Annotated in this window: 56 protein-coding genes, 1 tRNA gene, 1 pseudogene and 1 riboswitch (1 of these 59 only partly in view); of the genes and pseudogenes, 23 read left to right on the top strand and 35 right to left on the bottom strand. The window is 72.4% G+C overall.

Features of this window, described 5'->3' with window-relative positions; genetic code table 11:
• The 4 genes in view from AC3A3L_RS21475 to argC are tightly spaced (each overlapping or abutting the next) and all read right to left on the bottom strand, a layout consistent with a single transcriptional unit that may run on beyond the window.
• Window positions 1-1063, bottom strand: partial view of an acetylornithine transaminase gene (locus tag AC3A3L_RS21475; protein ID WP_487642079.1) — the 5' portion only. 131 nt of this gene lie to the left of the window's left edge; the window shows 1063 of its 1194 coding nt (coding positions 1-1063); the start codon lies at window positions 1061-1063; the stop codon falls past the left edge of the window.
• Window positions 1060-2010: an acetylglutamate kinase gene (gene argB / locus AC3A3L_RS21470; protein ID WP_487642078.1), complete on the bottom strand. Its 951-nt coding sequence runs from the start codon at window positions 2008-2010 to the stop codon at window positions 1060-1062. The genes AC3A3L_RS21475 and argB overlap by 4 nt, the downstream gene beginning before the upstream one ends.
• Window positions 2007-3158, bottom strand: a complete 1152-nt coding sequence (gene argJ, locus AC3A3L_RS21465; RefSeq protein ID WP_487642077.1) for a bifunctional glutamate N-acetyltransferase/amino-acid acetyltransferase ArgJ — start codon at window positions 3156-3158, stop codon at window positions 2007-2009. The genes argB and argJ overlap by 4 nt, the downstream gene beginning before the upstream one ends.
• Window positions 3158-4186 (bottom strand): N-acetyl-gamma-glutamyl-phosphate reductase, encoded by a 1029-nt coding sequence (argC, locus tag AC3A3L_RS21460; RefSeq protein WP_487642076.1) that lies wholly within the window; start codon window positions 4184-4186, stop codon window positions 3158-3160. The genes argJ and argC overlap by 1 nt, the downstream gene beginning before the upstream one ends.
• Window positions 4187-4277: 91 nt before the next feature.
• Between argC and AC3A3L_RS21455 the strand changes: the two genes are divergently transcribed.
• Window positions 4278-5093 (top strand): maleylpyruvate isomerase N-terminal domain-containing protein, encoded by an 816-nt coding sequence (locus AC3A3L_RS21455; protein WP_487642075.1) that lies wholly within the window; start codon window positions 4278-4280, stop codon window positions 5091-5093.
• Window positions 5094-5164: 71 nt separating this feature from the next.
• Window positions 5165-6607, top strand: coding sequence for a hypothetical protein (locus AC3A3L_RS21450; RefSeq protein WP_487642074.1), 1443 nt, complete (start codon window positions 5165-5167; stop codon window positions 6605-6607).
• 75 nt (window positions 6608-6682) lie between these two features.
• Here AC3A3L_RS21450 and pheT read toward each other — a convergent pair whose 3' ends face one another.
• The 7 genes from pheT to AC3A3L_RS21415 form a co-directional block, all read right to left on the bottom strand.
• Window positions 6683-9181, bottom strand: coding sequence for a phenylalanine--tRNA ligase subunit beta (gene pheT / locus AC3A3L_RS21445; protein WP_487642073.1), 2499 nt, complete (start codon window positions 9179-9181; stop codon window positions 6683-6685).
• A 17-nt stretch (window positions 9182-9198) separates the two neighbouring features.
• Window positions 9199-10296: a phenylalanine--tRNA ligase subunit alpha gene (gene pheS / locus AC3A3L_RS21440; protein WP_487642072.1), complete on the bottom strand. Its 1098-nt coding sequence runs from the start codon at window positions 10294-10296 to the stop codon at window positions 9199-9201.
• A gap of 200 nt (window positions 10297-10496) precedes the next feature.
• The gene (locus tag AC3A3L_RS21435; RefSeq protein ID WP_487642071.1) at window positions 10497-13115 is read right to left on the bottom strand and encodes a DUF4153 domain-containing protein; all 2619 of its coding nucleotides are present in this window, start codon (window positions 13113-13115) and stop codon (window positions 10497-10499) included.
• On the bottom strand, window positions 13112-13834 hold the full coding sequence (locus AC3A3L_RS21430) for a response regulator transcription factor (protein ID WP_487642070.1): 723 nt from the start codon (window positions 13832-13834) through the stop codon (window positions 13112-13114). The genes AC3A3L_RS21435 and AC3A3L_RS21430 overlap by 4 nt, the downstream gene beginning before the upstream one ends.
• 63 nt (window positions 13835-13897) lie before the next feature.
• On the bottom strand, window positions 13898-14983 hold the full coding sequence (locus AC3A3L_RS21425; protein WP_487642069.1) for a sensor histidine kinase: 1086 nt from the start codon (window positions 14981-14983) through the stop codon (window positions 13898-13900).
• Between the two features lie 10 nt (window positions 14984-14993).
• Entirely contained in the window at window positions 14994-15281 is a 288-nt protein-coding gene (locus AC3A3L_RS21420; protein WP_487642068.1) for a DUF4031 domain-containing protein, read from the bottom strand.
• 55 nt (window positions 15282-15336) lie between these two features.
• Window positions 15337-16452, bottom strand: a complete 1116-nt coding sequence (locus tag AC3A3L_RS21415) for an epoxide hydrolase family protein (RefSeq protein ID WP_487642067.1) — start codon at window positions 16450-16452, stop codon at window positions 15337-15339.
• Between the two features lie 76 nt (window positions 16453-16528).
• On the opposite strand from AC3A3L_RS21415, the gene AC3A3L_RS21410 reads away from it, so the two are divergent.
• The gene (locus AC3A3L_RS21410) at window positions 16529-17503 is read left to right on the top strand and encodes a helix-turn-helix transcriptional regulator (RefSeq protein WP_487642066.1); all 975 of its coding nucleotides are present in this window, start codon (window positions 16529-16531) and stop codon (window positions 17501-17503) included.
• A 3-nt stretch (window positions 17504-17506) separates the two neighbouring features.
• Here AC3A3L_RS21410 and AC3A3L_RS21405 read toward each other — a convergent pair whose 3' ends face one another.
• The 5 genes from AC3A3L_RS21405 to AC3A3L_RS21385 form a co-directional block, all read right to left on the bottom strand.
• Window positions 17507-18286: a TrmH family RNA methyltransferase gene (locus tag AC3A3L_RS21405; RefSeq protein ID WP_487642065.1), complete on the bottom strand. Its 780-nt coding sequence runs from the start codon at window positions 18284-18286 to the stop codon at window positions 17507-17509.
• 5 nt (window positions 18287-18291) lie between these two features.
• On the bottom strand, window positions 18292-18678 hold the full coding sequence (rplT, locus tag AC3A3L_RS21400) for a 50S ribosomal protein L20 (protein WP_201935762.1): 387 nt from the start codon (window positions 18676-18678) through the stop codon (window positions 18292-18294).
• A gap of 68 nt (window positions 18679-18746) precedes the next feature.
• Window positions 18747-18959, bottom strand: coding sequence for a large ribosomal subunit protein bL35 (locus AC3A3L_RS21395; RefSeq protein ID WP_090971167.1), 213 nt, complete (start codon window positions 18957-18959; stop codon window positions 18747-18749).
• A 90-nt stretch (window positions 18960-19049) separates the two neighbouring features.
• Entirely contained in the window at window positions 19050-19802 is a 753-nt protein-coding gene (gene infC / locus AC3A3L_RS21390) for a translation initiation factor IF-3 (RefSeq protein WP_487642064.1), read from the bottom strand.
• Window positions 19803-20034: 232 nt separating this feature from the next.
• Entirely contained in the window at window positions 20035-20577 is a 543-nt protein-coding gene (locus AC3A3L_RS21385; RefSeq protein ID WP_487642063.1) for an SseB family protein, read from the bottom strand.
• Between the two features lie 68 nt (window positions 20578-20645).
• On the opposite strand from AC3A3L_RS21385, the gene AC3A3L_RS21380 reads away from it, so the two are divergent.
• From AC3A3L_RS21380 to AC3A3L_RS21370, 3 genes are read left to right on the top strand one after another with little or no spacing between them, the layout of a single operon-like run.
• Entirely contained in the window at window positions 20646-21104 is a 459-nt protein-coding gene (locus AC3A3L_RS21380) for a hypothetical protein (RefSeq protein WP_487642062.1), read from the top strand.
• Window positions 21101-22318 (top strand): amino acid deaminase/aldolase, encoded by a 1218-nt coding sequence (locus AC3A3L_RS21375; RefSeq protein ID WP_487642061.1) that lies wholly within the window; start codon window positions 21101-21103, stop codon window positions 22316-22318. Before AC3A3L_RS21380 ends, AC3A3L_RS21375 begins: the two co-directional genes overlap by 4 nt.
• Entirely contained in the window at window positions 22308-22874 is a 567-nt protein-coding gene (locus AC3A3L_RS21370) for a uridine kinase family protein (RefSeq protein ID WP_487642060.1), read from the top strand. Before AC3A3L_RS21375 ends, AC3A3L_RS21370 begins: the two co-directional genes overlap by 11 nt.
• Window positions 22875-22880: 6 nt before the next feature.
• On the opposite strand, the gene AC3A3L_RS21365 is transcribed toward AC3A3L_RS21370, so the two are convergent.
• Window positions 22881-23855 carry a GNAT family N-acetyltransferase gene (locus tag AC3A3L_RS21365; protein ID WP_487642059.1) on the bottom strand — a complete coding sequence of 325 codons (975 nt, stop codon included), beginning with the start codon at window positions 23853-23855 and terminating at the stop codon, window positions 22881-22883.
• A gap of 33 nt (window positions 23856-23888) precedes the next feature.
• On the opposite strand from AC3A3L_RS21365, the gene AC3A3L_RS21360 reads away from it, so the two are divergent.
• Window positions 23889-24821, top strand: a complete 933-nt coding sequence (locus AC3A3L_RS21360) for an aldose 1-epimerase family protein (RefSeq protein WP_487642058.1) — start codon at window positions 23889-23891, stop codon at window positions 24819-24821.
• Window positions 24822-24838: 17 nt separating this feature from the next.
• Here the strand turns inward: AC3A3L_RS21360 and AC3A3L_RS21355 are convergent, their stop codons facing one another.
• From AC3A3L_RS21355 to AC3A3L_RS21345, 3 genes are read right to left on the bottom strand one after another with little or no spacing between them, the layout of a single operon-like run.
• A complete protein-coding gene (locus tag AC3A3L_RS21355) occupies window positions 24839-25339 on the bottom strand; it encodes a PH domain-containing protein (RefSeq protein ID WP_487642057.1) in 501 nt (166 codons plus the stop codon).
• On the bottom strand, window positions 25323-26168 hold the full coding sequence (hisG, locus tag AC3A3L_RS21350) for an ATP phosphoribosyltransferase (RefSeq protein WP_487642056.1): 846 nt from the start codon (window positions 26166-26168) through the stop codon (window positions 25323-25325). The genes AC3A3L_RS21355 and hisG overlap by 17 nt, the downstream gene beginning before the upstream one ends.
• A gap of 16 nt (window positions 26169-26184) precedes the next feature.
• Window positions 26185-26448: a phosphoribosyl-ATP diphosphatase gene (locus tag AC3A3L_RS21345; protein WP_299931560.1), complete on the bottom strand. Its 264-nt coding sequence runs from the start codon at window positions 26446-26448 to the stop codon at window positions 26185-26187.
• Window positions 26449-26555: 107 nt separating this feature from the next.
• Here AC3A3L_RS21345 and AC3A3L_RS21340 point away from each other — a divergent pair, with 107 nt between their 5' ends.
• Window positions 26556-26810 (top strand): DUF3072 domain-containing protein, encoded by a 255-nt coding sequence (locus tag AC3A3L_RS21340; RefSeq protein ID WP_487642055.1) that lies wholly within the window; start codon window positions 26556-26558, stop codon window positions 26808-26810.
• Here the strand turns inward: AC3A3L_RS21340 and ribH are convergent.
• From ribH to AC3A3L_RS21310, 6 genes are all read right to left on the bottom strand, one after another.
• Window positions 26807-27286, bottom strand: a complete 480-nt coding sequence (gene ribH / locus AC3A3L_RS21335) for a 6,7-dimethyl-8-ribityllumazine synthase (RefSeq protein WP_487642054.1) — start codon at window positions 27284-27286, stop codon at window positions 26807-26809. The two genes, AC3A3L_RS21340 and ribH, sit on opposite strands and share 4 nt — an antisense overlap.
• A complete protein-coding gene (locus AC3A3L_RS21330) occupies window positions 27283-28557 on the bottom strand; it encodes a bifunctional 3,4-dihydroxy-2-butanone-4-phosphate synthase/GTP cyclohydrolase II (protein WP_487642053.1) in 1275 nt (424 codons plus the stop codon). The genes ribH and AC3A3L_RS21330 overlap by 4 nt, the downstream gene beginning before the upstream one ends.
• Window positions 28554-29255, bottom strand: a complete 702-nt coding sequence (gene pnuC, locus AC3A3L_RS21325) for a nicotinamide riboside transporter PnuC (RefSeq protein ID WP_487642052.1) — start codon at window positions 29253-29255, stop codon at window positions 28554-28556. The genes AC3A3L_RS21330 and pnuC overlap by 4 nt, the downstream gene beginning before the upstream one ends.
• A complete protein-coding gene (locus AC3A3L_RS21320) occupies window positions 29252-29902 on the bottom strand; it encodes a riboflavin synthase (protein ID WP_487642051.1) in 651 nt (216 codons plus the stop codon). The genes pnuC and AC3A3L_RS21320 overlap by 4 nt, the downstream gene beginning before the upstream one ends.
• A complete protein-coding gene (gene ribD / locus AC3A3L_RS21315) occupies window positions 29899-30933 on the bottom strand; it encodes a bifunctional diaminohydroxyphosphoribosylaminopyrimidine deaminase/5-amino-6-(5-phosphoribosylamino)uracil reductase RibD (RefSeq protein ID WP_487642050.1) in 1035 nt (344 codons plus the stop codon). Before ribD ends, AC3A3L_RS21320 begins: the two co-directional genes overlap by 4 nt.
• Before the next feature lie 82 nt (window positions 30934-31015).
• A riboswitch (FMN riboswitch) is annotated at window positions 31016-31145 on the bottom strand.
• Window positions 31146-31244: 99 nt separating this feature from the next.
• Window positions 31245-32588: a M20/M25/M40 family metallo-hydrolase gene (locus tag AC3A3L_RS21310; RefSeq protein WP_487642049.1), complete on the bottom strand. Its 1344-nt coding sequence runs from the start codon at window positions 32586-32588 to the stop codon at window positions 31245-31247.
• An 80-nt stretch (window positions 32589-32668) separates the two neighbouring features.
• On the opposite strand from AC3A3L_RS21310, the gene AC3A3L_RS21305 reads away from it, so the two are divergent.
• Window positions 32669-32754, top strand: a tRNA-Leu gene (locus AC3A3L_RS21305).
• 68 nt (window positions 32755-32822) lie between these two features.
• Here AC3A3L_RS21305 and AC3A3L_RS21300 read toward each other — a convergent pair.
• A complete protein-coding gene (locus AC3A3L_RS21300; protein WP_487642048.1) occupies window positions 32823-34445 on the bottom strand; it encodes an amino acid permease in 1623 nt (540 codons plus the stop codon).
• A gap of 158 nt (window positions 34446-34603) precedes the next feature.
• Here AC3A3L_RS21300 and AC3A3L_RS21295 point away from each other — a divergent pair, with 158 nt between their 5' ends.
• The 5 genes from AC3A3L_RS21295 to AC3A3L_RS21275 are packed head-to-tail and all read left to right on the top strand — an operon-like array spanning window position 34604 to window position 39639.
• Entirely contained in the window at window positions 34604-35338 is a 735-nt protein-coding gene (locus AC3A3L_RS21295; RefSeq protein WP_487642047.1) for a FadR/GntR family transcriptional regulator, read from the top strand.
• Window positions 35339-35346: 8 nt separating this feature from the next.
• Entirely contained in the window at window positions 35347-36717 is a 1371-nt protein-coding gene (locus tag AC3A3L_RS21290; RefSeq protein ID WP_487642046.1) for a glutamine synthetase family protein, read from the top strand.
• A gap of 10 nt (window positions 36718-36727) precedes the next feature.
• Window positions 36728-38080, top strand: coding sequence for an aldehyde dehydrogenase family protein (locus AC3A3L_RS21285; RefSeq protein WP_487642045.1), 1353 nt, complete (start codon window positions 36728-36730; stop codon window positions 38078-38080).
• A gap of 49 nt (window positions 38081-38129) precedes the next feature.
• Window positions 38130-38909 carry a 3-oxoacyl-ACP reductase gene (locus AC3A3L_RS21280; RefSeq protein ID WP_487642044.1) on the top strand — a complete coding sequence of 260 codons (780 nt, stop codon included), beginning with the start codon at window positions 38130-38132 and terminating at the stop codon, window positions 38907-38909.
• Between the two features lie 7 nt (window positions 38910-38916).
• Window positions 38917-39639 carry a gamma-glutamyl-gamma-aminobutyrate hydrolase family protein gene (locus tag AC3A3L_RS21275; protein WP_487642043.1) on the top strand — a complete coding sequence of 241 codons (723 nt, stop codon included), beginning with the start codon at window positions 38917-38919 and terminating at the stop codon, window positions 39637-39639.
• On the opposite strand, the gene AC3A3L_RS21270 is transcribed toward AC3A3L_RS21275, so the two are convergent.
• Both AC3A3L_RS21270 and AC3A3L_RS21265 read right to left on the bottom strand, forming a co-directional pair.
• Complete coding sequence (locus AC3A3L_RS21270) at window positions 39636-40082, bottom strand: VanZ family protein (protein ID WP_487642042.1); 447 nt, start codon at window positions 40080-40082, stop codon at window positions 39636-39638. The two genes, AC3A3L_RS21275 and AC3A3L_RS21270, sit on opposite strands and share 4 nt — an antisense overlap.
• A gap of 18 nt (window positions 40083-40100) precedes the next feature.
• The gene (locus AC3A3L_RS21265) at window positions 40101-41033 is read right to left on the bottom strand and encodes an SDR family oxidoreductase (protein WP_487642041.1); all 933 of its coding nucleotides are present in this window, start codon (window positions 41031-41033) and stop codon (window positions 40101-40103) included.
• Between the two features lie 113 nt (window positions 41034-41146).
• Between AC3A3L_RS21265 and AC3A3L_RS21260 the strand changes: the two genes are divergently transcribed.
• The 5 genes from AC3A3L_RS21260 (at window position 41147) to AC3A3L_RS21240 (ending at window position 45800) form a co-directional block, all read left to right on the top strand.
• Window positions 41147-41986: a helix-turn-helix transcriptional regulator gene (locus AC3A3L_RS21260; RefSeq protein ID WP_487642040.1), complete on the top strand. Its 840-nt coding sequence runs from the start codon at window positions 41147-41149 to the stop codon at window positions 41984-41986.
• Window positions 41987-42040: 54 nt separating this feature from the next.
• Window positions 42041-43678, top strand: a complete 1638-nt coding sequence (locus AC3A3L_RS21255; RefSeq protein WP_487642039.1) for a bifunctional 3'-5' exonuclease/DNA polymerase — start codon at window positions 42041-42043, stop codon at window positions 43676-43678.
• Between the two features lie 81 nt (window positions 43679-43759).
• The gene (locus tag AC3A3L_RS21250; RefSeq protein WP_487642038.1) at window positions 43760-45076 is read left to right on the top strand and encodes a hypothetical protein; all 1317 of its coding nucleotides are present in this window, start codon (window positions 43760-43762) and stop codon (window positions 45074-45076) included.
• Window positions 45073-45585 (top strand): flavodoxin family protein, encoded by a 513-nt coding sequence (locus AC3A3L_RS21245; RefSeq protein ID WP_487642037.1) that lies wholly within the window; start codon window positions 45073-45075, stop codon window positions 45583-45585. Before AC3A3L_RS21250 ends, AC3A3L_RS21245 begins: the two co-directional genes overlap by 4 nt.
• A 53-nt stretch (window positions 45586-45638) precedes the next feature.
• Complete coding sequence (locus AC3A3L_RS21240) at window positions 45639-45800, top strand: hypothetical protein (RefSeq protein WP_487642036.1); 162 nt, start codon at window positions 45639-45641, stop codon at window positions 45798-45800.
• Window positions 45801-45808: 8 nt separating this feature from the next.
• Here the strand turns inward: AC3A3L_RS21240 and AC3A3L_RS21235 are convergent, their stop codons facing one another.
• Window positions 45809-46036 (bottom strand): hypothetical protein, encoded by a 228-nt coding sequence (locus AC3A3L_RS21235; RefSeq protein ID WP_487642035.1) that lies wholly within the window; start codon window positions 46034-46036, stop codon window positions 45809-45811.
• Window positions 46037-46192: 156 nt separating this feature from the next.
• On the opposite strand from AC3A3L_RS21235, the gene AC3A3L_RS21230 reads away from it, so the two are divergent.
• The 3 genes from AC3A3L_RS21230 to AC3A3L_RS21220 are packed head-to-tail and all read left to right on the top strand — an operon-like array spanning window position 46193 to window position 49675.
• On the top strand, window positions 46193-47959 hold the full coding sequence (locus AC3A3L_RS21230) for a BCCT family transporter (RefSeq protein ID WP_487642034.1): 1767 nt from the start codon (window positions 46193-46195) through the stop codon (window positions 47957-47959).
• Between the two features lie 30 nt (window positions 47960-47989).
• Window positions 47990-48571, top strand: coding sequence for a LysR substrate-binding domain-containing protein (locus AC3A3L_RS21225; protein WP_487642033.1), 582 nt, complete (start codon window positions 47990-47992; stop codon window positions 48569-48571).
• Window positions 48572-48607: 36 nt separating this feature from the next.
• Window positions 48608-49675, top strand: a complete 1068-nt coding sequence (locus tag AC3A3L_RS21220; protein WP_487642032.1) for an NAD-dependent epimerase/dehydratase family protein — start codon at window positions 48608-48610, stop codon at window positions 49673-49675.
• Here AC3A3L_RS21220 and AC3A3L_RS21215 read toward each other — a convergent pair.
• Both AC3A3L_RS21215 and AC3A3L_RS21210 read right to left on the bottom strand, forming a co-directional pair.
• Window positions 49653-50471 (bottom strand): hypothetical protein, encoded by an 819-nt coding sequence (locus tag AC3A3L_RS21215; RefSeq protein ID WP_487642031.1) that lies wholly within the window; start codon window positions 50469-50471, stop codon window positions 49653-49655. The two genes, AC3A3L_RS21220 and AC3A3L_RS21215, sit on opposite strands and share 23 nt — an antisense overlap.
• A gap of 13 nt (window positions 50472-50484) precedes the next feature.
• Window positions 50485-50637: a hypothetical protein gene (locus AC3A3L_RS21210; RefSeq protein WP_487642030.1), complete on the bottom strand. Its 153-nt coding sequence runs from the start codon at window positions 50635-50637 to the stop codon at window positions 50485-50487.
• 92 nt (window positions 50638-50729) lie between these two features.
• On the opposite strand from AC3A3L_RS21210, the gene AC3A3L_RS21205 reads away from it, so the two are divergent.
• A complete protein-coding gene (locus AC3A3L_RS21205; protein ID WP_487642029.1) occupies window positions 50730-51671 on the top strand; it encodes a phytanoyl-CoA dioxygenase family protein in 942 nt (313 codons plus the stop codon).
• A 526-nt stretch (window positions 51672-52197) separates the two neighbouring features.
• On the opposite strand, the gene AC3A3L_RS21200 is transcribed toward AC3A3L_RS21205, so the two are convergent.
• The 3 genes and pseudogenes from AC3A3L_RS21200 to AC3A3L_RS21190 all read right to left on the bottom strand — a co-directional run.
• Window positions 52198-53622, bottom strand: coding sequence for an HNH endonuclease signature motif containing protein (locus AC3A3L_RS21200; protein WP_487642028.1), 1425 nt, complete (start codon window positions 53620-53622; stop codon window positions 52198-52200).
• Window positions 53623-53738: 116 nt separating this feature from the next.
• Window positions 53739-53978: a Mu transposase domain-containing protein gene (locus tag AC3A3L_RS21195; protein WP_487642085.1), complete on the bottom strand. Its 240-nt coding sequence runs from the start codon at window positions 53976-53978 to the stop codon at window positions 53739-53741.
• An 87-nt stretch (window positions 53979-54065) separates the two neighbouring features.
• Window positions 54066-54378 (bottom strand): annotated as a pseudogene (locus AC3A3L_RS21190) (integrase core domain-containing protein); the annotation flags it as partial.

Genomic DNA, 54378 nt, shown 5'->3' with positions numbered 1-54378 from the left:
CGTTGAGGATGAAGCCGGCGTCGCGCGCGGCCGCCACTACCTGGGTGGCGTAGGGGCCGTCGAGCTCGGCGCCGCGCATCAGGCCCGCTCCGGTCACCTCGACCACACCGGTCTGCTTGCGCAGCAGCGCCTCGAGCTGGGCGCCACGGGTCACAGCGGCACCCGACAGCCCCTCGGCCTCGATCGTGTCGAGGACGGCGAGGGCCGCGGCGGTCGCGACGGGGTTGCCGCCGAACGTGGTGCCGTGATTGCCGGGCTGGAGCAGCGTCGCGGCCGCACCCCGTGCGACGGTGGCGCCGATCGGGATGCCGCCGCCGAGTCCCTTGGCGAGCGTGACCACGTCGGGCCGGACGCCGTCGACCAGCTGGTGGGCGAACCACGCGCCGGTGCGAGCGACGCCGGTCTGCACCTCGTCGAGCCACAGCAGCGCGCCGTGGTCGTGGGCGATCCGCTGGGCGGCGGCGAGGTAGTCGCCCGACGGCACGACCACGCCGGCCTCTCCCTGGATCGGCTCGAGGACGACAGCGGCGACGGTGTCGTCGACGGCGGCCTCGAGCGCGGCCACGTCGTCGTACGGCACGAAGGTGACGTCGCCGGGCAGGGGCTCGAACGGCTCGCGGTAGGCGGCCTTCGACGTGAGGGCCAGCGCACCCATCGTGCGACCGTGGAAGGATCCCTCGGCGGCGACCAGCCGAGTGCGGCCGGTGCGGCGGGTGAGCTTGAGGGCCGCCTCGTTGGCCTCGGTGCCGGAGTTGCTGAAGAACACGCGCGCGTCCTCGGACCAGCCGAGGAGTCCGACCAGTCGCTCGGCGAGGGCGACCTGGGGCTCGGTGGCGAAGAAGTTCGACACGTGGCCGAGCGTCCCGAGCTGGGTGGTGACGGCCTCGACGAGCGCGGGGTGTGCGTGCCCGAGGGCGTTCACGGCGATCCCGCCGAGCAGGTCGACGTACTCCTTGCCGTCGGCGTCCCACACGTGCGCTCCTTCGCCGCGGACCAGCGCGAGCGCGGGCGGGCCGAAGGTGTTCATCACCGCGCCGGTGTAGCGGTCCTGGATGTCGCTCATGAGGCCTCCTCCGCGGCGTAGGGTTTGCGCAGCTTGGTGACGGCCCCGGGGAGCACCTGGGTGCCGACACCCTCGTCGGTGAAGATCTCGAGGAGCACGGAGTGGGGCTCGCGGCCGTCCACGACCGTGGCGCGCGGCACCCCGCCGGTGACGGCCTCGTAGCAGGCCCGCATCTTGGGCACCATGCCCGCGTCGAGGGACGGCAGCATCTCGCCGAGCGCCTCGGGGCTGATCTCCTGGATGAGGTCGTCGGAGTTGCCGTAGTCGCGATAGAGGCCCTCGACGTCGGTGAGGACCAGCAGCTTCTCGGCGCCGAGCGCGACCGCGAGGGCCGCCGCCGCCGTGTCGGCGTTGACGTTGTGCACCTGGCCGTCGACGTCGGGTGCGACCGAGCTGACCACCGGCACCCGGCCGGCTTCGATGAGGTCGAGCACCGCCTCGGGGCGCACCTCGGCGACCTCGCCGACGAGGCCGAGGTCGACCTCGGCGCCGTCGACGACCGTGCTGGTGGGGACGGCGCGGAAGAGTCCGGCGTCCTCCCCCGACAGGCCGACCGCCAGGGCGCCGTGCTGGTTGATGAGGCCGACGAGCTCGCGCTGCACCTGGCCGACGAGCACCATCCGGACGACGTCCATCGCCTCCGGGGTCGTCACCCGCAGGCCGCCGCGGAACTCGGAGCGGATGCCGAGCTTGTCGAGCATCCGGGAGATCTGCGGTCCACCGCCGTGGACGACGACGGGCTTGAAGCCGGCGAAGCGGAGGAACGCGATGTCCTCGGCGAAGGCGACCTTGAGGGAGTCGTCCGTCATCGCGTTTCCGCCGTACTTCACCACGATCGTGCGACCGTGGTAGCGCTTGAGCCACGGCAGCGCCGCGGCGAGCGTGCGGGCCTTGGCCGGGTCGGGGCGGCGCGGGTTCTGGACGGTCTCGGGCGTGGGCTGGGTCATGAGCTGTAGGCGCTGTTCTCGTGGACGTAGGCGTGGGTGAGGTCGTTGGTCCAGACGGTGGCGCGGGCGTCGCCGGACTTGAGGTCGATGGTCACGCTCACCTCGCGGCCGGTGAGGTCGACGCACGCCGGGTCCTCGGCCGGGGTGGACTGCCGGCAGACCCAGACGCCGTTCATCGCGACGTCGAGGTCGGCCGGGTCGAACTGTGCCTGCGTGGTGCCGATGGAGGCGAGCACCCGACCCCAGTTGGGGTCGTTGCCGAAGACCGCGGCCTTGAAGAGGTTGCTACGAGCGACGCTGCGGCTCACCTCGACGGCCTCCTCCTCCGAAGCGGCGTGGAGCGTGGTGATGGCGATCTCGTGGTCGGCGCCCTCGGCGTCCTTGAGCAGCTGCATCGCGAGGTCGGTGCAGGCCTGGGTGAGCGCGGCGGTGAAGTCCTCCGGGGTGGGCGTGATGCCGCTGGCACCGCTGGCCATGACCGTGACGGTGTCGTTGGTGGACATGCAGCCGTCGGAGTCGAGGCGGTCGAAGCTGACCTGCGTGGCGGCACGGAGCGCGGCGTCGAGGTCGGCAGCGGGCACGACCGCGTCCGTGGTGATCACGACCAGCATCGTCGCCAGCTGCGGGGCCAGCATGCCGGCGCCTTTCGCCATCCCGCCGATCGACCAGCCGGCGCCCTCGACCACGGTGTTCTTGCTGACCGAGTCGGTGGTCATGATCGCCTCGGCGGCGTCGGCGCCCCCGTCCGCGGACAGCGCGGCGGTGGCAGCCTCGACGCCCGCCAGGAGGTCGTCGCGGTCGTTGGCGAGCCCGATCAGGCCGGTCGAGCACACGACGACGTCGATGGCGCCGATGCCGAGCCCGTCGGCGACCTTCTCGGCCACCGCGTGGGTGGTCTGGAAGCCCTCGGGGCCCGTGTAGCAGTTGGCGCCGCCGGAGTTGAGGACGACCGCCTTGACGGTGCCGTCCTTGACGACCTCCTGGCTCCACAGCACGGGGTTGGCCTTGCAGCGGTTGGCGGTGAAGACGGTGGCGGAGTCGTGGGTGGGGCCCTGGTTGACGACCAGGGCGAGGTCCTTGGCGCCGGTGGACTTGAGTCCGGCCGCGACGCCGGCGGCCGTGAAGCCGCTGGGGTGGGTGACGCTCATCAGGGTGCGATTCCGATCGTGGTGAGCCCGGCGGCCTCGTCGAGGCCCAGGGCGAGGTTCATGCACTGGACGGCGGCGCCGGCGGTGCCCTTGGCGAGGTTGTCGACCACGGCCACCGCCACGAGTCGTCGTACGCGCTCGTCGACCGCCACCTGGACCTGGACGGCGTTGGAGCCGAGGACGGACTGGGTCTGCGGCCACTGGCCCTCGGGCAGCAGGTGGACGAAGGGCTCCGTGTCGTACGTCGTGGCGTAGGCGTCGCGGACCTGCTCCGCGGTGACCCCGTCGAGCAGGGGCGCCTGGACGGTCGCGAGGATGCCGCGCGACATCGGCACGAGGAGCGGGGTGAAGCCGACCGTCACCGGGGATCCGTGGACCCCGGTGAGGTTCTGCACGATCTCGGGCGTGTGGCGGTGGGTGCCGCCGACGCCGTAGGCGCTGGCGTTGCCCATCACCTCGCTGCCGAGCAGGTGCGGCTTGGCGGCCTTGCCGGCGCCGCTCGTGCCGGAGGCGGCGACGACGGTGACGTCGGGCTCGACCAGGCCGGCCGCAAGCGCCGGGACCACCGCAAGCGTCGAGACGGTCGGGTAGCAGCCCGGCACGGCGATCCGCCGCGCGCCGCGCAGCAGGTCGCGCTGGCCGGGCAGCTCGGGGAGCCCGTACGGCCACGAGCCGGCGTGCTCGCCGCCGTAGAACGCCTGCCACTCCCCCGGGTCCGTGAGCCGGAAGTCGGCGCCGCAGTCGATGACGACGGTGTCGTCGCCGAGCGCCCGGGCGATCCCGGCGGACTGGCCGTGCGGCAGCCCCAGGACCACGACGTCGTGCCCGGCCAGGGTGTCGACCGTGGTCTCGGCCAGCACCCGGTCCGCGAGCGGGAGCAGGTGCGGCTGGAGCGAGCCGAGACGCTCACCGGCGTTGGAACCGGCCGTCACCGCCCCGACCTCGACGCCCGGGTGGCCCAAGAGCAGGCGCAGGACCTCTCCACCGGCGTACCCACTGGCTCCGGCGACGGCGACTGATGCGGTCATATGCATGACTATACATTGCAGTGCATGTTCCGTTGAACCGGGGTCGACAACGGGCGAGCGCAGCGTCGGCGGCGTCCCCTACGGTGCACGGGTGACCCCACTCCACACCCGCCTGTCCCCCGACGTCTACCTCCACCACCTGCGGGCCGAGTCCGCCCGCTTCCGCGACGTGCTGGCCGGGTGCGACCCGGCTGCCCGCGTCCCGGCCTGCCCCGACTGGGACGCCGCCGACCTGCTCTGGCACCTCGCCACTGTGCAGCGCTGGTGGACCGAGGTGCTGACCTCGAGGCCGGCGCGTCCCGAGGAGACCGACCCGCCGCGCCCCGAGGCGTACGACGACCTGCTCCGCACCTTCGACGAATGGTCGGCCGGGCTGGCCGAGGCGCTCGACGGCGCCGACCCGCGGGAGGAGGCGTGGAACTGGTCGGACGACCACACGGTCGGGTTCATCCTGCGGCGGCAGGCGCACGAGGCCCGGGTGCACCGTGTGGACGCCGAGCAGGCCGCCCGCGCCACGACCGAGCTCGACGCAGTGCTGGCGGCGGACGGCGTGCACGAGTGCCTCGACGTGATGTACGGCGGCATGCCGCCGTGGGGCTCGTGGGAGGCCGGCGAGGGGACCGTGCGGGTCGACGCCACCGACACGGGCGAGTCGTTCTGGCTGCAGTTCGGGGTCTTCTCCGGCACCGACCCCGACAGCGGCACGTCCTACGCCGACGAGGAGGACTTCCACGTCGTGCCCGCACCGGACGACGCCGACGCCGAGCCGGACGTCGTGGTCGACGGTCCGGCCGCCGCGCTCGACCTGTGGCTGTGGAACCGGGGCGGCGACGACGAGGTCTCGGCTGCCGGGGACCGGGGCGTGCTGGAGCGCTTCACGGCGATCGTGGAGTCGCCGATCAACTGATCGACAACATCCGGGGCGGCCGGTGCGTCTCCCGAGGCGTACGCACCATGCCCGTCTCGGAGGTCATTCGCATGCAGTACCGATCCGTCGCCGCAGTCCTGTCCAGCCTCACCATCGCCGCCCTGGTCCCGGCAGCGCCGGCCGGCGCCGAGCCGGTCACCTGCCAGGGCAAGCCGGTGACGACCCAGGCTGACACCGGCACGGACGCCGACGACGTGATGGTCGTGGGGCCCGGCCAGAAGTCCGTGACCACAGGCGCCGGCAACGACGTCGTGTGCATCCGCTTCACCGCTGCCGACAGCGTGAAGAGGTACCTCTTCCTCGACACCGGTCCGGGCGACGACGTGGTCCACAGCGAGACGACCTCCAGCCGTCGCGACGCGACCGTCATGCTCGGCGCCGGCGCCGACACGTTCGTGGGCGGCGACACGAACGAGGTGGTCTATGCCGGGCCGGGGCTCGGCGGGGACACCACCGACACCGAGCGCGACGTGATCGACACCCGTGGCGGCAACGACTACGTGGCCACCGGCTCGGAGGCGCCGGGCGCCGCGAACCCCGACGTGGTCGCCACCGGCACGGGCGACGACCGGGTCGAGTGGGCCGGACAGCAGGTCGGTGGCTCCCTGGACCTCGGTGCCGGCAGCAACTTCCTCACCTTCGTCGAGGGCTGGGTCGGCGACGTCGCCATCGACGCTCCGAGCGGGACCGTGACGGCCGGAGGCACCACCGTGCTGCGCTGGTCCGGCGAGGTCGCCGACTACCAGCTGACGTTCCCCAACGTGCGGACGTCGTTCAGCGGCACCGACGCGGACGAGCGCGTCACCTACTGGCCCGAGGTCCGGACCGACGACGGCAGCAGCAGCGTGCCCCTCGACCCCGAGCGGCGCCTCGACATCGACCTGAGCGGGGGCGACGACCGACTCGACATGTGGGACTCGGCGAGCGGGTCGATGATCGGCGGTGCCGGGCGCGACATGCTGCACGGCGGTGGCTGGTGCCGCTCCTCCGTGGTCCGGCTCGGATCCACCTACGACTGCGAGGTGCGTCGCGACGCGACCGTCCGCTACTCCTCGACGATCGACGTCTGGGAGAAGGCCGTCGTGCTCGCCGACGACGTCGACGTGGTCGGGAGCAACGGCCCCGACGTCATCAAGGTCGGTGGCCGCAAGAAGATCCGCCTCGACGGACGCGGTGGCGATGACGTCCTGACCACGATCGGGTCGGCGGGCGCCGGCCGCAACCCGCGGCCCGCGGTTGTCCGAGGTGGCGCCGGGGACGACGAGCTCCGCGGCGGACACCTCGCGGACAGGCTCGTCGGCGGACCCGGTGACGACCTGGTCCGGGGCAACGGGGGCGACGACGTCGTACTGGGTGGTGCCGGCCGGGACCGCCTGCTCGGCGGGAGGGGCGACGACACGTTGCTGGGCGCGTCCGGGCGGGACCGGGCCGATGGCCAGCAGGGTCGGGACCGGTGCGTCGCGGAGGTGCGCCGCTCCTGCGAGCGCCGCTGACCTGCGGCAACACGCGCACTGGCCCTTGAGTCTCCTGGAGACTCAAGGGCCAGTCGGCGTCCGACCGAGCGCCGCTCAGGCGCGCTGGACGGCGCCGGTGCGCTCGGCGGCGAGCGCGACGGCGGCGTCGCGGGCCGCGGCCGCCTCGCCCTCCTTGAGGGTCCGGTCGGGCGCGCGGAAGCGCAGCGCGTAGGCGAGGGACTTCTTCCCCTCGCCGACCTGGTCGCCGGTGTAGACGTCGAAGAGCCGGACCGACTCCAGCAGCTCGCCGGCGCCCTCCCGCAGCGCGGCCTCCACGTCGGCGGCCGGGACGGCGGCGTCGACGACGAGCGCAACGTCCTCCTTCGCGACCGGGTACGACGAGAACGTGGGCGCCGTCCGGAGGTGCACGGACCGCGCGATCAGCAGGTCGAGGTCGACCTCGGCGGCGACCGTGCGCTTCGGCAGGCCGAACGCCTGGCACACCGTCGGGTGGACCTCGCCCGCGTGGCCGATGACCTCGCCGTCGACCGACAGCTCGGCGCAGCGACCGGGGTGCCACGGGGCGAGCTCGACGGCGGAGGCGTCGACCTCGAGGCCGAGTGCAGCAGCGACCGCGCGTACGGCCTCGACCGCGTCGGCCCACGAGAAGGGGCGGGCCTCGCCCCACCAGCCGCCGGACACCGCGTCACCGGCGCCGACGAGCGCGAGGTGGAGCGGCTGGGCGGGCAGTGCGGCGTCGAGGGCCTCGAGCTCGGCGTCCGTCGGGCGCCGGTCCACCGGCAGGATCGCCGCCGGCCCGGCATGGCGCGGCAGCGTGACGGTGCCGGTCTCGAAGATCGCCAGGTCGGTGGTGCCGTGCCCGACGTTCTTGCCGGCCGCGCGCAGCACGCCCGGGAGCAGCGTCGAGGTCATGAAGCCCGCCTCGGCGCTGAGGGGGTTGGACAGGCGGAGCAGGTCGCGGCGGGGGTCGTCGGCGGCCAGCCCGAGCGCGTCGAGGTCGGCCTCGCCGACGAACGGGAAGGTCACCACCTCCACGAAGCCCTCACCGGCCAGCGTCCGTCCGATCCGGCGCCGGAGCTGCTGCGGACGGGTCAGTCCGCGACCCGACGGGGGCGTCGGCAGGACCGACGGCACCTTGTCGTAGCCGACGAGCCGGATCACCTCCTCGGAGAAGTCCTGGGCGTCGGTGAGGTCGGGCCGCCACGGGGGCGGCGTGACCGACAGGGTGCCGGAGCCTCCCCCCGGTGCCGAGACCTGGCAGCCGACGGCGCGGAGGCACTCGATCGACTGCTCCTCGGTGATCTCCATCCCCGACACGCGGGCCGCCAGGTCGCCGGCGACCTCGACGACCGGCATCGCCGGAGGGGTGCCGACGACGGTGACGCCCGGGTGGGCCGTGGCCCCACCGTGCTCGACGAGGAGCTCGACGACACGGTCGGCGGCGGCCTCGCAGATGGTCGGGTCGACGCCGCGCTCGTTGCGCTTGCCGGCCTCGGAGGTGATCTTGTGGCGCCGACCGGTGCGGAACATCGACACCGCGTCCCAGTGGGCCGCCTCGACCAGGATCGACGTGGTCGTGTCGGAGATCTCGGTGGTCTCGCCGCCCATCACGCCGCCCAGCCCGATGATGCCGGAGTCGTCGGTGACGACGAGGTCGCCGGTGTCGAGCGTGCGCGCCGTCCCGTCGAGGGTCGTGAGCTTCTCGCCCTCGCGCGCACGACGTACGACGATCGCGCCCCGCACCCTGTCCGCGTCGTAGCCGTGGATCGGACGGCCGGTCTCGAGCATCACGTAGTTGGTGACGTCGACCGCGAGCGAGATGGGCCGCATGCCGGCCGCCGTGATGCGCTGGACCATGAAGTCCGGCGTGGGAGCAGCGGGGTCGAAGCCGTCGACCCGCCGGGCCACGAACACCGGGCAGCCCTCGGCGTCCTCGACCACCACCGGATGGCCGTCGTCGTTCGTCGGCGGGGTGTCACGCAGCGCCGGGTCGCGGAAGCCGTTCGCCCCGTCGACCGAGACGAGCACCTCGCGCGCGATGCCGCGCAGGGAGAGCGCGTAGGCCCGGTCGGGGTTGACCTCGAACTCGATCGTCTCCTCGTCGAGGCCGAGCACGGGCCGCACGTCCTGACCGGGCTCACCGGCGTCGGGCGGCAGCACGATGATGCCGTCGTGGTCCTCCCCGAGGCCGAGCTCGCGGGCCGAGCAGATCATGCCGGCGGAGAGGTGCCCGTAGGTCTTGCGGGCGCCGATCTCGAAGCCGCCCGGGAGGACGCCGCCGGGGAGCACCGTGACGACGAGGTCGCCGGGAGCGAAGTTGTGCGCCCCGCAGACGATGCCCTGCGGCTCACCGGTGCCGTTGGCGTCGCCGACGTCGACGGTGCACCAGTTGATGGTCTTGCCGTTCTTCTGCGGCTCGGGCTCCATCGTGAGGACGCGGCCGATCACCAGCGGGCCGGTGATCTCACGACCCGGGCTGACGATCGCCTCGAGCTTGAGGCCGGTCAGCGTGAGCCGGTCGGTGATCTCCTCGGTGGTGGTGCCGGCGGGTACGTCGACGAGGTCCAGGATCCAGGACAGGGGTGCCTTCATCGTGTCGCCCTCCCCTCTCAGATCTCGGTGCCGAACGCGCTGCTGAACCGGACGTCGCCCTCGAAGAGCGGACGCAGGTCCTCCAGGTCGTGGCGGAACATGAACGACCGGTCGATGCCCATCCCGAAGGCGAAGCCGCTGTAGACCTCGGGATCGACGCCGCAGGCGACGAGCACCCGCGGGTTGACCACGCCGCAGCCGCCCCACTCGATCCAGCCCTCGCCGCGGCAGGTGCGGCACGACTGCGGCTCGACGTTGCGGCAGACGAAGCAGAGCACGTCGACCTCGGCCGACGGTTCGGTGAACGGGAAGTAGGACGGCCGGAAGCGCGTGGTGATCCCGTCGCCGAAGAGCTGCGAGGCGAAGTGGTCGAGGGTGCCCTTGAGGTGCGCCATGGTGATGCCCTCGTCGACCACGAGGCCCTCGACCTGGTGGAACATCGGCGAGTGGGTCGCGTCGTACTCGTCGGTGCGGAACACGCGGCCCGGGCAGACGACGTAGATCGGGGGCTTGCGCGTCAGCATCGTCCGCGCCTGGACGGGCGAGGTCTGGGTGCGCAGCACGACGTGGTCGTCGGCAGGCTCGGTCCAGAAGGTGTCCTGCATCGTGCGCGCCGGGTGGTCCGGCCCGAGGTTGAGGGCGTCGAAGTTGAGCCACTCGGCCTCGACCACCGGGCCCTCGGCGACCTCGTAGCCCATGGCCACGAAGAGGTCGGCGATCAGCTCGGACTGCAGGGTCAGCGGGTGCCGTCCGCCGCGACGGCTCCGCGTCGTCGGCAGCGAGACGTCGACGGTCTCCTCGACCAGCATCCGCTCCTCGTGCTCGGCCTCGAGGACGGACTGCCGGGCGGCGAGCGCCTGGTTCACGGCACCGCGAGCCTGGCCGACGCGCTGACCGGCTTCCTTGCGCGCCTGCGGCGGCAGGGCGCCGATCTCGCGGTTGGCGAGGGCGAGGGGCGAGCGGTCGCCGGCGTGGTCGAGCCGGACCTGCTTGAGGGCGTCGAGGTCGGCGGCGTCCGTGATCGCGGCGAGCGCCGCCTCACGCATCGCCTCGACCTGGTCGGCCTTGAGCGGGGTCACCTCGACGGGGTCGTAGTCGGTGTTGGGGCCGGACATGGCTCTCTTTCGCGCGGCGCTACCAGGGTCGCCGCAAGATCTGGGACGTGGCTTTCGCGCGGCGACAGCAGTTCGCCGCAGATTCTAGAAGTGGGTGAGCGTCGGGTCGGACGGGGACTCCCCGGACCCGGTGACGTCAGCTGCCCGACGGACCAGGTCCGGGGCGCAGAAATCGCAGGCTCGTGTCCACGAGGGCGATGCTACTCCCCGAACGACGACCAGACGTCACTGCACTCGTCAGCCGGGACGCTCGCCCCGTCGCCGTACGCCGTCCGCTCGCTGGCGGGCAGCAGGCCCAGGTCGGTGAGCGGCCCCTCGGCGCGGGTGCGGCCGAGGTTCCACGCGCGCGGGTCGTCGAGGACCTCGGCTCGCATCTCGTTGTACGGCATGTCCTGCAGCACGCATCGCGACACCTCGGGCGGCAGCCGGTCGGCGATGGCCGGCGCCGCGTCGGCGGAGAGCGTCTGCAGGTAGCGCAGGTCGAGCTTGCCGGTCGCCTCGTAGCGGTCGAGGTTGCGGCCGGCGACCCAGGCGTCGGGGTTGATCGCGGCCAGGCCGAGGAGGGCCACGGCGCCGGAGACGAGCGCGACCCGCGGCAACCAGCTGGCGCGCCCGAGCAGCCCAGCGACCATGATCGCGAGGACCACGAAGCCGAGCCAACCCTCGAAGACGTCGACGAACAGGCGCAGCGTCGTGAAGCCGTACGCGTCCTGGTACACCGCCATCCCGCGCAGCGCAGACGCCACGACGACCAGGGTGAGGGCGCAGAGCAGGCCGAGCGACCCGAGCAGGCAGCGCCGGTCCACCGCGCTGCGACCGGCACGGCGGGCGGCGAGCCACACCACCAGCACCGTCAGCGCCGTGGCGAGGGTGAGCTGGCCGAAGCCCTGGTGGACGTAGTCGGCGTACGTCAGCGCGGACGTGTTCTCCTCGATGTAGTCGCGGCCGCCGATGAGCGCGCGGGCCTGCGCGGCGATGAACGCCACGAAGACGGCGTCGACCACCAGCACCGGGACCAGCCACTCGAACCGGTTGGCCAGGGGCGTGGGCCGCCGGTCGCCCATCGTCTCGACGTCGGAGGGATTGAGGGCGAGGTACGCCGCGCCGAGGGTGGCGGCGAAGACGAAGCAGGCGAGGAAGGCCCGCCCGACGAGGTCGTTGAACGTCAGGTTGGGGACGAGCTCGTCGACCCACGACCCGAAGACCTCGTTGGCGCTGGCGAAGATCGTGCCGAAGACCCCGAGGCCGAGCAGCGACCAGAACGCCGTGCGCACGAACGCAGGCATGCGGGAGCTCGAGCCGGCGATCCGCAGCGACCTTCCGAACCATGGCAGGCCGCGCACCGACGCGAGCGGCCACGACGCCCCCGACAGCAGGATCCCGGGGAGCGTCCGCGCGCCGGTCACCCCGCACAGGAACACCGCCGCCGCGACGACGAGGCACAGCATCGCGATCCACCATGCGTCCAGGAACGTCATCGGCAGCACGAGCACGAACGCGAGCCCAGCGCACGCGAGCGTCCACGGCTCGCGCCGCCGGCGCGCGGTCAGGAGTGCCGCGACCCCGCACGTCACGGCGACGAGGGTCCAGGTGACGCCCACCGCGGTGAACGAGAGTGCGATGCCGGCGACCAGTCCCGCGAGCGCGGACGCGACCACGGTGCGCAGGCCCGAGGGCAGGCTCGGCTCGGGCCAGAACTCGCCGAAGAGGTTCGCGAGCTCGGGCTGCCGCCCCGGCGCCGCGACCGGCGGGGCCACGACGTGTGCCACCGCACTCGCGGAAGACGCACGGGCGGGCGCCGCGACGACCGCGGCTGCACGCCGCTCCCACCGGGTCGGCACGTCGAGCCGCAGCCGCGCACCCTGGCCCGACTCGGGGTCGACGAACCGCAGGGTGCCCCCGTGGAGCTGCGCGACCCAGCGGGCGACTGCGAGGCCGAGACCGGTCCCGCCACCGCCGTCGGTCCCGAACCGCTCGAAGACACGCTCGCGGTCCTGCGGCGCGACGCCGCCTCCGTCGTCGGCGACCTCGAGCCACCAGCGCCCCCCGCCGGTGCCCCCGGTGACACGTACGTCGGTCCCGGACGGTGCGTGCCGCCCGGCGTTGTCGAGGACGTTGACGAGCAGCTGGCGCAGCCGCGACTGGTCCGCCTCGACCGCGAGGTCCGCGGGCACGTCGACGTCGAACGTGCCGGTACGTCCGGCGGCGCCGACCTGCGCGACGGACTCCTCGACCAGCGACCGGAGGTCGACCGGCGCCCGGTCGAGCTCGACCACCCCGGCCTCCAGCCGGGACAGCTGCAAGAGGTCGTCCACCAGGCGGGCCAGGCGCTCGGCCTCGTCGAGCGCGGCGCCCAGGTGCTCGGAGTCGGCGGGCACCACGCCGTCGGCCAGGTTCTCCAGCAGCGCGGTCATGGCCGTGAGCGGCGTGCGCAGCTCGTGCGACACCGTGGCGATGAGGTCGCGCCGCTCGCGGTCGACGGTCGCGAGGTCCTCGGCCATCCGGTTGAAGGCGGCGGCGAGCTGGCCGACCTCGTCGGTCGACGAGGTGCGCACCCGTCCGGTGTAGTCGCCGCGCGCCATCGCCCGCGAGACCTCGGTCATCCGCCGCAGCGGCGCCACCATCCCGGCCGCCAGCAGCTGCGTCACACCGAGTGCGAGCGCGACACTGACCGGCAGGACCAGCAGCGGCGAGACGCTGGCTGCTGACCCGAGCAGGCTGAGGAGCACGGCGACGACGACCGAGGCGACGACGAGCAGCCCGAGCTTCACCTTGAGGCTCGAGACCGTGTCGAGCGGGGTGGAGGTCCGGGAGCTCACGACAGGGCCTCCAGCGCATAGCCCACCCCGTGCACGGTGCGTATCCGTGCTGCACCGACCTTGCTGCGCAGCGCCTTGACGTGGCTGTCGACGGTGCGGGTCGCGCTGACGCTGGCCCAGGCGTCGCCCCAGTCCCAGACATCGCGCAGGAGCCGCTCACGGCTGAGCACCTGGCCCGGCGCCCGGGCGAGGCACAGCAGGAGGTCGAACTCCGTCGGCGTGAGGTGGACCGGCTCGCCGGCGACCGTCGTACGCCGCGCGCCGGGGTCGATCCGCACGCCGCCGACCTCGATGGCGGCGGGCCGCTCGTCGGCCAGCTCGGCCGCCCGGTCGACACGTCGCAGCAGGGCAGCGACCCGGGCGACGACCTCGCGCATGGAGAAGGGCTTGGTCAGGTAGTCGTCGGCACCGACGCCCAGCCCGACCAGCACGTCGGCCTCGTCGTCGCGCGCGGTGAGCATCAGCACAGGCACGGGACGTGCGGCCTGGATGCGACGGCACACCTCGAGGCCGTCGAACCCGGGCAGCATCACGTCGAGCAGCACGACGTCCGGCCGCACGGCAGCGGCCCTCTCGACCGCGCTCGGGCCGTCGAAGGCCTGCTCGACCGTGTAGCCCTCGGCGCGGAGGCGCTGGGCGAGGGCGTCGTTGATGGTGCGCTCGTCCTCCACCACCAGGGCGGTCCTCGGCCTGGGCGCGGGCGGCGTCGTGGAGGTCATGGAACGACCCTAGGAGTGCGGGTGGGTCGGTGGCGGGGACGACTCGTGAAGGTTGTGTGGAGGTCAGTCGGGCCGCTGGTCCTCGCTCGGCCAGTCGACCATCACCCGGCCGCCGCCCCCGGGTGCGTCGTCGATGGTGACCCATCCCCCGTGGGCGCGCGACAGTCCGCCGACGATGTACATCCCGAGCCCGGTGCCACCGGAGGTGCCGGTGGTCCAGAACTTGGTGAAGACCCGCTTGCGCAGCTCCACGGGGATGCCCTCGCCCTCGTCGTCGACCGTGAGCCGCACGCCTGCGAGGGCCGGCGACGCCGCCAGCCGGACGCTGACCTGGCCCTGGCCGTGGCGCACGGCGTTCTCGACGAGGTTCGTCACGACCTGGGTGAACTTGTCCGGGTCCGCGAACAGTGCGGGCAGCTCGTCCTCGACCTCGAGGCTGATGTCGCGCGCGGTCCCGGCCTCGATGGAGTCGACGACGCGGCGCACGAGCACCTCGGCCGAGCACTCGCGGGGATACAGCTGGAGGCGATCGGTGTCGATCCGGGCGACGTCGAGCAGCTCGGCGATGAGGCGGGCCAGCCGGTCGGCGTCGGCGTTCACCGTGGTCAGCATCAGCTTGCGCTGGTCGTCGGTGAGCTTGTCCCACCGGTTCAGCAGCGCCTGCACGAAGCCCTTGACCCCCGTCAGGGGGGAGCGCAGCTCGTGGGCGACCGTGGCGACGAGGTCCGAGCGCTCACGGTCGAGCCGCGCCCGACCGCGACCACTGCGCAGCCCGACCGCGATGCCGACGACGCGGCCGAGCGGATCCTCGCGGACCAGGCGCGCGGTGGTGAGCACCTCGTCCCCGGAGGCGTTGAGCCACGACTGCTCGGGCACACCGCGCGTGATCGAGATGGCGTCGAAGGGCCGGTTCACGTCGAGCCAGGTGCGGCCGTCCTGGTCGAGCAGCCGCAGCACGTCCGAGAGCGGCAGGCCCTTGGCGTCCTCGACGTCGACGCCGAGCAGTGCGGCTCCCTGGGCGTTGAGGATGGTGACCACGCCCTCGCGACTCGCACCGAGGATGCCGTCGGGGTAGAAGTCCGCCAGCGCGCGCAGGCGCGTGGGTCGATTCCTCTCCACCCGGTGCTGGGGTGTGCTCTCGTCCGACACGAGCGCCACCCTAGCCAGCGCTGGTCCCGCCCTGGCTGCGGAACCGGGCCTTCGGTCGACGAAGACCTGCTGCCCGCAGTGACGCGACGAGCTGGCGCGAGGTGACCGGGACCGCGCCCGCGGCCACCAGCGCGTCGTACGCGTCGGCGGGGACGTCGTAGTGGTCGCGGTCCCAGCCGCGGGCGGGCACGCCGTGCAGGGCGGCGAAGGCGTGCACCTCCTCGTAGGACGTGTCGCTGGCCAGGTGGGACCAGAGCCGGTCCCAGCGCGGCACGGCGGGCGGGTCGATGAGGATCATCGTCCGCGAGGCTAGCCGGTCACCCGGCCGACCCCACGGACGAACGCGTCTCCGGTCAGGCGTAGAAGGCCCTGATGGCCGCGGCGAGCTCCGCCGGGACCTCCATCGAGGCGAAGTGGCCACCCTCGGGGTGCTCGGTCCACGACACGATGTCGGTGTTGTCCCGCTCGGCGAAGGGCCGCATCGTGCGGAAGTCGTCGGCGAAGACCGCGACCCCGATCCGCCCGTGGTTGACCCGCGGCTCGACGGCCTGCTCCGCGCGGTAGGCCTGGACGGCGCCTCCGCTGCTGTTGGTGAGCCAGTAGAGGGTGACCTGGGTGAGCACCTGGTCGCGGGTCACCCGCGAGGTGCCGTTGCCGAAGCTCTCGAACAGCTCGTTGTAGGCCAGCTGTCCCACCGGGGAGTCGCTGAGCGCGGCAGCGATCGTGCGCGGGCGCGATGCGTTCATCGTGGCGTAGCCGTTGACGGTCTGGAACCAGCCGGCGAACTCCAGCGCGGCGTAGTCGGCCGGCGTCATCTTCTCGAACTCGGCCGGGTCGCCGGACGGGAACGAGAACAGCTGCAGGACGTGGGCGCCGAGGAAGCCCTCGGGGGCGAGCATGGCCAGCTCGCGCGCGACGATCGCGCCGTTGTCGGAGCCGTGGGCGCCGTACGACTCGTAGCCGAGACCGCGCATCAGCCGGTCCCACGCGACGGCGATGCGCCGCGAGTCCCACGCGCCGTCGGTGAGCGGCTGGCTGAAGCCGACACCGGGAATCGTCGGGATCACGAGATGGAAGTCGTCGGTCAGGTGCGGGACGAGGTCGAGGAAGTCGACGAACGAGCCCGGGTAGGTGTGGAGCAGGAGCAGCGGGACTGCGTCCGCGTTGGCCGAGCGGACGTGGACGACGTGAACCGTCTGGCCGTCGATCTCGGTGAGGAGCTGCGGGTAGGCGTTCATCCGCTGCTCCTGGGCGCGCCAGTCGAAGTCGTCGCGCCAGTGCTGGACCATCTCGCGGAGGTACGTCACCGGCACGCCGGCGGACCAGTCGTCGGTGCCCGCGGAGTCAGCGGGCTCGGCGGCGAACCGGGTGCGGGCGAGCCGGTCGTGGAGGTCGTCGATCGCGTCCTGCGGGATCGAGACCGTGAAGTGTCGGAAGGTCAGGTCGTCGGTGTTCTGGTGAGTGGTCATGCCGGTACGGTAGGAACGAATCCGGCACGGATCGGCCCTGATTGACCGCCCGTGCCCGACCTTCTCAGGAGGTGCCATGTCGCTCCAGACGTCGTCCCGACTCATCGCCCTCCTCGGACACCTGCAGGCCCGGGCGATCGTCACCGGACCGGACCTCGCCGAGCTGCTCGGCGTGGGCGAACGCACCGTGCGCAAGGACGTGGAGCGGCTGCGCGAGCTCGGCTACCCGGTCGAGGCCGTCCGCGGGGCGGCCGGCGGCTACCGGTTCGGTGACCGGGGACGCCTCCCTCCCCTCCTGCTCGAGGCCGACGAGGCGGTCGCCGTCGCGGTCGGGCTCGGCAGCGTCGCGGCGGTGCGGGGCATCGAGGACGCGGGCGCGCTCGCCCTGGCGAAGCTCCAGCACGTGCTCCCCGACCGGCTGTGGCGACGCGTGCGCGCGCTCACCGAGAGCACCGACGTGGGTCCGTCCGACACCGCGACCAACGTGGAGGCCCCGCCGGTCGACGTCACCCTCCTCGCCGACCTGGCGACCGCGGTCCGCGACCGCGAGGGCCTGCGGCTGTTCTACCGGCCGGGTCCCGACGTCGAGGAGCGGATCGAGTGCGACCCGTACCGCCTCGTGAGCTGGCAGCAGCGCTGGTACGTCGTGGTCCGCAGGCGCCACGACGGGCGGTGGCAGGCGCTGCGCGCGGACTGGCTGGAGCTGCGCACCCCGGGTGCCGGTCGCTTCTCGCCCGACCCGCTCGACGGCGGCGACTACGCCGCGTTCGTCCTCCGGGACGTGGCGTTCTCGGGCTGGAACGTGCACTGCCGCATCGCGGTCGACGCGCCGGCCGACGAGGTGCTGCGCCGGATCAACCCGACGGTGGGGGTGGTCGAGACGGTGGACGAGGGCCACTGCGTGCTCGTCACCGGGGCCGACAGCGTGGAGACGGTCGCGGTGTGGATCGGCATGCTCGGTCTCGACTTCCACGTCTCCGAGCCGCCCGAGCTGGTGGCGCACCTGCGCACCCTCGCGGCGAGGTACGCCGCAGCCGTCCCCGTGGCGTAGGCGTCAGGAGCGCTGGGCCCGCGCGCTGGCGTAGAGGCACACCGCCGCGGCGGTGGAGAGGTTGAGGCTCTCGGCCCGCCCGTGGATCGGGATGGCGACCCGGTGGTCGGCCAGCTCGGCGAGCTCGGGCGGGAGGCCCCAGGCCTCGTTGCCGAAGAGCCAGGCCGTGGGGCCGGACAGGTCGGCGTCGAACAGGTCGACCTCACCCGCGCCGTCGGCGGCCAGCACCACGAGTCCACGAGCCTGCGCCTCGCGGACGGCAGCCATGGGATCGGGCTCGATCGCGAGGGGCAGGTGGAAGAGGCTCCCGACCGTGGCGCGGACGGTCTTCGGGTTGTAGGCGTCGACGGACTGCCCGGCCAGCACGACGGCGTCGGCGCCCGCCGCGTCGGCCGTACGGATCACGGTGCCGGCGTTGCCGGGGTCGCGGACGTCGGCGCACACGGCGAGCAGGCGCGGCGAGGCGCGTACGACGTGCTCCAGCGGGGCGTCGAGGTGGCGGCACACCGCCACCACCCCGGCCGGGGAGACCGAGTCGGACAGCGACGCGAGGGCGCGGTCGTCGACCACCGTGACCGGTGCCCCGGCGAGCAGCCCGGCCTGCTGCTCGATCGCGAGCGGCGTCGCGAAGACCTCGACGACGCAGCCGGCGACGGACAGCGCTCCCTCGACGGCCTTGGGGCCGTCAGCGAGGAAGAGCCGCCGCTCGGTGCGTACCGAGCGGCGGCTCAACTTGCGAGCCTCCTTCACGCGCGTGTTGCCGGCGGTGAGGGGAGTGCTCATGTGGTTCAGGCGGAGACCTTGGGCGCGTTGACGTCCTCGGGCAGCGCGGCCTTGGCGGCCTCGACGAGCGCGGCGAAGGCCGGGGCGTCGTTGACGGCGAGCTCGGCGAGGATCTTGCGGTCGACCTCGATGCCGGCCAGGCCGAGGCCCTGGATGAAGCGGTTGTAGGTCATGCCGTTGGCGCGGGCAGCGGCGTTGATGCGCTGGATCCACAGCTTGCGGAAGTTGCCCTTGTTCTTGCGGCGGTCGTTGTAGCTGTAGACCAGGGAGTGGGTGACCTGCTCCTTGGCCTTGCGGTAGAGCCGCGAGCGCTGGCCGCGGTAGCCGCTCGCGCGGTCGAGGGTGGTACGACGCTTCTTCTGGGCGTTCACTGCGCGCTTGACGCGTGCCATGGTGCTACTCCTTGGTGCAGGGGAAATGAAGACGGGACGGCGGCTGAGCCACCAGGGGGGGGTGAGACTCAGATGCCGAGCATCTTCTTGGCGCGTGCGACGTCGCCCTTCTCGAGCTCGACCATGCCGGCGTTGCGGCGGTGCTTCTTGCGGCTGCCCGTGGTCGGCGCGGACGCGAACGCAGCGCCGGACTTGCGGCCGGCCTGCAGGCGCATGATCTTGCCCGAGCCCGTCACCTTGAAGCGCTTCTTCGCGCCCGAGTGGGTCTTGTTCTTCGGCATGTTGTTCTCTCCTCTTCGGTGCTGCCACTGCGCGTGGGCAGGGGCGGCGGAAACGATGGGCTGAGCGCGTGGCTCAGGCGGGCGAGAGCCTCAGACGTCGATGTCGGCGTCGAGGTTCTCGGAGCGGCGACGCTCCTTCTTCTGCGCGACCGGTCCGGCGGCGTGGGCTGCCTCGCGCTCGGCGTCCTCCTCGGCCTTCCGGTCGGCGCGCGCCTGCTCCTTGCTGGCGCGGGCGGCGTCGGCGTCGATCTTGGCGTCGGCCTTCTTCTTGTGCGGGCCGATGACCATGGTCATGTTGCGGCCGTCCTGCTTCGGCGAGGACTCGACGAAGCCCAGCTCCTGCACGTCCTCGGCCAGCTTCTGCAGCAGGCGGAAGCCCAGCTCGGGGCGGTGCTGCTCGCGACCGCGGAACATGATGGTGATCTTCACCTTGTCGCCTGCACCCAGGAACCGCACGACGTGACCCTTCTTGGTCTCGTAGTCGTGCTTGTCGATCTTGGGACGAAGCTTCATCTCCTTGATGATCACGTTCGTCTGGTTGCGGCGCGACTCGCGGGCCTTCTGGGCGTTCTCGTACTTGAACTTGCCGTAGTCCATGAGCTTGCAGACCGGGGGCCGTCCCTGGGGCGCGATCTCGACGAGGTCGAGGTCGGCCTCCACGGCCAGCTTGAGTGCCTGGTCGGTCGGCACGATGCCAACGGTCTCGCCGTTGGGTCCTACGAGCCGGACCTCGGGTACGCGGATCCGGTCGTTGATGCGCAGCTCGGTGCTGATGGGTCCTCCAGTGGTTCGGGTGGGTGGGAGTCCCTTGGCCCGGTCCGACTGGTGTGCCGAAATGGACAATGGCTCCCGCTGTTGCCAAGCGGGAGCCAGTCACGACACGTCTCCCCTCTCGGGGAAACTGAGGTGTCCACCTCCGTCTCACGACGGCTGTGGCTCTGGACCGGGACCCGACGATCTGTGGTGCAGGGCGATCGGTGCGGGTGGGAGACGATGGTGCGTGCCTCCGCTTGGCGGGATCGGTGTCACCGTGAAGCGTGGTGTCACTGATCGGTCAACACAGAAGGTTAGCGGATCATTCCGCCGAGGGGCCAATCCAGCCGTGACGGCCGGATCCGTCGCCGATCGCGACCAGCCGCCAGCCTGCAGCGAGCCGGCGCAGGTCGTCGCCGTCGACGACGTACGACGCGGGGCCGGCGAGGTCCACGAGGAGCGCCTCGGCGCCGTCCTGGATCGCAGCGGTGGCGGCCGTGGCGGCGGGCACCGGCACCGGACGGGCCTGCGGGTCCCACCGGGTCATCGCCTCGGTCGAGGTGAACGCCAGCAGCCCCTTGCTGCCGTCCGGGGCCTGCACCAGGACCGCCGCCATGTCGGAGGACTTGTCGTGGGCCAGGCCGCGCTCGTCGAGCTCCACCTCGCCCAGGACGGCGACCACCGGGACCAGCAGGCGGGCGTCCTGGAGGACGGCGAGGACGGCACCCGAGGTCGCCGCGCCCGCTGCCCGGTCGGCCAGCAGTCGGGCGAGCCGGGGGTCCGCCGCGCCGGCGTCGTCGGCGAACCCGGGGTCGGGGATGGTGCGCTCGAGCGGCTCGTCGGAGGAGGCGTCGTCGTGGGCCACGGGCTCCATCCTCCCGCACGTGGTGCGGGCGCCGTCACGGGCGTGGTGCGCTGTGGGAGTCTGGGACCGTGGAAGGGACTACCTGGGCTGCACTGACCGCCGCGCTCACCGTCGCGGGTGCCATCTGGACGTGGATCGCTTTCCGGCGGCGGGGATCGGCCAACGGCCTGCGCGCGCTCGGTTTCACCCTGCTCCCGGCGGCCGCGTGGCTGACCGGGACGCTCGAGATGGTCGTCGACATCGCGGACTCGGTGACCGACTGGGCGACCAGCCTGGTGTTCGACGTACGCACGTGGGTGGGCGTCGGCCTGGCCGGCCTGGCGGTCGTGCTGTGGGTCGTGAGCGGCTTCATCCGTGACCGCCAGCTCGCCCGCGGTCAGGCCGCAGGCACCGGTGGTCGCACGGCGCGCGGCCGGGACGAGCTGCCCGAGGCCACCTCGACCCGCAACGGCCCGACCTCCCGCGCTGCCGTGGACGACGACCTGGCGGACATCGAGGCGCTGCTGCGCAAGCGGGGCATCGAGTGATCGACCGGCTCGTCGACCGCAACCGCCTGTGGTCACGGCTCGACGCCGCCGTCGCCGCCCTGCCCGAGCCCCCTGCCACGCCGATCGCCGTGGTCGACCTCGACGCCTTCGACGCCAACGCCGACGACCTCGCGCGTCGTGCGGGCGGCAAGCCCCTGCGGGTGGCCTCGAAGTCGCTGCGCGTGCCGGCGCTCGTCGAGCGGGCGTTGGCGCACGACGGGTTCTCCGGCGTGCTGGCCTACACCCTCGCCGAGGCGCTCTGGCTCCACGAGGCCGGCGTCAGTGACGACGTCGTCGTCGCCTACCCGACGGTCGACGTGGCGGCGCTGCGGCGGCTGACCTCGTCACCCACGGCCGCCGCCGCGATCACGCTGATGGTCGACGACCCGGCCCACCTCGACGTCGTCGACTCGACGCGCTCGTCCCGCGCCGTGCCGGTGCGGGTCGCGCTCGACGTCGACGCCGGGCTCCGGTTCGGCGGCCAGCACGTCGGTCCGAAGCGCTCCCCCCTCTTCGACACCCGTGACGTCGTCGCGCTCGCCCGCCGGGTCGCGGAGCGCGACGGCTTCCGCCTCGTCGGCGTGATGACCTACGAGGGCCAGGTCGCCGGCGTGCAGGACTCCGTCCCCGACCAGCGCGCGCGGTCCCGCGTCGTACGCCGCCTCAAGCAGGCGTCCATGGCCCAGCTCGAGGTGCGCCGACGCGAGATCTCCGAGGCGCTCGCCGAGGTGGTCGAGCTCGAGTTCTGGAACGGCGGCGGGTCGGGGTCGGTCGAGGCGACGGCCGCCGACGCCGCCGTCACCGAGATCGCGGCCGGCTCGGGGCTGTTGGTGCCGGGCATCTTCGACCACTACGCCTCGTTCGAGCCGCGGCCCGCGGCGTACTTCGGGCTCCGGGTGACGCGCAAGCCCACGCCCGACATGGCGACCGTCCACGGCGGTGGGCTGATCGCCAGCGGCGCCACCGGCGCGGACCGCTCGCCGCTGCCCTGGGCCCCGCCGGGGCTGCACCTCACGGGGCTCGAAGGGGCCGGGGAGGTGCAGACGCCGCTGACGGGGCACGCGGCCGGGCGGCTGCGGATCGGCGACCTGGTGTGGTTCCGGCACGCGAAGTCGGGCGAGCTCTTCGAGCACGTCCGCGACGTGCACCTCGTGCGCGGTGACGCCGTCACCGAGGTGGTGCCGTCCTACCGCGGCTGCGACCGTGCGTTCTGAGGCTCCTGCCGATCCGTACGCCGTCGCCGCCGAGGTCGCCTCGCGCGTGCTGGCCGCTCCCGCGACGCTCGGCAACGGCCGCCTGGTCTGCGTCGACGGTCCAGCCGGGTCGGGCAAGACCACGGTGGCCAAGGCGTTGGCGGACGTCGTGCCGGAGGCCCACGTCGTCCACTGCGACGAGCTGCTCCACGGGTGGCGCGGACTCCCCGGTCTCGCCCGCACGGTCGAGACGTTCCTCGAGCCGCTCGCGCGTGGCGAGCAGAGCCGGTGGACGCGGTGGGACTGGGCCACGGACCGCTGGGCCGAGAGCCACCCCGTCGAGCCCGGCGGCCTGCTCGTCCTCGAGGGGGTCGGCTGCTGGTCCCCCGCCGCCGCTCCCCTCGTCGGGGTGCTGGTGTGGGTCGAGGCGGAGTCCGCGCTGCGCCTGCGGCGCGGCATGGCGCGCGACGGCGAGCACATGCGGCCGCAGTGGGAGCAGTGGCGGATCGACGAGGACGAGCTCTTCGCCCGGCTCGGCACCCGCGCCGCTGCCGACCTGCTGGTCGTCACCGGCTGAGCGCGGTCACCTGCCCCGGCGGGCACCGACCGGCGGGTCGTCGAGGACGTAGGAGTCCTGGCGGTAGAGCTGGCTGAAGCCGGCCCGCTCGTAGATGCCGAGGGCGCCGGTGGGGTTCGCGGTGTCGACGTGGAGGCTGGCGGTCACGTAGCCGGCCTCGCTCGCGCGGCGCAGCACCTCCCCCAGCAGGCCCCTGGCGAGCCCACGACCGCGGTGCGCCGGGACGGTGCCGACATAGGGCACGTGGATCTCGGGGCCCGGCCCGCCCGAGGGTGGTACGACGTACTCGTGGGCCAGGACGTACGCGGCGACCGAGCCACCGCCGTCGCGGGCGACGACCGAGAGCGCGTGCCGGGCGTGCGCCGCATCGACCACGAACATGGTCCAGAAGTCGGCGCCGGTGTCGGGGCGGTCCGGGTATCCGGCGAAGGCGGCGTTGTGGGCCTGCCGCACCTCCTCGGCGGCCTGGGGGTCGAAGGCGGTGACGGAGTAACCCGGGGGCGGTGCGGCTTCGGCGCGGCGGTCGAGCGGGGCGGTCATGAGGAAGCTGTGCCGGCCCGGGCGCAGACCGGTGCGCGCCATGAGGTCGGCCTGGTCCGCGCGGCCGGCCAGCGCTGCGGTCACGAACGTGCCCGGCACCCGGGGAGCGATGTCGGCGTGGACGGCACGGGAGCGCTCGAGCGAGCGGGTCAGCATGAGCGTCCCGAGGCCCTCGCCGAGACGGGCGGGGTCGACGTCCCCGAACAGGTTGATGCGCAGACCGCCCTCGTCGGGGTGCCCCGGCAGGATGCTCGTGAAGGCGACCATCCCTGGTCCGTCGAACGCACCCTCGAAGACGTTGACGGCCTTCCCGCCCATGAGCTCCCGGATCTCGCCGGCCCCGAGGCAGAAGCCGGTGGGGTGGTCGCTCTCGATGCGCGCCATCAGGGCAGCCAGGTCCTCGGCGTCCGCGGCACCGAGGTCGCGCGTGGTGATGCCCATGAGGGAACGGTAGTGATGTCTAGGGTGGGCGCCATGGTGTTCCCCAGCGGTGACCAGTACGAGATCTCGGCGGCGGGCTACACCGCGGTCGTCACCGAGGGCGGAGCGGCACTCCGGGTGCTGCGGCACCACGGGCGGGACCTGGTGCACGGCTTCGGCGAGTCCGCGATGTCGACGGGCGGCCGCGGCCAGCTGTTGATGCCGTGGCCCAACCGGATCCGGGACGGCCGCTACTCCTTCGGCGGCCAAGACCTCCAGCTCGGCCTCACCGACCCGCGCACCAGCAACGCCTCGCACGGCCTCGCCCGCTGGGCACCGTGGACGGTGGAGGAGCACACGTCGACCTCGGTGTCGCTCGTCCACCGGCTGATGGCGCAGACCGGCTACCCGTGGGCGCTGGACCTGCACGTGCTCTACGACCTGTCCGCGGACGGGCTGGTCGTCACCCAGACAGCCACGAACCTGGCCGCGGAGCCCGCGCCCTACGCGAGCGGGGCACACCCGTACCTCTGCGTGGGGGACACCATCGAGGACCTCGAGCTGACCCTCCCCGCCCGGAGCCGGGTGCTGCTCGACGATCGGCAGCTGCCGACGGGTGTCGAGCCCGTAGGCGACGACCTCGACTACACCTCCGGTCGTCGGATCGGCGACGTCGTCCTCGACCAGGGTTTCGGCGACCTCCGGCACGTCGACGGTCGCGCCCGGGTCACCCTCGCCGAGCCGTCGGGCGGGCGAGGCGTCGCACTGTGGGTGGACGAGCACCACCGCTGGCTGCAGGTGTTCACACCGCCCTCGGACGGACCGCGTCCGGCGCTGGCCGTCGAGCCGATGACGGCACCGGCGGACGCGTTCAACTCGGGCACCGACCTCGTCACCCTCGCGCCGGCGGGCAGCCCGGGCGACGAGCTGTCGGTGCAGTGGGGCGTCCACGCCCTGCAGCAGGCCGACGGCGGCGCCGACGCATAGCGACCGGCCCGGGGACGCTAGGGCGCGTCCGGGACGTCCGACCCGTCCCGGTCGATCAGCGCCCGCAGCTGGCGTACGCCGTCGCGCGCCATCCGGCCGTCGGAGCCCTGGAACGCCATCGCGGAGATCGTCGTGCCGTCGGCGAGGTCGAGCGTCGCCCAGGGTGCGCCGGCCGGGAGGTGCACGCCCAGCACCTGCTCCCACTCCAGCCGCCGGGTCCGGAAGCCGTTGACCACGACGAGCGACGCCTGCTCGGCGGTGACGCGGGCACGGCCCAAGGCCCACCCGATCACGGCGAAGCCGGCGCCCATCACGAGCAGCGTGAGCCGTTGCAGGATGTTGAACTTGGCGCGCGTCTCGTCGTCGAAGCCGAACCACGCCGCGGCGCAGACGACGAGCAGCATCAGGCCGAAGCCGATCACGGCGAACCGCACGCCCATCGGTCGCCAGGTGTGCGGCAGGGCGGGCGCGGCTTCGCCGCCGGACGCGCCGGCCGGGCGCTCAGAGGCGGCAGGCATGGATGTCGGTGAGCAGGATGGCGCGGGCGCCGATCGAGTACAGGTCGTCCATCAGGCGCTGCGAGCCTGCCCGCGGGACCATGACCCGCACGGCCACCCAGCCGGGCTTGCCGAGCGGCGAGATGGTCGGTCCCTCACGACCCGGTGCGAGCTCGCTCGCGCGGGCGAGGTGCTGCTCCTCGATGTCGTAGTCCATCATCACGAAGCTGCGCGCCACGAGCACGCCCTCGATGCGTCGGCGGAAGACCTCGAAGTCGTCGGGGACCTCGCCGCCGCGCGTGATGAGCACCGCCTGCGAGTCGAGGATGACCTCGCCGAAGGTCTCGAGGCCGGCGGCCCGCAGCGTCGACCCGGTCTCGACGACGTCGGCGATGACGTCGGCCACGCCGAGCTGGATGCTCGTCTCGACCGCCCCGTCGAGGCGGGTCACGGTGGCGTCGATGCCGTGGCGGAACAGGTAGTCCTCGACCACGCCGACGTAGGACGTCGCGACCCGCAGGCCGTTGAGGTCCTGCAGCGAGGAGTAGCGCCCGACGGGCCCGGCGAAGTGGAACCGCGAGCGGCCGAACCCGAGGTTCATCACCTCCTCGGCCTTGGCGCCGGAGTCGAGCAGCAGGTCACGCCCGGTGATGCCCACGTCGAGGGTGCCCTCGCCGACGTAGAGCGCGATGTCGCGCGGGCGGAGGTAGAAGAACTCGACGTCGTTCTCGGAGTCGACGAGCGCGAGCTCCTTGGAGTCGCTGCGCTGGCGGTAGCCCGACTCGCGGAGGATGTCGGTGGCCGCCTGGGACAGCGACCCCTTGTTGGGGACGGCGATGCGGAGGGTCATGGCAGGCTCACTGGGGTCACAGGTGGGCGTAGACGTCGTCGAGCGTCAGTCCGGAGGCGAGCATGAGCACCTGCGCGTGATAGAGCAGCTGGCTGATCTCCAGCGCCGTCGCGTCCTTGCCCTCGTGCTCGGCGGCCATCCAGGACTCGGCGGCCTCCTCGAGCAGCTTCTTGCCGATCGCATGGATGCCGGCGTCGAGCTGCTGCACGGTGCCGGACCCCTCGGGCCGCTCCTCAGCCTTGGCGGACAGCTCCGCCCACAGGTCCTCGAACGTCTTCACGAGGGGCAAGCCTAGGCGCTGGCCACCACCGGGCTCCCCACGGGCCCCGGGCGCGGACCACCCCTCGGTGTGGTTGCTTCGTCGGAACGGCGGGCTACTGTCGCAGCATGAGTGAATCGAACACACCTTCGAACCCCGACGGCGCCCCGGCCGAGGACGTCCTCGGCGGACCCCAGGGCGACACCACGCGCAAGGACCCCGAGGAGTGGGTCACCGGCGACGAGCCGATGACCGGTGCGCAGCGCAGCTACCTCGACACGCTCGCGCGCGAGGCGGGCGAGCAGCTGCCGGCCGACCTGACCAAGGCGGAGGCCTCCGAGCACATCGACCGGCTGCAGGCGGCGAGCGACCGGACCGGCTAGCCCGCCCGCACCGCCCGCACCACGCGGGCGGTGTCGAGCGCGGCGGCCGTCGCCTCCCAGCCCTTGTCCTCGGCGGAGCCCTCGAGGCCGGCGCGGTCGAGCGCCTGCTCCTCGGTGTCGCAGGTGAGGACGCCGAAGCCCACCGGCACCGCGTGGTCGACGCTGACCTGCGTGAGGCCGTCGGTGGCGGCCGAGCAGACGTAGTCGAAGTGCGGCGTGCCGCCGCGGATGACGACGCCGAGTGCGACCACGGCGTCGTACCCGGCCCGCGCGAGGGCGGCCGCCACCACCGGCAGCTCGAAGGTGCCCGGCACCCGGATCACCTCCGGCTCGGTGATGCCGTACGCCGCCAGCGCGCGCTCGGCGCCGCCGACGAGGCCGTCCATGACCTGGGTGTGCCAGCTCGCCGCGACCACGGCGACCCTGAGGCCGCTCGCGTCGTACGGCTGCGAGGTGGGTGCTCCAGCGCCACTCATGCGTCGTCTCCTTCGTGCTCCAGCTGGTGGTCCAGCGCGAGGTCCGGCAGCTCGTGGCCCATCCGGTCGCGCTTGGTCCGCAGGTAGGCCTGGTTGTGCTCGGTCGGGTGGATGGTGAGCGGGACGCGCTCGGCCACGTGGATGCCGAAGTCCTCCAGGCTGGCCGTCTTGTCCGGGTTGTTGGTCATCAGCCGCACCGACTCGACGCCGAGGTCGCGCAGCACCTGGGTGGCGGTGCCGTAGTGGCGGGCGTCGGCGGGCAGGCCGAGGTCGAGGTTCGCGTCGACGGTGTCGCGGCCGCCGTCCTGCAGCTGGTAGGCCTGGAGCTTGGCGACGAGGCCGATGCCGCGTCCCTCGTGGCCGCGGAGGTAGACCACCACTCCCCTGCCCTCGGCGACGATCGTCCGAAGCGCCTCGTCGAGCTGGGGCCCGCAGTCGCATCGCTCGCTGCCGAACACGTCACCGGTGAGGCACTCGCTGTGGACGCGGGTCAGCACCGGCTCGCCCGCGGCGGCGGCCGCGGCGACGTCGCCGTACGCCAGTGCGACGTGCTCGCTGTCGTCGATGGTGATCCGGTAGCCGTAGGCCGTGAACTCGCCGTGGCGGGTGGGCAGCCGGGTCTCCGCGACCCGCTCGACGTGGCGCTCGTGGCGGCGGCGGTAGCGCACGAGGTCCTCGATGGAGATCATCGCGAGGCCGTGCTCGTCGGCGAACTCCCGCAGCTCGGGTGCGCGCTTCATCGTGCCGTCGTCGTTGACGACCTCGACGAGCACGCCGGCCGGCGTGAGCCCCGCCAGCCGGGCGAGGTCGACGGCGGCCTCGGTGTGGCCGCGCCGCACCAGCACGCCGCCCTCGCGGTAGCGCAGCGGGAACACGTGACCGGGTCGGGTCAGCTCCCACGGCTCGGTCGCGGAGTCGGCCAGCGTCCGCGCGGTGCGGGCGCGGTCGGCCGCGCTGATGCCGGTGCTGACGCCGTCGCGGGCGTCGACCGAGATCGTGTAGGCCGTGCGCAGCTTGTCCTTGTTGTGCGGGGTCATCAGCGGGATCTCGAGCCGCTCCAGCATGTCGCCCGGCATCGGCACGCAGATCACGCCGCTGGAGTGACGGATGGTGAAGGCCATCAGCTCGGGGGTCGCCTTCGCCGCGGCGAAGATGATGTCGCCCTCGTTCTCGCGGTCCTCGTCGTCCACCACGACGACCGCCCGGCCTGCGGCGATGTCGGCAACTGCCCGCTCGACCGAGTCCAGCCGCACGCGCTCCTGCACGCTCATGCCGACACCTCCTCCACACGACGGTCGGCGTCCGTCGCGTCGACGACGGTGCGGCTGGCGCGCAGCCAGACGACGAAGCCGATGACCACGAACACGGCGTAGAACAGGTACATGCCGGCGGTCGGGTAGTAGCCGGCCTGCACCAGGGTGGTCACCCCGACGACGTCGACGAGGATCCAGATGAGCCAGAACTCCACCCATCCGCGGGCCATGCCGTAGGTCGCGAGCATCGAGCCGGCGAGGATCCACGCCTCGGTGGTCGGGCCCCACGAGCCCAGCACCTGGGTGAGCAGGACGTACGCCGCCGCGTAGCCGACGACGCCGAGGACGAGCAGCTGCACGCGCTCGGACGCCGTCGCCCAGCGGGGCGCGATGGCACCACCGTCGGACGCGCCTCCGGACCGGCGTACCTGCGACCAGCGCCACCAGCCGTAGACGGACACCGCGGCGAAGAAGACCTGGCGGCCTGCCTGTCCCCAGAGCGGTTCGTCGATCTGGCCGGAGAGCTCACCGGTCGCGAAGACGGTGAAGAGCAGCACGTTGCCGACCAGGCCGATCGGCCAGGCCCACACGAGCCGCTTCATGCCGAGGATCGCGCTGGCGAGCCCGAACAGGTTGCCGATGACCTCGCGGGCCCCGAGCTCTCCGCCCGGGACCGGGATCGTGCCGTGGATGAGCCACTGGAGCAGGTCCATCATTCTTCCTCGTCGCTGTCGGGGGTGTGGGTGCGGGCGGGCGGCGCGTAGGCGCCGAGGAGCTTCTCGACGTGCTTGGCGATCACGTCCGCCTCGAGGTTGACCAGGTCGCCGACGCGGCGGCTTCCGAGCGTCGTGCGTGCCAGCGTCTCGGGGATGAGGCTGACGGTGAAGCTGTCCTCGCGGGCCTCGACCACCGTGAGGCTGACGCCGTCGACGGTGATCGACCCCTTGTCGACGAGGTACCGGTCGAGGTCGCCGGGCAGCGAGATCTCGACGACGTCCCAGTGCTCGCTGGGCGTGCGGGAGAGGACCTCTCCGACGCCGTCGACGTGGCCCTGGACGATGTGGCCGCCGAGGCGCTTGTCGACGGTGACCGCGCGCTCGAGGTTGACCCGGTCGCCGGGCGAAACCCCGCGCAACGACGTCCTGTCGAGCGTCTCCTGCATCAGGTCGGCGGTCCACCTGCCGTCGCCGAGCTCGGACACCGTGAGGCAGCACCCGTTGACGGAGATGGAGTCGCCGAGCCCGGTGCCCTCGAGCACGGTCGCGGCCTGGACGGTGAGCCGGACGGCGTCACCCTGGTCGACGACCTCGGCAACGGTGCCGAGCTCCTCGACGATCCCGGTGAACATCTGGTTCCTCCTCATTTCCGACGCATGGTCAGGCGGACGTTGGTGTCCTCGCCGTCGTGGCCCTGCAGCACGGTCACGTCGACGACGCGGAGGTGGAGGGCGTCGGCGATGGTGGTGATGCCGAGCTCGGCGACGGCACTCGAGCCCGCGCCGAGCAGCATCGGGGCGACGTAGGCGACGACCTCGTCGACGAGGCCGGCTTCGAGGAAGGCCCGGGCGAGCGTGGGGCCGCCCTCGAGGAACACGTGCTGGCGGTCGCGCGCGAAGAGCTCGGCCAGCGCCTCCGCGGGCTCGCGGGTGCGCAGGTGCAAGGTCTCGGCACGCTCGTCGAGGACCCGGCGGTCCGGCGCGAGGTCACGGAGGCCCATCACGACGCGCAGCGGCTGGTGCGCCACGGGCTCGTCGACCTCGTCGCGGACGGTCAGCTCGGGATCGTCGACCTCGACCGTGTTGGTCCCGACGAGCATGGTGTCGCACAGGCTCCGCAGGCGGTGGGTGTCGAGGCGGGCGGCGCGGCTGGAGACCCAGCGACTGGTGCCGTCGGCGGCGGCGCTGCGCCCGTCGAGGGTGGTGGCGAACTTCCAGGTCACGAACGGGCGACCGTGCTCGAGGGCGAAGGTCCACGTGCGGTTGACGGCCTGGGCGTCGTCGGCGAGCAGCCCCGCCTCCACCTCGACGCCGGCCTCGCGCAGGCGAGCGGCACCACCGGTGGCCACCGGGTTGGTGTCGGCCTGGGCGAACACGACGCGACGTACGCCCGCGGCGATCAGCGCCTCGCTGCACGGACCGGTGCGACCGGTGTGGTTGCACGGCTCCAGGGTGACGACGGCGGTCGTGCCCCGAGCGGCGCCACCTGCCTCGCGCAGCGCCTCGACCTCGGCGTGCGGCCCGCCCGCACCGCGGTGGAAGCCCTCGGCGACCGTGGCGCCGTCGGCGTCGAGGAGCACGCACCCGACGCGCGGGTTGGGGCCGAGGGGCACGCCGGGCGTGGTGGCGAGCTGGAGCGCACGCTGCATGGCGCGCCGCTCTGCCTCGCTGGTCGTCATCTCCGCCTCCGGTCCGGTGGGACTCAGGGGGGCGGGCGACGGGGCACTCCCTCGCGGGTGCGAGGGATGGCGTGCGAGCCGTCAGCGTGCACTTCTCATCCGGACTATGACCGTCGGTCCAGGAGTTCCACCTGGTCAACCGGCCACTGGCTGTGGTCGGGTCGCGGACTGTGACCGCCGGTGCGGAGTTCCACCGCCCCCAGAGCACGCAAGCTCTTCGTGGTGGCAACCATGCCACAGCACGGACCATTCCCTCACCGGGGTCCACCGGTGAGGTGCGCAACACTTCCGAGGGTGCGGTCGGCTGCGCCTCAGACCTGGTCGAGGAACCTGTCGAAGACCCGCGCGCCGAACTCCAGCGCGTCGACCGGCACCCGCTCGTCGACGCCGTGGAACAGGGCGGTGAAGTCGAGGTCGGCCGGCAGGCGCAGCGGCGCGAAGCCGTAGGACCGCATGCCGAGCTTGCGGAAGTGCTTGGCGTCGGTGCCGCCGCTCATCGTGTAGGGCGCGACCAGCGCGTCGGGGTCCTCGGCCAGCAGGCTGCGGGTCATCGCGTCGACCAGGTCGCCGTCGTACGGCGTCTCCCACGGCTGCTGGTGGGACTCGAAGTCGAACTCGACCCCGTCGCCGGCCAGCTCGCGCAGCGTCGCGAAGAACTCGTCCTCGTAGCCGGGCAGGAAGCGGCCGTCGACCGTCGCCTGCGCGTCTGTGGGGATCACGTTGGTCTTGTAGCCGGCCCGCAGCATCGTCGGGTTGGCGGTGTTGCGGATCACCGCGCCGAGCATCCGGGCCGCCGGTCCGAACTCCTCGACCAGCGCCTCGGCGTTGTCGGGCGTGGCCTCCGTGCCGGCGAGCTCGCCGACGGTCGCGAGGAGGACCTCCATGGTCGGCGTGAGGCGCACCGGCCACTGGTGCGCGCCGATCCGGGCCACCGCGCCGGCGAGCCGGGTGACGGCGTTGTCGTCGTTGATCATCGAACCGTGGCCGGCCCGGCCACGCGCGGTGAGGCGCATCCAGGCCATGCCCTTCTCCGCGGCCTCGATGAGGTAGACCCGGCGCCCGCGCACCGTGGCCGAGAAGCCGCCGACCTCACCGACGGCCTCGGAGCAGTCGGCGAACCAGTCGGCGTGCTCGTCCACCAGGATGCCGGCGCCGTGGTGTCCACCGGCCTCCTCGTCGGCGGTGAAGCAGAGCACCACCTCGCGGTCCGGGGCCGCACCGGCCGCCGCGCGGGCGCGCACGACACTGAGCAGCATCGCGTCGAAGTCCTTCATGTCGACCGCGCCACGGCCCCAGACCTGGCCGTCCTGGATCTCGCCGGCGAACGGGTCGACCTTCCAGTCCGACGCCTCGGCCGGTACGACGTCGAGGTGCCCGTGGAGCAGCAGCGGCGCTCGGCCGTCGCCCCCACCCCAGCGCGCCACGACGTTGGCACGCCCGGGTCGGCCCTCGATCACCTCGGCCGCGATGCCGACCTCGTCGAGCAGCCCGGCGACGTGCTCGGCAGCCTTCCGCTCCCCCGGACCGTCGTCGGTGCCGTAGTTGGAGGTGTCGATCCGGATGAGGTCCTGGCACAGCGCGACGACCTCCGCGGCGGGGTCGTAGGAGCGGTCGTCCGTGCGGTCCTGCGAGCTGTCCTGGGGCGCCTGTTCCATGCCGTCCATCCTGCCCCACGGGCAAGCACCTGCCCCGATTCGTCGGCGGCGAGGTGCCTTGCTACTCTTCTCCAGCACTCGTCCGGGTGGCGGAATTGGCAGACGCGCTAGCTTGAGGTGCTAGTGCCCGTATTAGGGCGTGGGGGTTCAAGTCCCCCCTCGGACACACAGGAAGAACCCCAGGTCGACGACCTGGGGTTCTTCGCTTTCCAGTCCACGCGGCACTGCACGCGCTCAGCCGTCGAACGCCTCCACGACCGTCTCGTCGATGGTGGTCTTCGGCCCCGTGAACCACTTCTTGGCCGAGGCGTTCCACCACACGGCCAGCAACGCCAGCGAGGCGAGCGTGACGATGGGTGCGTAGTTCACGAACTTCCAGGCGAAGTCGGTCTCGCTGAACGGGTTGCCGGCCGGCACGAACGGCATCGACAGGTAGAAGATGACGATCAGGATCTCGGCGACGGCGACCAGGTTCATCCACTTGTACTTCGACCCGTTGTTCCAGGTGCCGACCTCGAACCGGTCGCCGTGCTTCCAGCGCAGCCAGATCGGGATCGCGAACGCCAGGTAGAGGCCCATGACGGCGATCGAGGTGACGGCGTAGAAGGCGACCGGGACGATGAGCGGGGCGTCCGGGGTGCCGATGTTGACCTCCACCAGTGCCGGGAGGGTGACTGCGGCAGCGCAGACCGCGACGAACATCACGGCGTTGGCGGGGACCCGGGTCGCGGTGAGCCTCTTGAGGGTGGCGGACCCGGGAATGGCCCCGTCACGGCTGAAGGCGAACGTCATCCGCGAGGCCGACGTCATGCACGAGGTCGCGCAGAAGAACTGGGCGGAGGCGGAGATGAAGAGCACGAGCCCTGCCCAGTTCGCGCCCATCGACTGCACGAAGACGTAGGCCACGCCGCCGGCGCCGACACCCGCGTTGTCCGGGTTGCCGCTCGCGTCGTCGGGGATGGCGAACACGACCGCCAGCAGCAGGATGTAGCCGCCGATCACGGAGTAGAGGATCGACTGCCAGATGCCCTTCGCGGCCGCCGTCGACGCCGCCGCGGTCTCCTCCGACAGGTGCGCGCAGGCGTCGAACCCGGTGATCGTGTACTGCGTCAGCAGGAAGCCGAAGGGCACGATGGCGAACCAGAACCCCAGCGTGGCGGTCTCGCCGTCGAAGTAGCCGGAGTTGTTGAAGCGCTCGGTGAAGACGTAGCTGAACGACTGGTGCTGGTCGGGGACGAAGAGCAGGATCAGCACGATCGCCGCGGCGCCGACGACGTGCCACCACACCGACACGTTGTTCATGATCGCCATCAGGTGGCTGCTGAAGATGTTGAGCACCGACACCAGCACCAGGACGACCAGGAAGATGAGGAACACGCGGGTCAGCGAGTAGCCCTCCGCGAAGCTCTCCGACCACGTGCTGATCGTCAGGTCGATGAAGGTCGCGCAGCCGTACGAGACACCGGCGGTCACGGCGACGAGGCCGATCAGGTTGAGCCAGCCGGTGAAGAAGCCGGCCATCGGGCCGCCGAGCTTGGCGGCCCACCAGTAGATGCCTCCCGACGTCGGGTAGGCCGACACCAGCTCCGACATGGTGAACCCGATGATCAGGATGAAGATGCCGAGGATCGGCCACGACCAGGAGATCGAGATCGGGCCACCGTTGTTGAAGCCGGCGCCGAAGTTGGTGAAGCAGCCGGCGAGGATCGAGATGATCGAGAACGAGATGGCGAAGTTGGAGAAGCCCGACCACGAGCGGTTCAGCTCCTGGCTGTAGCCGAGCTTCGCAAGGTGCTTCTCGTCTTCGCTGAGCTCTGCGACGTGGTGAGCCGGGACCGGCTCGTGTGCTTCGGGCATGGCGGACCCTCCGGACAGACGATCGTGCGAATGTGAACCGGACGCTAGACCCGGCCCGATTCGGGTGTAAATACGTTGGCGGAAAAATGGTATGAACTCAGACCATTGGTTCTCGGCGCCGATTGACGCCGGCCGTCGTCGCCCCGAAGGATGAAGTCGTGACCGCCTCCCCCGCTCCGCACCTGCCCGGAGCGGTGCTGCGGCCGGTGCGCGGGCACCACGCGTTCGAGGCGTGCGTGGAGCAGCTGGCCACCGCGATCCGGCTCGGGGTCTACCCGCTCGGGTCGACCCTTCCGCCCGAGCGCGAGCTCGCCACCATGCTGCACGTCTCCCGCGCGACCCTCCGTGAGGCGATGGCCGCCCTGCGCGAGGCCGGGCTGGTCCAGACCACGCGCGGGCGCGGCGGTGGCACCGTCGTGACGTTGAAGCCCCGCACGCCGAGCGCCCGGGCGGCCGCCCGGATCTCCGCGGCCCGGCGCAGCGACTGGCTGGACGCGCTGGAGTTCCGCCGCATCGTCGAGTCGGGTGCCGCGCACCTCGCGGCGAGCGTCGCTCTCGACGAGGAGCAGCGCAGCCAGCTCGAGCGCGCGCACGCCGAGGTCGCCGCCGCCACCAAGGCGGCCCAGCACCGGCAGGCGGACTCGCGCTTCCACCTGACGATCGCGTCGCTGTCCGGCTCACCGCGGACCGTCGAGGCGGTGACCTCGGTGCAGGCCACGCTGCACGAGATGCTGCTGGCCATCCCGGTGCTCGGCACCAACATCGCCCACTCGGACCGGCAGCACGTCGCGCTCGTGCGGGCCATCGAGGCCGGCAACGCCGAGCGGGCGCGCAAGACCATGGAGCAACACTGCGACGACACGGCGGCGCTGCTGCGCGGCCTCGTGGGATAGGAGACCGGGTGACCGAGCTGCGCAACGACCGCCACCTCACCATGGAGGGACTCCGCCAGCGCATCGACGCCGGCGACGTCGACACGGTGGTCCTCGCCTTCACCGACATGCAGGGCCGGCTGCAGGGCAAGCGCCTGCACGGGCGCTACTTCCTCGACCACGTGGTGGGCCACGGCACCGAGGGCTGCAACTACCTCCTCGCCGTCGACGTCGACATGAACACCGTCTCCGGCTACGCGATGACGTCGTGGGAGCAGGGCTACGGCGACATGGAGTTCGTCATGGACGAGCAGACCATCCGGCTGCTGCCCTGGCTGCCGGCGACAGCGATGGTCCAGTGCGACCTCGAGTGGACGGACCACCGCCCGGTCGTCGCGAGCCCCCGCGCGATCCTCAAGGCCCAGCTCGCCCGCCTGGCTGACCGCGGGCTCGTCGCGATGGCGGGCACCGAGCTCGAGCTCGTCATCTACGACGACAGCTACGAGGACGCCCACCGCATGGGCTACCGCGGCCTCACCCCGGCCAACCAGTACAACGTCGACTACTCGATCCTCGGCACCACGCGCATCGAGCCGCTGCTGCGCGACATCCGCAACCACATGTACGCCGCCGGTCTCGACGTCGAGGGCGCCAAGGGCGAGTGCAACTTCGGCCAGCACGAGGTCGGGTTCCTCTTCAACGACGCCCTGACGACGGCCGACAACCACGCGGTCTACAAGAACGCCGCCAAGGAGATCGCCGCGCAGCACGGCAGGTCCGTGACCTTCATGGCGAAACCCAATGAACGCGAGGGCAGCTCCTGCCACATCCACCTGTCGCTGCGCGGCGAGGACGGCTCGCTCGTGTTCTGGGACGAAGCGAGCCAGGGACGTACGCCGCTCTACGACAGCTTCATCGCCGGCGTGCTGGCGACGGCCGCGGACTTCACGCTCCTGTTCGCCCCCAACATCAACTCCTACAAGCGCTTCGCCGACGGCTCGTTCGCCCCGACCACCATCGGCTGGGGTCTGGACAACCGCACCTGCGCGGTCCGCCTGGTCGGGTCAGGGGCCGGCGCGCGGATGGAGAACCGCATCCCCGGCGCGGACACCAACCCGTACCTGGCCCTCGCCGCGATGATCGCGGGCGGGCTGCACGGCATCGAGGAGGAGCTCGAGCTCGAGCCGGAGCTGACCGGCAACGCGTACGCCTCGGACAGGCCGCGGGTGCCCCACACGCTGGCAGACGCACGCGAGGCGTTCCACTCCTCCGCCGTCGCCCGGGCCGCCCTCGGCGACGAGGTCGTGGACCACTACGCCAACATGGCCGACGTCGAGCTGGCCGCCTACAACGCCGCCGTCACCGACTGGGAACTCGTCCGCGGCTTCGAGCGACTCTGAGGAGATGTCGATGACCACCCTGATCAACCCGAGCACCGGCGCGGAGCTCGACGCCTCCCCCGCCGCGTCCTCGGTCGAGGACGCCGACGCCGTCATCGCGCGCGCCCACGAGGCCTTCCCGGCATGGCGCGACGTCGCGCCCGGCGAGCGGGCGCGGATGCTGCGCGCGTTCGCGGCAGTGGTCGACGCGCACAACGAGGAGCTCGCCCGGCTCGAGGTGCTCAACGCGGGCCACACGATCGGCAACGCGCGCTGGGAGGCGGGCAACGTCCGCGACTGCCTCAACTACTACTCCGCCGCACCGGAGCGGCTCTTCGGCCGGCAGATCCCGGTCGCCGGCGGCACCGACGTGACCTTCCACGAGCCGCTCGGGGTGGTCGGGATCATCGTCCCCTGGAACTTCCCGATGCCGATCGCCGCATGGGGCTTCGCGCCCGCGCTCGCCGCCGGCAACACGGTCGTCCTCAAGCCCGCGGAGCTCACCCCGCTCACGGCGATCCGGATCGGTGAGCTCGCCCTCGAGGCCGGGATCCCGGAGGGCGTGCTCAACGTCGTCCCAGGCAAGGGCTCGGTCGTCGGCGAGCGCTTCGTGACCCACCCGCTCGTGCGCAAGGTCTGCTTCACCGGCTCGACGACCGTCGGGAAGCAGATCATGGCGGGCTGCGCCGACCAGGTGAAGCGGGTGACGCTCGAGCTCGGCGGCAAGAGCGCGAACATCGTCTTCGCCGACACCGACGTGGCCGCAGCCGCCGCCAGCGCGCCGTACGCCGTCTTCGACAACGCCGGCCAGGACTGCTGCGCCCGCTCGCGGATCCTCGTGCAACGTTCGGCGTACGACGAGTTCGTCGGGCGCCTCGAGACCTCGGTCAAGGCGCTCCGGGTCATCGACCCCGCCGACGAGCAGAGCGAGATGGGTCCGCTCGTGTCCGCGGGCCAGCGCGACGCCGTCAGGGCCTACCTCGACGACGCGCGCATCGCGTTCACCGGCAGCGTCCCCGACGGCCCGGGCTGGTGGCTGCCGCCGACCGTCGTGGAGTCGAGCGACACCAGCGAGGCGATCTGGCGCGAGGAGGTCTTCGGGCCGGTGGTCGCGGTCATGCCGTTCGACGACGAGGACGACGCCGTCGCACTCGCCAACGACTCCGACTACGGCCTCTCCGGATCGATCTACACCTCCGACGTCGGACGCGCGCTGCGCGTCGCCCGCCGCGTCGAGGCCGGCAACCTCTCGGTCAACAGCCACTCGTCGGTCCGCTACTGGACCCCGTTCGGCGGCTACAAGCAGTCCGGCCTCGGTCGCGAGCTCGGCCCGGACGCGCCGAACGCGTTCACCGAGGAGAAGAACGTCTTCATCGCCCACTGACCAGACCTGGTCCCCCGCAGGCACCACCAGCAGAAAGAGGCACACACCCATGGCAGGACGCATCGAGGGCCGCACCGCCGTCGTGACCGGCGGTTGCAGCGGCATCGGGCTGGCGACCGTGCGCCGGTTCGTCGAGGAGGGTGCGCGCGTCGTCATCGGCGACATCGACGACGCCGCCGGCGCGGCACTGGCGGCGGAGCTCGGGGGCCCCGACGTGGTCACCTTCGTCCACGTCGACGTCACGTCCAAGGAGCAGGTGGACGCGCTGTTCAGGACGGCGAAGGACACCTACGGCTCGGTCGACATCGCCTTCAACAACGCCGGCATCAGCCCGCCGGAGGACGACTCCATCCTCGACACCGACCTCGACGCCTGGCGCAAGGTGCAGGAGGTCAACCTCACCAGCGTCTACCTCTGCTGCAAGGCGGCGCTGCCCTACATGCTCGAGCAGAAGCGCGGCTCGATCATCAACACCGCCTCCTTCGTCGCCGTGATGGGTGCTGCCACGTCGCAGATCTCCTACTCGGCGTCCAAGGGCGGCGTGCTCTCGATGTCGCGTGAGCTGGGCGTGCAGTTCGCCCGCGAGGGCGTCCGCGTCAACGCGCTCTGTCCGGGGCCGGTCAACACCCCCTTGCTCAAGGAGCTGTTCGCCAGCGACGCCGAGCGGGCCGCGCGGCGGCTGGTGCACGTGCCGATGGGCCGCTTCGGCGAGCCCGAGGAGATGGCCAACGCGGTGCTGTTCCTCGCCTCCGACGAGTCGAGCTTCATGACCGCCAACACCTTCCTCGTCGACGGCGGCATCTCGGGCGCCTACGTCACCCCGCTCTGAGGTCGCGGTGGGTGAGGCACCGGTCGTCGGGCTGACGACCTACCGCGAGGTCGCGGCGTGGGGCGTCTGGAACGCCCGGGCCGACCTGCTCCCCACCGAGTACGCCGCGGCGGTGGAGGCCGCCGGCGGAGTGCCCGTGCTGCTGCCGCCCGTCGCCCTCGCGTCGGCAGCGGCCGCCGTGGTGGCACGCGTCGACGCCCTGATGGTCTGCGGCGGTGCCGACGTCGACCCGAGCCGGTACGGGGCCGAGGCGCACGAGCGCACCTCCGGGTGGCGCCCCGACCGGGACGCGTGGGAGCTCGCGCTCCTGGACGCAGCGGAGGAGGCCGGGCTCCCGGTGCTGGGGATCTGCCGCGGGATGCAGCTGATGGCCGTGCACGCGGGCGGGTCGCTCGACCAGCACACGCCCGACCTGGTCGGCAACGACAGCCACTCCCCCGGCGGCGACGCCTACGGGGAGGTCGAGGTGCGGACCGAGCCCGGGTCGCGGCTGGCTGCCCTCGTCGGTGACCGCACGACGGTGAGCTGCCACCACCACCAGTCGGTGGCGAGCCACCCCGGGTTCGCCCCGGTCGCGCGTGCCCTGGACGGGACGCTCGAGGCGATGGAGGGCACCGGCGACCGCTGGTGCCTCGCCGTCCAGTGGCACCCCGAGACGCGCGTCGAGATCGGGCTCACGTCAGGCCTCGTCACCGCCGCCCGGGAGCACGCTGCTCGCAGCGGGCGCTAGCCGCGTTCCCGCCGGCGCCGCAGCGTCCCGGGGAGCGTCAGGACCATCGCGAGCGCGATCCCGACGAACATGCCGATCGAGTTCGCGGCGACGTCGCGGGGGTCCGACACCCGGCCCGGGATCTCCCGCTGGACGGCCTCGATCATGGAGGTGAGCACGATGCCGGCGGCGAGGGCGACCAGCCACAGGCGCGTCCCGACGAGGAGCAGCAGGAACATCCCGAGCGGGACGAACAACCCGATGTTGGCGATGAACTCGATGCGCTCGACGCTCAGCCGGCTCGTCAGGGGGTCGAGATCGGGGTAGCGCTCGAGCCGGGCCAGCACCCGGCCGGCCAGGCCGGCGTAGTCGGGCTGCTCGTCGCCCGGCGTCAGCGTCACGAGGGCGACGAAGCCCAGGTAGAGCAGGGTGAGCAGGCTGAGGAGCGGATGGCGGTGCAGCACGACGCCATCATCCAGAAGTCACCTGACGCGCACACCGGTGAGCTCCTCCGACACGGCCCAGAGCCGCGCGGCGTCCGCGTCGCGCCGCAACGGGGCCCACAGCTGCTGCGGGCCGGGAGGGCCACCCGCGTTGCCGGGCCACTGGGGTCCGTAGAAGCCGCCGTCCTCGCCCGTCGTGACCGCCATGAGTGCGGGCAGCCGGGCACTCTCCACCGTCCCCACGAGGAGGCCACGCGCCGAGAGCCAGCGGATCACCCTGACACCCGTGGTGTCCTCGCTGCGCCCGACCTCTGGACGGGCCGCGAGCAGGCTCGTCGGCGCCACGCCGGGGTGCGAGAGGTTGCTCGTCACGCCCCAGCCCGCGGCGGCGCTGCGCCGGGCGAGCTCGAGGCCGAAGAGCCCGCAGGCGATCTTGGACTGGCGGTAGGCAGCCATGCCGTCGTACGACCGCTCCCAGCAGAGGTCGTCCCAGTGGATCGAGCCCCGGCGCGCCGCGACGCTGACCTGCGACGTCACCCGGCCGCGCCCGGCTCGCAGCAGCGGCAGCAGGTGGCCGGTGAGGGCGAAGTGCCCGAGGTGGTTGGTGCCCAGCTGCAGCTCGAAGCCGTCGGCGGTGACCTGGCGGTCGGGTGGCGTCATCACCCCGGCGTTGTTGACCAGGAGGTGGATCGGCTCGTCCTCGGCGACGAGCCGCTCCCCCAGCTCGGCCACGGAGGTCAGTGACGACAGGTCGAGGTCGTGGAGGACCACCCGGGCGCCGGGGACCTGCTCGCGGACCTGCTCGGCCGCCGCCTCCCCCTTGGCCCGGTTGCGGACCGGCATCAGCACCTCGGCGCCGGCTCCCGCGAGGGCAGCGGCCATGCCCAGGCCCATCCCGTCGCTGGCGCCGGTCACGACGGCGCGCCTGCCGTGGAGGTCGGGAAGGGTGATGTCGTACTGCCTGCGTGGCACGGGTGCTCCTCGGCTCGTCGGTCGGTGTGCCTCGAGGCTGCCCGTCGCAGCAGCTCCCATCCACGGCCTGGCGATCCGTGGCTACGGCTGGGGCGACCGGTCAGGATGGGCGCATGATCGATCGCGCCGGGCTCGCGGACTTCCTGCGCCGCCGACGGGAGGCACTGCAGCCCGAGGACGTCGGGCTGCCCCGCGGATCGAGACGACGTACGCCCGGCCTGCGGCGGGAGGAGGTCGCAGCACTGAGCCACATGTCGACCGACTTCTACTCCCGGCTGGAGCGCGAGCGTGGTCCCCAGCCCTCGGAGCAGATGGTCGCCTCCATCGCGCAGGGCCTGCACCTGTCGCTCGACGAGCGCGACCACCTGTTCCGCCTCGCCGGCCACCACCCGCCCGTCCGCGAGGCCGCCGGCGACCACGTGGGCCCCGGGATGCTGCGCATCTTCGATCGGCTGACCGACACGGCCGCGGAGATCGTCACCGAGCTGGGCGAGACCCTGCGGCAGACCCCGCTGAGCGCCGCCCTCGTCGGCGACAACACACGCTGGTCCGGCCCCTCCCGCAGCATCGGCTACCGCTGGTTCACCGACCCCGGGTCCCGGCAGCTGCACCCGCCCGAGGACCACGAGCACTACTCGCGGATGTACGCCGCCGGGCTGCGCGGCGTGCTGGCGGTGCGCGGACCGGGGTCACGCGCGGCCCGCCTCGCCGACCTGCTGTCGAGCCGGAGCGAGGAGTTCCGCCACTGGTGGGCAGCGCACGAGGTCGGCGTCCGGCCGGCCGAGGTCAAGCGCTACGTGCATCCCGCCGCCGGGACGCTGGAGCTGAGCTGCCAGGTCCTGCACGACCCGTTCCAGTCGCACGCCCTCCTGGTGCACACCGCGACGCCGGGCAGTCCGAGCCACGAGCGCCTGCAGCTCCTCGCTGCCGTCGGGAGCACGAGCGGCTGGTGACCAGCAGCGGGGCGTCGAGCGCCGGGCGTCGGTGCCGTCGGGGAGGCTGTTCCCATGACGCGTGTCCGCCTGTCCCGGCTGCCTGGCGACCGCGCGCTGGTCTCCGAGGAGGGCGCGACCCACGAGGTGGCGCTCGCCGACCTGCCGGCCTACGTCGCCCGGCGTGAGCCGGACGACCTGCGGTGGGTCTGGGACGACACCGCGCGGTGGTACCCGCCACTGCTCGCGGCCGGGGTGCGGGTGGCCCGGTGCCACGACCTAAGGCTGACCCGGCGGTTGCTGGCACGGGCGCCCGCCATCGACCCGTCGCTGCTCGGCGGCGACGAGGCCGAGCTGTGGGACCAGCTGCGTCCGGCAACCGTGACGGAGCCCGTCCTCTTCAGCGGTCACGACTCGCTCGACCACCTGCGCGCCGACGTCGAGGACGCGCGGCAGCTGGCGGCGATCGACGCCTCCTTCGAGTCCGCGCGGCTCCGGCTCCTCGTCGCCGCGGAGTCCGCCGGCGCCCTGGCAGCCGCCGAGATGACCCACGCGGGCGTGCCGTGGCGCGTCGACGTCCACGAGGCGCTGCTGACCGAGCGGCTCGGACCGCGCCCCCTCCGCGGCGCCCGCCCACGGCTCCTCGCCGAGTGCGCCGACGACGTACGACGCCTCCTCGACGCCCCCGGCCTCAACCCGGACTCCCGGCCCGACCTGCTGGCCGCGCTGCGCCGGGCCGGCATCGAGGTCGGCGACACGAGGGCGTCGACCCTGCGCGCGGTCGACCACCCGGTCGTCGAGCCGCTCCTGCGCTACAAGTCCCTCGCCCACCTGTTCTCGACCAACGGCTGGGCGTGGATCGACGAGTGGGTCCGCGACGGCAAGTTCCGTCCGGTCTACCAGCCCGCCGGCTCGGCGACGGGACGATGGTCGTCCAACGGCGGGGGTGCGCTGTCGTTCCCGGTGCAGGTGCGGTCGGCAGCCGTGGCCGACGAGGGCTGGGTCCTCGTCGTCGCCGACGTGGCCCAGCTCGAGCCGCGCGTGCTGGCCGGGATGAGCGGCGACCGCGCGCTGGCCCGGGCCGCGCGGGGTGCCGACCTCTACCAGGGGATGGTCGAGGCGGGTGCCGTCGCCACCCGCCAGCACGCCAAGCTCGGACTGCTCGGCGCGATGTACGGCGCCACGAGCGGCGAGAGCGGCCGGATGGTGGCCGGGTTGACCCGGCGCTACCCGCAGGCGTTCGGGCTGGTCGAGGAGGCTGCCCGGTCGGGCGAGCGGGGGCAGGTGGTCCGCACCCTGCTCGGGCGGGGCAGCCCTGCCCTCGGCGGGTCGTGGGACGAGTCGCCCGACGCACCCCCGACCGACCCCGGCGACCTCGACCGCCGGCGTCGCTCCTTCGGACGGTTCACCCGCAACTTCGTCGTGCAGGGCACGGGCGCCGAGTGGGCGCTGTGCTGGGTCGCGGACCTCCGCAACCGCCTCTGGCGCCTCGGCGCCGACGGTGCCCTCGTCGAGCGGCCGCACCTCGTCTTCTTCCTCCACGACGAGGTGGTCGTGCACGCCCCGGCCGGGCTGGCCGACGCCGTGGCGGCCGAGGTGACGGAGGCTGCGACCACCGCGGGCCGGCTGCTGTTCCGCGAGCTCGCCGTCGACTTCCCGCTCAGCGTCTCGGTGGTGCGCTCCTACGCCGACGCCGGCAAGCCGGGGACCTAGGTCCTCGCGGTCGGCGACCTTCGCCCCTGACCGTCGCCGGCATCGCGGCGGATGCTCGAGGTGGAGGACGGAGGTGCTGCCGTGACCACGATGCTGGAGCCCCGCACGCGCCTCGACGCCGTGCCGCACCGGCGCACGCGCGCCTCCGTCGTACGCCACGTCGTGGGCGGGTTCTACCTGGTCATGGGCGGCATCAACGCCGGCATCGTCGCGGCGGACCCCGAGACCTACCGGACCTTCGCCGACGGCGCCTTCTGGCCGTTCGTCACCGACACCTGGCGCGACGTCGTCATGGCACACCCGGTCCCCTGGGTCCTCGCGCTCGCCGTGGGCGAGGTCGTGCTGGGGCTGCTCCTCCTGCGAGGAGGCGTGGCGGCCAGGGTCGGGTGGGTCGGCGTGATCACCTTCCACGTCCTGCTGATGTCGTTCGGCTTCGGGTCCTGGTGGTGGGGCGTGCCGGCGCTCCTGGTGCTCGTGCCGGCGGCGCGCTCGGACTGGGCCGCGCTGGATGTCTCGCCACCGGTCGCGGGCAGCCCGCCGGTCCCGGCGCCGCCCTCCCCGTCGCAGCTGGACGCCGTCCCCCGCTCGCGCGCCACTCTCGCGTCGACCTGGCTGCTGGCGGCCGCCGTGGTGCTCGCGTCGCTCCACGGCCTGCTCGCCGAGACGCCGTACCGCTCGTTGCCCGAGGCCACCGTGGTGTCCGCGCGGGCGCAGGACGCGTGCAGCATCGCGGTGGCGGTCCTGCTCGTTCTCCTGATCCGCCGGCCGGCCACGTCCGTCGCGACCCACCTCGCGCGGCTCGGGCTGCTGGCGTACCTGCTCTACAGCTACCTGATCTACGTCACGGGCGTGCCGATGAACCGGGTCTTCCTGGTCTACGTCGTCATCGTCTGCCTGTCCGGAGCCGGACTGCTCGGCGGCCTCCTCGGTGTCCGCGACCACCCACCGACCTCCACTGCGTCACCGCGGCTGACCCGGACGACCGGCTGGGTCCTCGTCGTCACCGCCGGCCTCTTCGCCGGCCTGTGGCTCTCGGCGCTGGTGCCGTACGCCCTCGGAGGCGGCCCCCCGGAGCCGCAGGGCGTGGGCGGCACGCCGTACCCGGTCTTCGTCCTGGACCTCGCCGTCGTGCTGCCCGCGATCGCCGCGGTGGGCGTGCTCCTGCTGCGTGACCGTGCGGTGGCCAGCGCCCTGGGCACGGTGGCGATGCTCAAGATCCTGACGCTGTTCACCGCGCTGTGGGCCGGCCCCGTCCTTGCCCTCGCGACCGGTGCCGACGTCCACCTCGGCCCGGATGCCGTGCCCAGCCTGTTGCTGCTCGCAGCGAGCGCGTGGCTGACGTCGCGGTGGCTGCGGTCCTTCCCTTCCACCCCCTTGCACGAGAGGAGCACGTCATGACCGCACTGGTCGTCCACGAGTCCCACTGGGGCAACACCCGAGCCGTCGCGCAGGCGATCGCCGAGGGCCTGAACGACAGCGACGGCGGTCCGGTCGAGGTCGTCGACGTCGCGTCGGCCCCGTCCCCGCTACCCGCCGGCGTCGACCTGGTGGTCCTCGGCGGCCCGACCCACGCCTTCTCGATGAGCCGGCCCACCACCCGGCACGACGCCCACGAGCGCGGGGCCGAGCCCGGGCACGAAGGACCGGGGATCCGCGAGTGGCTGGCGACCCTGCCGACCAACGACGCCTCGACCGCGGTGGCCACCTTCGACACCCGTGCCGAGCAGGTGCGCCGGCTGCCCGGGTCGGCGGCCCGCGCGGCCGCACGGTTCGTCGCGCGGCACCGGCTCGGGCGGATGGTCGGCAGCGAGTCCTTCTACGTCCTGGACTCGCCTGGCCCGCTCCTCGACGGCGAGCTCGAGCGCGCGCGGGCCTGGGGCAGGGCGCTCGCGTCGCTGCGCGTGTGACGCCGCACCTCGGCGCGCTGGCCCGGCACGACCGAGCGACCTATGGTGGCGAAATGAGCGACACGGACGACAGCGCCCGCCCGGACGTCATGGACATGTTCGACACCGGTGCGGGCTCCACGCCCGTCTGCCGGGTGTGCGGGGCCCTGGTGGCCGACACCGACGTCTACCGCAGGGCCCACTGGGACTGGCACGAGGCGTCCAACGGCGCCTGACCGGCTCGTCACGCCCCCTGGCCGAGCGGCGCGATGTCGCCGCGCCTGACGAGCTCCTCGAGCGCGGTCCGGCATCCCGACTGCCAGCGACCCTCCTCGTCCCGGAAGGACACGACCGCCTCGCCCGCGCACCGCCCGCTGGTCCCGTCGTCCTGCGCGTGGTGGGAGCAACGCCCCTCGGCGGCCGGACTGCCGGACGCGTGCAGGGACGGGTCGAACGTCTGCGACTGCTTCATGTCGCGCACCTCCTCCGCTCGAGGTCCTCCGACCTCTCCTCGACGGTGCCACGCACGCGCCGTACGGCCCTCACCCCTGTGGGCATCGTCTCAGTTTGAGCGAACACGCATACTCCCGGTTTGCGCACCGACGCGGTTCTTTGGTCTGGTCGTGGGATGGCCACAGGAATCGAACATCCACGCGACCTGCCCACACCCGACCTCGTCGACGAGCCGCACCCCGCCCTGGACGCGGCGATCGAGCCCACCGAGCCGCGAGAGACGGGTCTGGACAAGGTGGTCTTCGGCGTCACGGCCGTCGTCAGCCTCGCCTTCCTGGCGTGGGGCTTCGTCAGCACCGACAGCCTCGCCGACGCCTCCGGGACCGGCCTGGCGTGGACGATGCGGAACACCGGCTGGCTCTTCGTGCTCACCTCGAGCGCCTTCGTGGTCTTCGTCATCTGGCTGGCCCTGGGGAAGTTCGGCAACATCCCCCTCGGCCGTGACGACGAGGAGCCGGAGTTCCGGACCATCTCCTGGGTCGCCATGATGTTCAGCGCCGGCATGGGCATCGGGCTCATGTTCTACGGCGTGAGCGAGCCGATCAGCCACTTCGTCACCCCGCCGCCCGGCACGGGCGCTGCCGGCAACACCGAGGCCGCCCAGCACGCCATGGCGACCACGATGTTCCACTGGACCCTCCACCCGTGGGCGATCTACGCGGTCGTCGGCCTCGCGGTGGCGTACGGCGTCTACCGCAAGGGCCGCCTCCAGCTGATCAGCTCCGCCTTCGAGCCGCTCCTGGGCCACCACGCCCACGGCCTGGGCGGCAAGGCGATCGACATGTTCGCCATCTTCGCCACCCTCTTCGGCTCCGCGACGTCGCTGGGCCTAGGCGCCCTCCAGATCGAGTCCGGGCTGCAGATCGTGGCCGGCCTCGGTGACACCGGCAACGGCGTCCTCGTCGGCATCATCGCGATCCTCACCGCTGCCTTCGTCCTGTCCGCCGTCTCCGGCGTGGCGAAGGGCATCCAGTGGCTCTCGAACATCAACATGGTCCTCGCCGTGGCGCTCGCCCTGTTCGTCTTCGTGGTCGGGCCGACCGTGTTCATCCTCAACCTCGTGCCGACCTCGATCGGCAGCTACGTCGCCGACCTGCCGATGATGGCCGCGCGCACCGCCGCCGAGGGCGACGAGGTCAGCACCTGGCTCTCGACGTGGACGGTCTTCTACTGGGCCTGGTGGCTGTCGTGGACGCCCTTCGTCGGCATGTTCATCGCGCGCATCTCTCGCGGCCGCACCATCCGCCAGTTCGTCACCGGCGTGCTGCTCGTGCCGAGCCTGATCAGCATCGTGTGGTTCTGCATCTTCGGCGGGGCCGCGATCGACCTCCAGCAGAACGGCACCGACATCGCGGGGGCGGGCGGACTCGAGAACCAGCTCTTCAGCACCCTCGAGGCCTACCCGCTCGCCACGGTGTCCAGCATCGTCGTGATGGTCCTCGTCGGCATCTTCTTCGTCTCCGGCGCCGACGCCGCCTCGATCGTGATGGGCTCGCTCTCCGAGCGGGGCACCATCCACCCGAGCCGTCCGACCGTCATCTTCTGGGGCGTGGCCACCGGCGCCGTCGCCGCCGTGATGCTGCTCGTCGGCGGCGCGGACGCGCTCAGCGGCCTGCAGACCATCACCGTCATCGCTGCACTGCCCTTCGTGCTCATCATGATCGGTCTGGCGGTCGCCCTGGTGAAGGACCTGGCCCAGGACCCGCTGGTCGTGCGCCGCAAGTACGCCATCGAGGCGGTGGAGGCCGCGGTCATCACCGGTGTCACCGAGCACGGCGACGACTTCGTCCTCTCGGTCGAGAAGGGTGAGGTCGAGAAGGGCGAGGTCGACCAGGTCGAGGTCGACCGGACCGACGAGGACAGGGCCGGTGCGCACGCCTGACCCGCGCGCCTCACGCCTAGGCTCGGTCCCATGACCGACGTCTTGCGGATCGGCTTCGTCACGGGTGCGACCCCCGACAAGTGGGCGCGCCACTGGCGAGACCGCCGTCGCGAGCCCCTGGAGCTCGTGCCTGTGACGGAGTCCGACCAGCTCGACGGCGTGCGCGACGGCAGCCTCGACATGGCGCTCGTGCGCCTGCCGGTCGACCGTGGCGGACTGCACTGCGTCCGCCTCTACGACGAGCTCCAGGTCGCCGTGGCCTCACGCGACCACGTGCTGGCCGCCGCCGACGAGGAGGTCACGACGGCCGACCTCGACGACGAGCAGCTCGTGCGCCCGCACCCGAGCGGCTGGAAACCGAGCGTCGAGCAGCTGGACTGGCCCCCGATGACCGAGCAGGAGGCGGTGGAGGCGGTCGCCGCCGGCACCGGCGTCGTCGTCGTACCCATGTCCGTCGCCCGGCTCCACCAGCGCAAGGACGTCGTGACCCGCGTCGTCGCCGACCTCGAGCCCACCACGATCGCGCTCGTGTGGCTCGTGGACCGTGATGACGAGGTCACCCAGGCGTTCGTCGGCGTCACCAAGGGACGGACGGCCAACACCTCGCGCTGAGGTCTGCACGGACCGCGACCGGGGTACAGGTCGCGCATGCGCATCGTCATCACGGGAGCCAGCGGCAACGTCGGCTCGGCCCTTGTCCGGAGACTGGCCCGGGACGGCGGTCACGAGCTCGTCGGGGTCGTCCGGCGCCCGCCCGGGAACGACGTGTCGTTCCCCCCGATGCAGTGGGCGGCGGTCGACCTCACCGACGACTCGGACACCGATGCCCTGCACGCCGCCTGCGCGGGTGCCGACGCCGTCGTGCACCTGGCGTGGGGGTTCCAGCCCTCGCACCGGGAGGACCACCTCCGCGAGCTCGGCGTCGGCGGAACCGGGCGGGTCATCGACGCCGTGGTGGCGACGGGCGTCCCCCACCTCGTGCACATGTCGTCGGTCGGCGCGTACTCGCCAAAGGAGGACGATGCGCCCGTCGACGAGTCATGGCCCACCGGAGGCGTGCCGACATCGATGTACAGCCGGCACAAGGCTGCGGCCGAGCGGCTGCTCGACGAGCTCGAGGTCGACGCTCCCGACGTCGTCGTCACCCGGGTCCGTCCTGGCATCGTCGGCCAGCGATCGGCCGGTAGCGCCCTCCTGCGCTACGGGCTGCCCGCGATCGTCCCGGCCGGCCTGTTGCGGCACGTGCCCGTCGTGCCGATCGACGCTGAGCTGGTCATCCCCATGGTGCACGCCGACGACGTCGCGGACGCGATCGCGCGGATCCTGGAGGCCCGCGCACCGGGCGCCTTCAACCTCGCTGCCGATCCACCGGTCACTGCGCAGGACGTGGCCGACGTCCTTGGCGCGCGACTCGTCCACGTCCCGTCCGGCGCCGTCCGGGCAGCCGTCTCGGCCAGCTGGCACGCGCGGGTGCAGCCGCTGGACCCCGGGTGGATCGACATGGGCTACGCCGTGCCGCTGCTCGACACCACGCGGGCACGGACCGAGCTGGGCTGGGTGCCGTCGACGGACGCCGTCTCCGTCCTCGCGGAGACCCTCGCGGGCATGCAGGACACGGCCTCGGCCGGTACGCCGGTCCTCCGCCCCCGGACCGTCGCGGGAGGACTGCTGCGTGCCGTGCGGCGCGGGCCGGTCAGCAGTCGCCGCGCGCCGTGAGGGCGACTCGGGTCGCTGTCGGGACGAAGCCGTGCGCCGCCAGCCGGGCGGCCTCGCCGTCGTCGTCGGCCGACGCCACGACCGTGACGTGGCGCGCGTGGCCACGCGCCTCGACCAGTGCCGAGCAGAACGCGGCCTCCGCGTACGCCGCCTCGGCGCTCGGCGCGTAGCACGCCCCCATCCGCACCGTGTCGGCCAGTGCGCGACTGCGGCTGCACATCGCGACCGCCTCCCCGTCGACCTCCCAGAGCACCAACCCGCCCGCGGCGAGCGGGTCGTCGACGACGTACGTTCGGTCGCTGGGGTCGCCGGGGTGCGCGGCCATCAGCTGGTCGAACCACCCGTGCAGCAGCGCCCGGTCGCCGGGTCCCGCGATGCGGGGTCGGCCGTCACAGACGGGCGCCGCCGGCGTGCCGCTGAGCACGTGCACGGTGAACGAGCGAGCGGTCTCCAAGGTCGTGCCGGCCGCCGCCCACGCGTCCACGACGTCGTCCGCGATGGCGTCCGGCACACCCAGGCCGCCCGGCCGGCCCATCGCGCGCGCCAGCTCGTCGAGGGCGGCGCGCGGCATCCGGGTCAGCAGCGGGTTGTGACGCGGAGCCCGGACGTACGCCCCGCCGACGCCGCCGCCATCGTCGCTCCACCAGCCGCAGTCGAGTCCGTCGGGTGTGGCACCCGTGGCAAGGAGGTGCGCGACCTCGGCCAGCAGCGGCGCGTTCTCGACGGGGTGCTCACCCAGCCACGGCTCCGCACGGCTCCAGAGCTCGGCCGCGTCGGTGGTCCGTACCCACGCCACGACCGACCGTCCCTCAGGAGTCGACGTACGACGCGAGCACCAGCAGGCCGACCATCAGCAGCAGGAGCGGCAGCAGCACCCAGAAGTGCCGGGTGTCGATCCACTTCTTCTTCGCGTCCGGGTCCCACGGTCCCTGCGGTCGGTCGCTGCCGAGGTTGACGATCATGCGCCCACCCTCGCACAGCCGCGGGCCCCGTCGAGGCGACGTGGGCGAAAAGGACGTGCGTGGCAGCGCCCCGGCAGCGTAGGACTGACCTCGTGGACCTCGATGCAGCACGCCGGGCCTGGCTGGAGGACGGGTTCGTCGTCCTTCCCCGTCACCTCCCCGACGACGTCCTCGCCCCGGCTGTCGCCGAGCTGGCGCTGATGTTCCCCTCGGGTGACGACTTCCACGACGGGGTCGATCCCGAGCGCAACGCCCGCTTCGTCGGCGACGAGTTCGACGGCATCGACAGCTTCCCGTTCACCAGCGTCGCGCTCTGCCGCGTTCCCGCCTCCGAGGCCCTGGTGTCCCTCGCCGAGGCCCTCCTGGGGGCGTCGGACGTCCGCCTCTACTCCGCGGAGGCCTGGGCGAAGTACGAAGGTGCCGCCGACTACGACCAGGACCTGCACCGCGACTACCTCAACCACACGGTCCTCGTCCCGTCGAGCGCGCCGGAGTTCCGCCAGCTCGAGCTCTTCGTGTTCCTGAGCGACGTGACACCCGAGCTCGGTGCCCCCCGGATGGTCCGACGGGACGCCCGGACCGATGCGTTGGCCGCCAAGCCCAACTTCTTCCCCCGCGGCGACGCCAGCGACGACGATTCCGGGTTCGTGGCCACGACCGGCCGCCCGGACCTGTACGAGTCGGAGGTGCCGGCGACAGGGCCGGCTGGCACTGTCGTCGCGTTCCAACCCCAGACGGTGCACCGTGGCGCCGCCATCACGCAGCCACGCGGGTCGCGGTTCACCATGCACCTCAGCTACCGGCCGGCGGCAGCCGAGTGGGCGCAACGTCATGCGTGGGCCGACCGGAGCCACGATCCCCGGTGGTACCGGTTCGTCGAGCAGGCCACCCCGCGGGAGCTCGCGCTCTTCGGCTTCCCTCCCCCGGGGCATGCGTACTGGACCGACGAGACGCTCGCGGGGGTCGGGCAACGCTACCCGGGGCTCGACCTGGCTCCGTGGCGGTCGAGCGTCCAGCCGGAGCCGGCGGCGTGATCCCGCCGTTCTGGAGCGGGCTCATGGTCGGGACGGGCCCCCGGAGTGCGCGCACGCGTCCTGACACCGCATGGGTGTCGACGGCCGTCGCTGTGTCGACCCGGACCAGGTCGCCCACGCCCAGCGGGCCGGGGCACGCCTCGCTCGCCCGTCGCATGGCCTCGACGACCTCCGCCCGTGACCGGCTGTGGTCGTGGTGCCCGGGATGACGCGAGCGGCTCGCGAACCTGTCGGCCGCCAGCTCCACCGGGCAGTCGCAGAAGACCTCCACGATCGACGAAGCCAACCCCTCCAACCTCGCCGCGGAGGAGGGACGGTCCCACCAGTTCACGACGACTACTGCCCGGGACCTCGCCGCCAAGGAGTACAAGACCTCGTCGCTGGCTCGGCTCAGCCGGAAGTCCCGACACCACCACCGGTCGCGCCGTCACGATCACATCGTGTCGGTTCCCAGCGTCCGCAGGATTCCGTCAGCACGCGTGCCTGTGGCCCCGCTACCTGGTGGGTGGCGGGGTGTGGGGCGGGGTCATGGTCGGCGCGGGCGCGGGACGTCGGGCGGGTCGGGTGGATCGACCGCTGGCGGCTCGATCGCGGTGGTGCCGGTGCGGTCGCGTCGGTAGGTGTGGCCGTGGGGTGAGGTCCACTCGAACACTCCGGGCTCGGTCATCTCGTAGTGCCAGGCGGTGTGGGTCTTGAGCCGGTGGTGGAACCGACACAACGCCGCGAGGTTGTGAGTGTCGGTTGGACCGGGCTGGGGTCGGCCTTCCGCTGCGGCGTCGTGGTCGAACTCGGTGATGTGGTCGATGTCGCAGCCGCGGGCGGGGCGGGTGCACCACGGGAACACGCACGTCCGGTCCCGGAGAATGACTTGTTCGCGGATCCGGTCGGGAACCTCGTACGCCTCGGTGTGCAGCTGAGCGTTGAGGTCGATGACCGGCTTGACGGTCACCTTCGTCCGAGAGTCGGCGCACCAGTCGCGGACCTGGTCGAGGAGGACGAGCCGCTGACCTTCCTCCATCCGCCCGGTCGGACCGAACACCGTTGCGTCGCCGGAGAGGGTGGCGTCGAAGTGGGCGTGGAGGACGACTTCCCGCGCAGCGGGTAGGTGATCTCGGTCGGCACCCGCCCCGGCGTCCTGGGTGTGGAGGTCGAGCGCGGTCTGCGTCCGGGCGAGGTCACCCAAGGCCGCGGACCTGCGGGCGCCGAGCGACTCGCTGGAGCCGAGGGCCTTCAGCGTCGCGGCGCCGAGGGCGAGCGCCCGGTCGAGGTCCATGGCGTCGGCGATGTCGAGCTCGGCCTCGAGCCGCATGGTGCCGGCGAAGTGCACGTCGTCGTCATGGATGGTCGCGTGGCGCGGGTCGACTGAGAAGTAGCCGTCCTCCGAGTCCGCGGCCGGGTCGACCTCGGCGAGGTCGTAGCGTTTGATCGCCTCCGCGACGAGCCGGTCCAGCTGCGCCGGACCGACCCTCCCAGCGACCGCGGCGACCTGCGCGTCCACGAACGCCGCCGCGTCGCGGGTCAGGGCCGGAGCGCTGTGGATGGTGACCTCCGCGACGGCGCGGGCCTTCCATGCCGGCACCCGACCCGCCTGGGCGAGCGCCCACAACCGGGGGAGGCGGTGGCGCAGCTCCAGGGCGTGGCCGACGAGCTTCTTCGCCGCGGTCGTCGAGACCCCGAGGACGCCGCCGAGCTCGGCGAGGCAGAACTCCGCGACCAGTGGCGCACCCTCACCCGCGATGGGTTCCTCGTGCTCCGACCCGGGGATCGTGAAAGCGGCGGCGTCGTGGATCGACTCCGGCGGGTGCAGGTCCGCCCACCGCGCGGCTACGACCATCAGGTCGGCGGCAGCGCGGTCCTCTGCGGCCTTGCGATCGCGGGCGAGCGCCAGCAGATCACGAGCGGTGAGGTCCTCTACCCCACCCGCTCCGCGGTGCGCCAGCGTCTCGATCATGTGTTCGATTGTATCGGCGACCTCCGACAGCGGCGATATGTGATGTCTCAGGACATGGGTGACGGTTCTGTGTCAGGACATCGGTGACAGCTGGTATCTCAGGACTTCGGTGACAGTCACGGGTTCTTGGGGCGTGGTCCTGGTCGGCGGCCGTTGCCGACGTAGGTGATGCCGGGCGCCGGCCTGGTGTGTTCGGCGAGGAGCTCGCCTTGCAGGTCGGTGATGGTGAGCTTGTCGCCGTCGGCGATGACGAGGACCTGCTTGAACCGGTGTTCGACATCGATCTTGTAGAAGACCTTGTCGACGTGGACGGCGCCGACGCTGCTGACCTTGCGGACGCGGGCGTCGGGCGGCAGGTCGGCCGGTGGCGGTGGCTGCGGGGGCAGGTAGCGAGTTGGTACTGGCCGGTCGAACCATGATGGCTGGTCGACTTTGGGTCGCGGCGGTTCGGCCTTCGCAGTCGCCTCCCAAGCCGTCAGCGGGGTCACCCGACCCGGTAGGCCTTGGTGGGGGCGTTGGGTGTTGTAGATGTGGTCGAACGCGTCGACCTGCGCCTGTAGCTCGGACAGCGACGCGGCGAGGGGCTGTTTGTCGAGGTAGCGGAACAGGGTCTGGTGGAAGCGTTCGTTCTTGCCCTGGGTGGTCGGCTTGTAGGGCTTGCCAGTGATCGCCTCGACCCCGAGTCGCGACACGTGATCGACGAGTTGGCCCAGCAGGCCACGCCGCGACGGGTTGAGTGCGATTCCGTTGTCGGTC

The organism is Nocardioides sp. Soil_C_8 (assembly GCF_057656315.1).
The sequence above is the reverse complement of the archived record's forward strand: the minus strand, read 5'-3'. Positions and strand labels throughout refer to the sequence as shown.

Excerpts from the sequence above, each read along its gene's own strand:
- argJ (WP_487642077.1), bottom strand. The coding sequence starts at position 3,158 with ATGAGCGTCACCCACCCCAGCGGCTTCACGGCCGCCGGCGTCGCGGCC.
- AC3A3L_RS21340 (WP_487642055.1), top strand. The coding sequence starts at position 26,556 with ATGAGTGAATCGAACACACCTTCGAACCCCGACGGCGCCCCGGCCGAG.
- argB (WP_487642078.1), bottom strand. The coding sequence starts at position 2,010 with ATGACCCAGCCCACGCCCGAGACCGTCCAGAACCCGCGCCGCCCCGAC.
- AC3A3L_RS21280 (WP_487642044.1), top strand. The coding sequence starts at position 38,130 with ATGGCAGGACGCATCGAGGGCCGCACCGCCGTCGTGACCGGCGGTTGC.
- AC3A3L_RS21360 (WP_487642058.1), top strand. The coding sequence starts at position 23,889 with ATGGTGTTCCCCAGCGGTGACCAGTACGAGATCTCGGCGGCGGGCTAC.
- AC3A3L_RS21405 (WP_487642065.1), bottom strand. The coding sequence starts at position 18,286 with ATGAGCACTCCCCTCACCGCCGGCAACACGCGCGTGAAGGAGGCTCGC.
- pheT (WP_487642073.1), bottom strand. The coding sequence starts at position 9,181 with ATGAAGGCACCCCTGTCCTGGATCCTGGACCTCGTCGACGTACCCGCC.
- AC3A3L_RS21395 (WP_090971167.1), bottom strand. The coding sequence starts at position 18,959 with ATGCCGAAGAACAAGACCCACTCGGGCGCGAAGAAGCGCTTCAAGGTG.
- pheS (WP_487642072.1), bottom strand. The coding sequence starts at position 10,296 with ATGTCCGGCCCCAACACCGACTACGACCCCGTCGAGGTGACCCCGCTC.
- ribH (WP_487642054.1), bottom strand. The coding sequence starts at position 27,286 with ATGAGTGGCGCTGGAGCACCCACCTCGCAGCCGTACGACGCGAGCGGC.
- AC3A3L_RS21220 (WP_487642032.1), top strand. The coding sequence starts at position 48,608 with ATGCGCATCGTCATCACGGGAGCCAGCGGCAACGTCGGCTCGGCCCTT.
- AC3A3L_RS21235 (WP_487642035.1), bottom strand. The coding sequence starts at position 46,036 with ATGAAGCAGTCGCAGACGTTCGACCCGTCCCTGCACGCGTCCGGCAGT.
- AC3A3L_RS21365 (WP_487642059.1), bottom strand. The coding sequence starts at position 23,855 with ATGGGCATCACCACGCGCGACCTCGGTGCCGCGGACGCCGAGGACCTG.
- ribD (WP_487642050.1), bottom strand. The coding sequence starts at position 30,933 with ATGACGACCAGCGAGGCAGAGCGGCGCGCCATGCAGCGTGCGCTCCAG.
- AC3A3L_RS21450 (WP_487642074.1), top strand. The coding sequence starts at position 5,165 with ATGCAGTACCGATCCGTCGCCGCAGTCCTGTCCAGCCTCACCATCGCC.
- AC3A3L_RS21240 (WP_487642036.1), top strand. The coding sequence starts at position 45,639 with ATGAGCGACACGGACGACAGCGCCCGCCCGGACGTCATGGACATGTTC.
- AC3A3L_RS21200 (WP_487642028.1), bottom strand. The coding sequence starts at position 53,622 with ATGATCGAGACGCTGGCGCACCGCGGAGCGGGTGGGGTAGAGGACCTC.
- AC3A3L_RS21245 (WP_487642037.1), top strand. The coding sequence starts at position 45,073 with ATGACCGCACTGGTCGTCCACGAGTCCCACTGGGGCAACACCCGAGCC.
- AC3A3L_RS21310 (WP_487642049.1), bottom strand. The coding sequence starts at position 32,588 with ATGGAACAGGCGCCCCAGGACAGCTCGCAGGACCGCACGGACGACCGC.
- AC3A3L_RS21210 (WP_487642030.1), bottom strand. The coding sequence starts at position 50,637 with ATGATCGTCAACCTCGGCAGCGACCGACCGCAGGGACCGTGGGACCCG.
- AC3A3L_RS21230 (WP_487642034.1), top strand. The coding sequence starts at position 46,193 with ATGGCCACAGGAATCGAACATCCACGCGACCTGCCCACACCCGACCTC.
- hisG (WP_487642056.1), bottom strand. The coding sequence starts at position 26,168 with ATGACCCTCCGCATCGCCGTCCCCAACAAGGGGTCGCTGTCCCAGGCG.
- AC3A3L_RS21260 (WP_487642040.1), top strand. The coding sequence starts at position 41,147 with ATGATCGATCGCGCCGGGCTCGCGGACTTCCTGCGCCGCCGACGGGAG.
- AC3A3L_RS21320 (WP_487642051.1), bottom strand. The coding sequence starts at position 29,902 with ATGAGGAGGAACCAGATGTTCACCGGGATCGTCGAGGAGCTCGGCACC.
- argC (WP_487642076.1), bottom strand. The coding sequence starts at position 4,186 with ATGACCGCATCAGTCGCCGTCGCCGGAGCCAGTGGGTACGCCGGTGGA.
- AC3A3L_RS21355 (WP_487642057.1), bottom strand. The coding sequence starts at position 25,339 with ATGCCTGCCGCCTCTGAGCGCCCGGCCGGCGCGTCCGGCGGCGAAGCC.
- AC3A3L_RS21225 (WP_487642033.1), top strand. The coding sequence starts at position 47,990 with ATGACCGACGTCTTGCGGATCGGCTTCGTCACGGGTGCGACCCCCGAC.
- AC3A3L_RS21285 (WP_487642045.1), top strand. The coding sequence starts at position 36,728 with ATGACCACCCTGATCAACCCGAGCACCGGCGCGGAGCTCGACGCCTCC.
- AC3A3L_RS21410 (WP_487642066.1), top strand. The coding sequence starts at position 16,529 with ATGTCGCTCCAGACGTCGTCCCGACTCATCGCCCTCCTCGGACACCTG.
- AC3A3L_RS21330 (WP_487642053.1), bottom strand. The coding sequence starts at position 28,557 with ATGAGCGTGCAGGAGCGCGTGCGGCTGGACTCGGTCGAGCGGGCAGTT.
- AC3A3L_RS21415 (WP_487642067.1), bottom strand. The coding sequence starts at position 16,452 with ATGACCACTCACCAGAACACCGACGACCTGACCTTCCGACACTTCACG.
- AC3A3L_RS21420 (WP_487642068.1), bottom strand. The coding sequence starts at position 15,281 with ATGATCCTCATCGACCCGCCCGCCGTGCCGCGCTGGGACCGGCTCTGG.
- rplT (WP_201935762.1), bottom strand. The coding sequence starts at position 18,678 with ATGGCACGCGTCAAGCGCGCAGTGAACGCCCAGAAGAAGCGTCGTACC.
- pnuC (WP_487642052.1), bottom strand. The coding sequence starts at position 29,255 with ATGATGGACCTGCTCCAGTGGCTCATCCACGGCACGATCCCGGTCCCG.
- AC3A3L_RS21300 (WP_487642048.1), bottom strand. The coding sequence starts at position 34,445 with ATGCCCGAAGCACACGAGCCGGTCCCGGCTCACCACGTCGCAGAGCTC.
- AC3A3L_RS21255 (WP_487642039.1), top strand. The coding sequence starts at position 42,041 with ATGACGCGTGTCCGCCTGTCCCGGCTGCCTGGCGACCGCGCGCTGGTC.
- AC3A3L_RS21430 (WP_487642070.1), bottom strand. The coding sequence starts at position 13,834 with ATGACCTCCACGACGCCGCCCGCGCCCAGGCCGAGGACCGCCCTGGTG.